Annotated in this window: 55 protein-coding genes and 1 pseudogene (2 of these 56 cut by a window edge); 25 read left to right on the top strand and 31 right to left on the bottom strand. The window is 68.5% G+C overall.

Annotation, left to right across the window (positions count from 1 at the left end):
- Positions 1–252, top strand: partial view of a F0F1 ATP synthase subunit epsilon gene (locus tag MKK67_RS27725; RefSeq protein WP_243971566.1) — the 3' portion only. The gene continues 150 nt to the left of window position 1, outside the view; 252 of the gene's 402 nt are visible here — the last part of the coding sequence; its start codon lies beyond the left edge, outside the window; the stop codon is at positions 250–252.
- On the opposite strand, the gene MKK67_RS27730 is transcribed toward MKK67_RS27725, so the two are convergent.
- The 8 genes from MKK67_RS27730 to hrpB form a co-directional block, all read right to left on the bottom strand.
- Positions 249–1,499: a CCA tRNA nucleotidyltransferase gene (locus MKK67_RS27730; protein ID WP_243971568.1), complete on the bottom strand. Its 1,251-nt coding sequence runs from the start codon at positions 1,497–1,499 to the stop codon at positions 249–251. The two genes, MKK67_RS27725 and MKK67_RS27730, sit on opposite strands and share 4 nt — an antisense overlap.
- Positions 1,496–1,753 (bottom strand): DUF6111 family protein, encoded by a 258-nt coding sequence (locus MKK67_RS27735; RefSeq protein WP_243971570.1) that lies wholly within the window; start codon positions 1,751–1,753, stop codon positions 1,496–1,498. The genes MKK67_RS27730 and MKK67_RS27735 overlap by 4 nt, the downstream gene beginning before the upstream one ends.
- Before the next feature lie 127 nt (positions 1,754–1,880).
- Complete coding sequence (locus MKK67_RS27740; RefSeq protein ID WP_243971572.1) at positions 1,881–2,528, bottom strand: CoA pyrophosphatase; 648 nt, start codon at positions 2,526–2,528, stop codon at positions 1,881–1,883.
- Positions 2,525–3,109: a DUF1285 domain-containing protein gene (locus tag MKK67_RS27745; protein ID WP_243971574.1), complete on the bottom strand. Its 585-nt coding sequence runs from the start codon at positions 3,107–3,109 to the stop codon at positions 2,525–2,527. The genes MKK67_RS27740 and MKK67_RS27745 overlap by 4 nt, the downstream gene beginning before the upstream one ends.
- Before the next feature lie 380 nt (positions 3,110–3,489).
- The gene (locus MKK67_RS27750) at positions 3,490–3,774 is read right to left on the bottom strand and encodes a hypothetical protein (RefSeq protein ID WP_243971576.1); all 285 of its coding nucleotides are present in this window, start codon (positions 3,772–3,774) and stop codon (positions 3,490–3,492) included.
- A 223-nt stretch (positions 3,775–3,997) separates the two neighbouring features.
- Complete coding sequence (locus tag MKK67_RS27755; RefSeq protein ID WP_243971578.1) at positions 3,998–5,209, bottom strand: SMP-30/gluconolactonase/LRE family protein; 1,212 nt, start codon at positions 5,207–5,209, stop codon at positions 3,998–4,000.
- Positions 5,210–5,288: 79 nt separating this feature from the next.
- On the bottom strand, positions 5,289–5,714 hold the full coding sequence (locus MKK67_RS27760; protein WP_243971580.1) for a PaaI family thioesterase: 426 nt from the start codon (positions 5,712–5,714) through the stop codon (positions 5,289–5,291).
- Positions 5,715–5,759: 45 nt separating this feature from the next.
- A complete protein-coding gene (hrpB, locus tag MKK67_RS27765) occupies positions 5,760–8,213 on the bottom strand; it encodes an ATP-dependent helicase HrpB (protein ID WP_243971582.1) in 2,454 nt (817 codons plus the stop codon).
- A 175-nt stretch (positions 8,214–8,388) separates the two neighbouring features.
- Between hrpB and MKK67_RS27770 the strand changes: the two genes are divergently transcribed.
- The 4 genes from MKK67_RS27770 (at position 8,389) to MKK67_RS27785 (ending at position 10,843) form a co-directional block, all read left to right on the top strand.
- Positions 8,389–9,021, top strand: a complete 633-nt coding sequence (locus tag MKK67_RS27770) for a carboxymuconolactone decarboxylase family protein (protein ID WP_243971584.1) — start codon at positions 8,389–8,391, stop codon at positions 9,019–9,021.
- 149 nt (positions 9,022–9,170) lie between these two features.
- Positions 9,171–9,404: a hypothetical protein gene (locus tag MKK67_RS27775; RefSeq protein WP_243971586.1), complete on the top strand. Its 234-nt coding sequence runs from the start codon at positions 9,171–9,173 to the stop codon at positions 9,402–9,404.
- Between the two features lie 107 nt (positions 9,405–9,511).
- Positions 9,512–9,898: a hypothetical protein gene (locus MKK67_RS27780; protein ID WP_243971587.1), complete on the top strand. Its 387-nt coding sequence runs from the start codon at positions 9,512–9,514 to the stop codon at positions 9,896–9,898.
- A 228-nt stretch (positions 9,899–10,126) separates the two neighbouring features.
- On the top strand, positions 10,127–10,843 hold the full coding sequence (locus MKK67_RS27785) for a YoaK family protein (RefSeq protein WP_243971589.1): 717 nt from the start codon (positions 10,127–10,129) through the stop codon (positions 10,841–10,843).
- An 11-nt stretch (positions 10,844–10,854) separates the two neighbouring features.
- On the opposite strand, the gene MKK67_RS27790 is transcribed toward MKK67_RS27785, so the two are convergent.
- The 5 genes from MKK67_RS27790 to fabA all read right to left on the bottom strand — a co-directional run bounded on the left by MKK67_RS27790 (position 10,855) and on the right by fabA (position 14,374).
- Positions 10,855–11,103: a flagellar protein gene (locus MKK67_RS27790; RefSeq protein WP_243971591.1), complete on the bottom strand. Its 249-nt coding sequence runs from the start codon at positions 11,101–11,103 to the stop codon at positions 10,855–10,857.
- A 162-nt stretch (positions 11,104–11,265) separates the two neighbouring features.
- A complete protein-coding gene (gene fabI / locus MKK67_RS27795) occupies positions 11,266–12,096 on the bottom strand; it encodes an enoyl-ACP reductase FabI (protein WP_243971593.1) in 831 nt (276 codons plus the stop codon).
- A gap of 189 nt (positions 12,097–12,285) precedes the next feature.
- Positions 12,286–12,408, bottom strand: a complete 123-nt coding sequence (locus MKK67_RS32720) for a hypothetical protein (protein WP_279601862.1) — start codon at positions 12,406–12,408, stop codon at positions 12,286–12,288.
- 59 nt (positions 12,409–12,467) lie between these two features.
- Positions 12,468–13,694, bottom strand: coding sequence for a beta-ketoacyl-ACP synthase I (gene fabB, locus MKK67_RS27800; RefSeq protein ID WP_243971595.1), 1,227 nt, complete (start codon positions 13,692–13,694; stop codon positions 12,468–12,470).
- Positions 13,695–13,837: 143 nt separating this feature from the next.
- Positions 13,838–14,374, bottom strand: coding sequence for a 3-hydroxyacyl-[acyl-carrier-protein] dehydratase FabA (gene fabA, locus MKK67_RS27805; RefSeq protein ID WP_243971597.1), 537 nt, complete (start codon positions 14,372–14,374; stop codon positions 13,838–13,840).
- 229 nt (positions 14,375–14,603) lie between these two features.
- Here fabA and irr point away from each other — a divergent pair, with 229 nt between their 5' ends.
- Positions 14,604–15,119, top strand: coding sequence for a Fur family transcriptional regulator Irr (irr, locus tag MKK67_RS27810; RefSeq protein ID WP_279594574.1), 516 nt, complete (start codon positions 14,604–14,606; stop codon positions 15,117–15,119).
- Positions 15,120–15,618: 499 nt separating this feature from the next.
- Here the strand turns inward: irr and MKK67_RS27815 are convergent, their stop codons facing one another.
- A complete protein-coding gene (locus MKK67_RS27815; protein WP_243971599.1) occupies positions 15,619–16,182 on the bottom strand; it encodes an SH3 domain-containing protein in 564 nt (187 codons plus the stop codon).
- Positions 16,183–16,540: 358 nt separating this feature from the next.
- Between MKK67_RS27815 and MKK67_RS27820 the strand changes: the two genes are divergently transcribed.
- The gene (locus tag MKK67_RS27820) at positions 16,541–17,539 is read left to right on the top strand and encodes a 2-hydroxyacid dehydrogenase (protein ID WP_243971603.1); all 999 of its coding nucleotides are present in this window, start codon (positions 16,541–16,543) and stop codon (positions 17,537–17,539) included.
- 94 nt (positions 17,540–17,633) lie between these two features.
- Here the strand turns inward: MKK67_RS27820 and MKK67_RS27825 are convergent, their stop codons facing one another.
- The 3 genes from MKK67_RS27825 to MKK67_RS27835 all read right to left on the bottom strand — a co-directional run bounded on the left by MKK67_RS27825 (position 17,634) and on the right by MKK67_RS27835 (position 20,135).
- Positions 17,634–17,915 (bottom strand): GIY-YIG nuclease family protein, encoded by a 282-nt coding sequence (locus MKK67_RS27825; RefSeq protein WP_243971733.1) that lies wholly within the window; start codon positions 17,913–17,915, stop codon positions 17,634–17,636.
- A 171-nt stretch (positions 17,916–18,086) separates the two neighbouring features.
- Entirely contained in the window at positions 18,087–18,719 is a 633-nt protein-coding gene (locus MKK67_RS27830; RefSeq protein ID WP_243971605.1) for a cyclic nucleotide-binding domain-containing protein, read from the bottom strand.
- 90 nt (positions 18,720–18,809) lie between these two features.
- Positions 18,810–20,135 (bottom strand): flavin monoamine oxidase family protein, encoded by a 1,326-nt coding sequence (locus tag MKK67_RS27835; RefSeq protein ID WP_243971607.1) that lies wholly within the window; start codon positions 20,133–20,135, stop codon positions 18,810–18,812.
- Positions 20,136–20,262: 127 nt separating this feature from the next.
- Between MKK67_RS27835 and MKK67_RS27840 the strand changes: the two genes are divergently transcribed.
- Positions 20,263–20,967: a sulfate transporter family protein gene (locus tag MKK67_RS27840; RefSeq protein WP_243971609.1), complete on the top strand. Its 705-nt coding sequence runs from the start codon at positions 20,263–20,265 to the stop codon at positions 20,965–20,967.
- Between the two features lie 91 nt (positions 20,968–21,058).
- Positions 21,059–22,345, top strand: coding sequence for an efflux RND transporter periplasmic adaptor subunit (locus MKK67_RS27845; RefSeq protein ID WP_243971611.1), 1,287 nt, complete (start codon positions 21,059–21,061; stop codon positions 22,343–22,345).
- A 366-nt stretch (positions 22,346–22,711) separates the two neighbouring features.
- Here the strand turns inward: MKK67_RS27845 and MKK67_RS27850 are convergent, their stop codons facing one another.
- Positions 22,712–23,089 (bottom strand): plastocyanin/azurin family copper-binding protein, encoded by a 378-nt coding sequence (locus MKK67_RS27850; RefSeq protein WP_243971613.1) that lies wholly within the window; start codon positions 23,087–23,089, stop codon positions 22,712–22,714.
- 255 nt (positions 23,090–23,344) lie between these two features.
- Between MKK67_RS27850 and MKK67_RS27855 the strand changes: the two genes are divergently transcribed.
- Positions 23,345–26,224, top strand: a complete 2,880-nt coding sequence (locus MKK67_RS27855; RefSeq protein ID WP_279601863.1) for an EAL domain-containing protein — start codon at positions 23,345–23,347, stop codon at positions 26,222–26,224.
- Positions 26,225–26,412: 188 nt separating this feature from the next.
- Here MKK67_RS27855 and MKK67_RS27860 read toward each other — a convergent pair whose 3' ends face one another.
- The 7 genes from MKK67_RS27860 to MKK67_RS27890 all read right to left on the bottom strand — a co-directional run bounded on the left by MKK67_RS27860 (position 26,413) and on the right by MKK67_RS27890 (position 33,218).
- Positions 26,413–27,795: a class II 3-deoxy-7-phosphoheptulonate synthase gene (locus tag MKK67_RS27860; protein WP_243971617.1), complete on the bottom strand. Its 1,383-nt coding sequence runs from the start codon at positions 27,793–27,795 to the stop codon at positions 26,413–26,415.
- Between the two features lie 209 nt (positions 27,796–28,004).
- Entirely contained in the window at positions 28,005–28,325 is a 321-nt protein-coding gene (locus MKK67_RS27865; RefSeq protein ID WP_243971619.1) for an RNA polymerase sigma factor region1.1 domain-containing protein, read from the bottom strand.
- Between the two features lie 54 nt (positions 28,326–28,379).
- The gene (gene gor / locus MKK67_RS27870) at positions 28,380–29,762 is read right to left on the bottom strand and encodes a glutathione-disulfide reductase (protein WP_243971621.1); all 1,383 of its coding nucleotides are present in this window, start codon (positions 29,760–29,762) and stop codon (positions 28,380–28,382) included.
- Complete coding sequence (locus tag MKK67_RS27875) at positions 29,759–31,012, bottom strand: O-antigen ligase family protein (RefSeq protein WP_243971623.1); 1,254 nt, start codon at positions 31,010–31,012, stop codon at positions 29,759–29,761. The genes gor and MKK67_RS27875 overlap by 4 nt, the downstream gene beginning before the upstream one ends.
- Positions 31,013–31,216: 204 nt before the next feature.
- Complete coding sequence (locus MKK67_RS27880; RefSeq protein ID WP_243971625.1) at positions 31,217–31,780, bottom strand: DUF2059 domain-containing protein; 564 nt, start codon at positions 31,778–31,780, stop codon at positions 31,217–31,219.
- 132 nt (positions 31,781–31,912) lie between these two features.
- Positions 31,913–32,623 (bottom strand): ribose-5-phosphate isomerase RpiA, encoded by a 711-nt coding sequence (gene rpiA / locus MKK67_RS27885; RefSeq protein WP_243971627.1) that lies wholly within the window; start codon positions 32,621–32,623, stop codon positions 31,913–31,915.
- 130 nt (positions 32,624–32,753) lie between these two features.
- Positions 32,754–33,218 carry a hypothetical protein gene (locus MKK67_RS27890; protein ID WP_243971629.1) on the bottom strand — a complete coding sequence of 155 codons (465 nt, stop codon included), beginning with the start codon at positions 33,216–33,218 and terminating at the stop codon, positions 32,754–32,756.
- Positions 33,219–33,346: 128 nt separating this feature from the next.
- Between MKK67_RS27890 and MKK67_RS27895 the strand changes: the two genes are divergently transcribed.
- Complete coding sequence (locus MKK67_RS27895; protein ID WP_243971632.1) at positions 33,347–34,045, top strand: phosphoglycolate phosphatase; 699 nt, start codon at positions 33,347–33,349, stop codon at positions 34,043–34,045.
- A gap of 4 nt (positions 34,046–34,049) precedes the next feature.
- Here the strand turns inward: MKK67_RS27895 and MKK67_RS27900 are convergent, their stop codons facing one another.
- Positions 34,050–35,204: a pyridoxal phosphate-dependent aminotransferase gene (locus MKK67_RS27900; protein WP_243971634.1), complete on the bottom strand. Its 1,155-nt coding sequence runs from the start codon at positions 35,202–35,204 to the stop codon at positions 34,050–34,052.
- A 77-nt stretch (positions 35,205–35,281) separates the two neighbouring features.
- Positions 35,282–35,941, bottom strand: coding sequence for a DUF1345 domain-containing protein (locus tag MKK67_RS27905; RefSeq protein WP_243971637.1), 660 nt, complete (start codon positions 35,939–35,941; stop codon positions 35,282–35,284).
- Between the two features lie 135 nt (positions 35,942–36,076).
- Here MKK67_RS27905 and MKK67_RS27910 point away from each other — a divergent pair, with 135 nt between their 5' ends.
- The 4 genes from MKK67_RS27910 to aat all read left to right on the top strand — a co-directional run bounded on the left by MKK67_RS27910 (position 36,077) and on the right by aat (position 40,042).
- On the top strand, positions 36,077–36,871 hold the full coding sequence (locus tag MKK67_RS27910; RefSeq protein ID WP_243971638.1) for a DsbA family protein: 795 nt from the start codon (positions 36,077–36,079) through the stop codon (positions 36,869–36,871).
- A gap of 159 nt (positions 36,872–37,030) precedes the next feature.
- Entirely contained in the window at positions 37,031–37,501 is a 471-nt protein-coding gene (gene accB / locus MKK67_RS27915; protein WP_243971640.1) for an acetyl-CoA carboxylase biotin carboxyl carrier protein, read from the top strand.
- 196 nt (positions 37,502–37,697) lie between these two features.
- A complete protein-coding gene (accC, locus tag MKK67_RS27920) occupies positions 37,698–39,050 on the top strand; it encodes an acetyl-CoA carboxylase biotin carboxylase subunit (protein ID WP_243971642.1) in 1,353 nt (450 codons plus the stop codon).
- Between the two features lie 311 nt (positions 39,051–39,361).
- Complete coding sequence (gene aat, locus MKK67_RS27925) at positions 39,362–40,042, top strand: leucyl/phenylalanyl-tRNA--protein transferase (RefSeq protein ID WP_243971644.1); 681 nt, start codon at positions 39,362–39,364, stop codon at positions 40,040–40,042.
- Here aat and MKK67_RS27930 read toward each other — a convergent pair.
- The gene (locus tag MKK67_RS27930; protein WP_243971646.1) at positions 40,039–40,698 is read right to left on the bottom strand and encodes a DUF2155 domain-containing protein; all 660 of its coding nucleotides are present in this window, start codon (positions 40,696–40,698) and stop codon (positions 40,039–40,041) included. The two genes, aat and MKK67_RS27930, sit on opposite strands and share 4 nt — an antisense overlap.
- Before the next feature lie 210 nt (positions 40,699–40,908).
- Positions 40,909–41,325, bottom strand: a complete 417-nt coding sequence (locus tag MKK67_RS27935) for an NADH:ubiquinone oxidoreductase subunit NDUFA12 (protein ID WP_243971735.1) — start codon at positions 41,323–41,325, stop codon at positions 40,909–40,911.
- Between the two features lie 513 nt (positions 41,326–41,838).
- On the opposite strand from MKK67_RS27935, the gene MKK67_RS27940 reads away from it, so the two are divergent.
- The 8 genes from MKK67_RS27940 to MKK67_RS27975 all read left to right on the top strand — a co-directional run bounded on the left by MKK67_RS27940 (position 41,839) and on the right by MKK67_RS27975 (position 52,589).
- Positions 41,839–45,570: a vitamin B12-dependent ribonucleotide reductase gene (locus tag MKK67_RS27940; RefSeq protein ID WP_243971648.1), complete on the top strand. Its 3,732-nt coding sequence runs from the start codon at positions 41,839–41,841 to the stop codon at positions 45,568–45,570.
- A gap of 525 nt (positions 45,571–46,095) precedes the next feature.
- On the top strand, positions 46,096–46,467 hold the full coding sequence (locus MKK67_RS27945) for a TIR domain-containing protein (RefSeq protein WP_243971650.1): 372 nt from the start codon (positions 46,096–46,098) through the stop codon (positions 46,465–46,467).
- Positions 46,468–46,474: 7 nt separating this feature from the next.
- Positions 46,475–47,458: a caspase domain-containing protein gene (locus MKK67_RS27950; RefSeq protein ID WP_243971652.1), complete on the top strand. Its 984-nt coding sequence runs from the start codon at positions 46,475–46,477 to the stop codon at positions 47,456–47,458.
- Between the two features lie 14 nt (positions 47,459–47,472).
- Entirely contained in the window at positions 47,473–47,727 is a 255-nt protein-coding gene (locus MKK67_RS27955) for a hypothetical protein (protein ID WP_243971654.1), read from the top strand.
- 35 nt (positions 47,728–47,762) lie between these two features.
- Positions 47,763–49,139, top strand: coding sequence for a metallophosphoesterase family protein (locus MKK67_RS27960; RefSeq protein ID WP_243971737.1), 1,377 nt, complete (start codon positions 47,763–47,765; stop codon positions 49,137–49,139).
- A gap of 137 nt (positions 49,140–49,276) precedes the next feature.
- Positions 49,277–50,830: an adenylate/guanylate cyclase domain-containing protein gene (locus MKK67_RS27965; RefSeq protein WP_243971656.1), complete on the top strand. Its 1,554-nt coding sequence runs from the start codon at positions 49,277–49,279 to the stop codon at positions 50,828–50,830.
- Positions 50,827–51,618 carry an E2 domain-containing protein gene (locus MKK67_RS27970; RefSeq protein ID WP_243971658.1) on the top strand — a complete coding sequence of 264 codons (792 nt, stop codon included), beginning with the start codon at positions 50,827–50,829 and terminating at the stop codon, positions 51,616–51,618. The genes MKK67_RS27965 and MKK67_RS27970 overlap by 4 nt, the downstream gene beginning before the upstream one ends.
- Before the next feature lie 59 nt (positions 51,619–51,677).
- Positions 51,678–52,589 (top strand): TIR domain-containing protein, encoded by a 912-nt coding sequence (locus tag MKK67_RS27975; protein ID WP_243971659.1) that lies wholly within the window; start codon positions 51,678–51,680, stop codon positions 52,587–52,589.
- Between the two features lie 72 nt (positions 52,590–52,661).
- On the opposite strand, the gene MKK67_RS27980 is transcribed toward MKK67_RS27975, so the two are convergent.
- Positions 52,662–53,321 (bottom strand): recombinase family protein, encoded by a 660-nt coding sequence (locus MKK67_RS27980; RefSeq protein ID WP_409568450.1) that lies wholly within the window; start codon positions 53,319–53,321, stop codon positions 52,662–52,664.
- 323 nt (positions 53,322–53,644) lie between these two features.
- Here MKK67_RS27980 and MKK67_RS27985 point away from each other — a divergent pair.
- Positions 53,645–54,020: pseudogene (locus MKK67_RS27985) on the top strand (transposase); the annotation flags it as partial.
- A 160-nt stretch (positions 54,021–54,180) separates the two neighbouring features.
- Positions 54,181–54,594 (top strand): ester cyclase, encoded by a 414-nt coding sequence (locus MKK67_RS27990; RefSeq protein ID WP_243971663.1) that lies wholly within the window; start codon positions 54,181–54,183, stop codon positions 54,592–54,594.
- Between the two features lie 111 nt (positions 54,595–54,705).
- Here the strand turns inward: MKK67_RS27990 and MKK67_RS27995 are convergent, their stop codons facing one another.
- Positions 54,706–55,151 carry the 3' portion of a type 1 glutamine amidotransferase domain-containing protein gene (locus tag MKK67_RS27995; RefSeq protein ID WP_243971666.1) on the bottom strand. 124 nt of this gene lie beyond the right edge of the window, so the window shows 446 of its 570 coding nt (coding positions 125–570); its start codon lies off the right edge, out of view — the gene reads right to left on this strand; its stop codon occupies positions 54,706–54,708.

Consider the following 55,151-nt stretch of genomic DNA (forward strand, 5'->3'; position numbering starts at 1 on the left):
GTGATCACCGAGAGCCAGGGCAGCGGAAAGCGGATCTATGTCCGCGGCGGCTTCGCCGATATCGGCCCGACCGCCGTGACTGTCCTCGCCGAGCGCGCCGCGCCGATCGAGGAACTGACCCACGACTCCCTCGACAAGGATATCGAGGCGGCCGAGCTGCAGCGCGACGCCACCGAGGATCTGCAGAAGCGCGAAGAGCTGAACGGCCAGATCGTCCAGCTCCAGGAGACCAAGGCCCTCCTCAAGCTTTAATCTTGCGATTGGCGCGCGCCTTCGAGCGCGCGCTTGAGCAACACAGCCCGCGAATCGGCTCCGGTCGGGCATCCGCGTTCCAGCCAGAGCGCCCGAGCCGCAGCCAGTCCCCGGCTGATGGCCGGCCCGGCCGGCAGTCCCACCGCCACCAGATCCGCCCCCGTGAGCGGAAAGCGCGGCGCCCCCCCCTCCCCGCCCAGAACCTGAAGCGCCCGCCGGGCCTCGTCTTCCAGGATGGGCCGCGGCTCGCCGGCCAGGATCGCCAGCGTCTCGTTCAGCATTGGAAGCCCGTGCTCGGCCGCGAGCGCCCGGGCCGCTTGCCGATCAATGACCGCTCGGCCGTGGAGATCCGCCAGCGCGTCCGCGTAGCCGGTGAGATGTCCATGCTCCTGATTCGACAGGCGCAGCCGATCCCGCAGCCGATCCGCGTCGTGCCGGCCGCCGACCGAGAGCGCTGCGAGCCGCATCACCGGTGCGAGCGTGGCGGCCATCGCCCGCTCCAGCCGTCCGAGTTCGCCGACGCCGCCGGTGATCCGCTGGAGCAGACCCGTCGCGCTCAGGGTGCCGATCATCGGCAGGCCGCCTTGCGCGGCTAGGAGCTTCAAAAACTCCGATCGGACCCGTTCGCGGGATAGCCGGTCCACGGCATCCCGGGCGGCCACGCAGGCGGAGAGCGCCGCGGCATCCGGCTGACCGGCGCCGAAGCGCGCATGGAAGCGGAAGAACCGCAGGATCCGTAGGGAATCCTCGCGGATGCGGGTGGCCGGATCGCCGATGAACCGGACCCGTCCCGCTTCGAGATCGGCCAAGCCCCCGACCGTATCATGCAGGCGCCCGTCTGCCCCGAGGGAAAGGGCGTTGACGGTGAAGTCGCGCCGCTCGGCATCCCGGGCGAAGTCGCTGCCGAAGCGCACCACCGCGTGGCGGCCATCGGTCTCGACATCCTCGCGCAGGGTCGTGACTTCGATCGGCCCGTCCTCGGTGACCAGGGTGATGGTGCCGTGCTCGATCCCGGTAGGCACCGCCTTGAGACCCGGTGCGGTGCGGGCGGCCGCGATCACCGCGTCGGGCAGCAGCGTGGTCGCGAAGTCGATATCGGCGGACTGATTCCCGAGCAGCGCATCGCGCACGCAGCCGCCGACGAGGCGCGTCTCGGCGCCTGGCCGATCCAGGGCCGCGAGTGCCCGGCGCACGCTCGGCTGGGCAAGGAGGGCCGCCAGCGCGCCGTGATCGAGCGTCTGCGTCACTTGAATCCGCCCGGTACCAGGCGGCCGTTCTCCATGTGGGTCGGCACGTAGCCGCCGGCCCGGCGCTCCGAGAACAGGCCCTCGTAGACCAGCGTGCCGATCACCACGGCGAGGCCGGCCAGCACCAAGCGGACGATGTGCGGATCCCAATGCACCCGGCGCAGCGGGTTGCGGCCGACCAGCACGAGGTAGACCATGAACAGCGCGAAGGGGATGAGGAAGAGGCCGAACTCTTCGATGAGGCGGCGCAGCATGACGGTGTGTAGCCTTATCCCGCAGGGTCAGCGCTGGAGCGAGCGGCTGTTTTTCGTGACCGACAGCCCGTTCCAACACCGTGTCATCGCATGAGGCGTCCGAAAGACCGGATTCCTCTTTGCCGCATCACGCGCTCGTCTCCGGGTAGAGGCGCTCCCGGAGGTTGTTCAGGATCCCGGCGGTGACGCCCCAGATCAGCCGGTCCTCGAAGGTCACCGCATAATACCGGCGCGGCCGTCCCTGCCAGACCCGGGCATGCAAAACGTAGCGGTCCCGATCCATCAGCACCGCCAGCGGCACCTCGAACACGTCCGCCACCTCGGTGGGGTTGGGCGTGAACGTGGCCTCCGGTCCGACGACGCCGATCACCGGCGTCACTAGGAACCCGGTGCCGGACAGGTAGGGATCGAGATAGCCGAGCAACCGCACCGAATCGGGCGGCAGGCCGATTTCCTCGTGGGCCTCGCGCAGGGCCGCGTCGGCCGGTCCCGGATCAGCCGGGTCGATCTTCCCGCCGGGCAGCGCGACCTGCCCGGAATGGTCACGCAGGTTGGCCGCGCGCTGGGTCAGCACCAGGCGCGGTCCGGCCGGACGGAACACCACCGGCACCAGCACCGCGGCCCGTCGGTGCGGCGGCGGCGGGATCACGGCGCTGCCGTCCGGGTCGAGGCTGTGGTCGCCGCGGGGATTCGAGGTCGGATCGTCCGGGCCCGGCGGGTCCGGGGACAGGTGGCACGCGGCACGGGCGAGGAAATCGGCGCGCGTGTCGCTCACGCGGCCTCGGCCGGGGCGATTGGGTGGAAGGTTCCCCCGGCCCAGAGGCCGAGCCACGGCCGCCCGTCGACCGCGCGTTCCTCGGCGAGATCCACCAGATCGTAGGTGAGCGCCCGGGTCACCAGCGCCCAGAGCCCGCGCCGGACATGGAGATAGGGCTTCAGTGCTCCGTCCGGGCCCTGCTCGAAGCGCAGGGCATGCTCGGGATCGACGCTGACGAGGTCGTCGACATTGGTCCGGAACGAGATCCGCCGGCCCTCCCCCGTTCCGTCGACCGCCATCTCCACGGCCACGAAGGCGGCATCTTCCACGGTGATGCCGACGCTCTCCACCGGGGTGACCAGCACGATCCGCCCGTCCGGCTCGCGCCGCAGGATCGTGGCGAACAGCTTGACCAGCTTCTCCCGGCGGATTGGGGAGCCGTTGTGGTGCCAAGTCCCGTCCGCGGCGATGCGGATATCGATCATCCCGCAATAGGGTGGATCCCATTTGTCCACGGGCGGCAGGCCGCGCTTGGGCAGGTCACCCAGGGCCGCGCTTAGGCGGCTCAGGGTCGGGTCGGGGGCGGGATCGTCGCTCATACCTGTTACAGATAGCGCCCCGGAGGTCCGGCAACCACGGTTGGTCGTCTCGGATTTGCCCAACAGCGCATGCGCCGAGCGGTGCCTCATCCGTGGCCTGTTCAGCATCGACCGCGCGGGAATGGATTGGCCGGATGGAACAGAAGAATTCTGGCTGCTGAGAAACCCGCCAACCTTAAGCCAACGCGATCACTACGAGGGACAACACGCCGCAAGCCACTAGGCCTGCGATGAGCATCACAGTCTGCTTTCGGATGGCCCGCTCCAGGCCGCGCATCGATAGGACGGTGGAAGACATCAGATCCTACCTCCCGAATAACCGCATCGTATCATAGCCGTTCAAGAAAAACATGCAGGCGCTTCGATCCTGAACCCCAAGATCAGTGCAGTAAGAATTTCGCCATCGCGGTCATCAAAGCCGTCGCGCCGACCAGGGCGCTGAGGAGCCATTTTGTTTGGGCGTGAACGATCTTCTCGAGAGCGAGATGACCCGTTGCGATCTCCGCCCGGATAGCCGCTTCGAGCGCTTTCAGGTCGCCCTTGGTCGCGATGTCGCCCGAGTATTCCTTGAGCGAATCGAACACTCCGCTGGCGATCAGATCGGCCTGATCGCGGCTGAGGCCACCGGCCTCAAGGGTCTTGGCGAGCTTGACGGTATTGAACATCGTCGGGGCTCCTCGTCTCTCGCCCTCATTGAGCCGAATGGCGCGGCCGGTTTGGACGACCAACAGCGCGATACCGGTTTCGAAATGGGGCCGCGCCTGTCTTTGCGCTTGGACAGGTCGGCGCGCGATGCAGGAGCAAGCGCGCCGATTGCCGTTTCCTCTCCAATCCTGGATCGATTGGAGATTTGACGAGCGAAGCGCTGCCTCGCTCGCCCCTCCTCGCTCAGGCCGGTCCCGCCCCCTGCGTGTTCACGTACACCGCGTAGAGCGACTGGCTCGCGGTCATGAACAGGCGGTTCCGTTTCGGGCCGCCGAAGGTGAGGTTGCTGCAGACCTCCGGCAGGCGGATCCGGCCGAGCAGCTTGCCCTGCGAATTCCAGACCGTGACGCCGTTATAGCCGACAGCGCGGCCCGCATTGCTCGCCACCCAGAGGTTGCCGTCGACATCGGTCCGCATCCCGTCAGGGCCGCATTTCACGCCGTCGACGACGCATTCCGAGAACAGCCGCTTGTTCGATACGGCGGCACCGATCCCGACATCGAAGGCGTAGATCTCGCCCTTGCCGCCGGGGCCGGTATCGCCCGGGCCCTTGCCGGTGGAGGACAGGTAGAGCGTCTTGTGGTCGGGCGAGAAGCACAGGCCGTTCGGGTTCGGCACCTGCGCGTCGGTCAGCACCTGATCGATCCGGCCGGCCGGGTCGATCCGGTATAGGGAATTGGGGAGCGCGCGCTTATTCGTCCGGAGACCGGCCGGCTGGCCGAGCCGCGGGTTGAGGTGGCCCTGCGGGTTCGACGGGCCGCCGGCCTCGTCGGGCGTTCCCTCGTACAGCTGGCCACCATAGGGCGGATCGGTGAACCAGTACGACCCGTCGGCGTGCTGCTCGATGTCGTTGGGCGAGTTGAACGGCTTGCCGTCGAAGCTGTCGGCCAGGATCGTGGCGGAGCCGTCGAGCTCGTAGCGCACCACTCGCCGGGTGATGTGCTCGCAGGAGACCTGCCGCCCCTGACGGTCGAAGCTGTTGCCGTTGGAGTTGTTGCTGTGGCTGCGGAAGATGCCGACATGGCCGTCCTCCTCCAGCCACCGCATCTGCCGGTCGTTCGGGATGTCGCTCCAGATCAGGAAGCGGCCGAGGCTATTCCAGGCCGGCCCTTCGGCCCAGAGCGCGCCGGTCCAGAGGCGGCGGATGGCGCTGTTGGGGACGATGTAGCGCTCGAAGGACGGATCGACCGTGATGACGTCGGGATCGGTGAAATAGGTGGTCGGCGACGCGCCGGGGCGGAAGTCGCGCGGCGGGTTGGTCACGGTGCTCGGCGGCTCGGGCTGGCCGAACGCGCTCGTGGCGGACACCAGGGCCGCGCCCGCCCCCGCAAGCATCGCCCGCCGGGACGGCAACGTGCGCCCGGTCTTCGCCGCATCATCCCGCGGTTGTCGCATGATTTTCCTCCCCCTGTGTCGACCGATCGTCGATCTAACTCTTGGCGGTCGCCGCATTATGACGGGGACGATCTTGGGATCAACCGGGCTTGCGTCGCAAAATCTTCCAGACGCCGTCGGCCGAGGCCACGAGGCGCTTGCCCTCCCGGACATCGCCGCGCATGAACACCAGGGAGCCGGTGCGCTTGACCACTCGGGGATGCACTTCGATCCAGTCGCCGAGGCGGCCGACATCGATGAACTTCATCTCAAGCTGGATCGTGACGCAGTTGGCGCCGTCGGCCGCCCGCATCGCGGTCTCGCCAAGCGCCCGGTCGGCGAAGCTCATCAGCATGCCGCCATGGACCACGCCGATCAGGTTGGCATGCTTCTGCTCGGCCCGGAACGCGTAGGCGCCGTCGGAATCGCGAAAGTGAAGCGGGCCTACGTGGGCGATGAAGCCCTGGTCTTCGACTGCCGTCCAGCCCTCGGATGCGGGATCGAAGTTTTTCGGATCGGTCGTCATGGGGGTCGCATCCGTCCTGTCGTTGGGGTGGGCCGGTACCGGATCTTACGTCCCGCGCGGCTTCGCCCGGCGGGTCGGCGCCTCGGCGAGCGGGTCTTCCGGCCAGGGGTGGCGAAGGTAGCGCCCGCGCATTTCCGCCCGCACCGCCGCCCAGGAACCGCGCCAGAAGCCCGGCAGGTCACGGGTGATCTGGATCGGACGGTGGGCCGGCGACAACAGGTGCAAGACGAGGGGCCGGCCGCCCGCGGTCGGGTGCCGGTCGAGGCCGAACAATTCCTGTACCCGGACAGCCAGGACCGGTTCCGCCTCGGTGTAGTCGACCGGGATGCGCGAGCCGGTCGGCACTTCGACATGGGTCGGTGCCTCCGCATCAAGTCGGCCGCGAAGCTGCCAGGGCAACAGGCTCTGCAAGGCCCCAGCGAGGTCGTCCGGGGTGATGGCGGCCACCGAGTTGCGGCCGATGAGTGCCGGCGCTAGCCAGGTCTCGGCGCTCTCGGCCAGCGCGGCGTCGGACAGGTCCGGCCAATCCCCGCCCTCGGCGGCGCGCAGGAACTGCACCCGGGCGCGCCATTGCGACAGGCCGGGGGGCCAGGGCAGGCGATCAAGGCCGAGCCCGACGAGGCCGCGGGCCAGGATCGCGGCGGAATCCGGCTCGGCCGGGACCGGCAGCGGCCGTTCCCCGAGATTGACCGCACCCAGGCGCCGGGCCGCCCGGGCGCGCAGGGCGGCGGCCTGCGGATCGAAGGTCACCTCGGTGCAGGCCTCGATCCGGTCGGCGAAGAGCCGCTCGATCGCCTCGGCCCCGATGGCGGCGGCGGCCAGGATGCGGGCATTGCCGGCGGCGCCCGCGAGGTCGGCGATCACCAGGTAGGTCTCCCGGGCGAGCGGGCTCGCCGGGTCGAGGCGACCGGCCCGGCCGCTGGCCATCACGAACTCGCCTTCCCGGCCCCGGGCGCGGGCGACCCGGTCCGGATAGGCCTGCGCCAGCAGCGAGCCGGCCGCCTCCCGGTCGTCCTGTTGGGCGCCCCCGGCGATGCGCGCCCAATTCTCGGCGAGGCGACGCATGTCCGCGGCCCGGCCGCCCCGGTCCCGGCGGAAGCGCTCGACCCGCTCGTCGAGGTCGATGCCGTCGCCGCCGAGCCCGCGCTCTACCAGCACCGCTGCGAGGTCGGCGGCGGCCCGCGCTTGGCCGATCCCGGCCGCCACCGTTACCATCCGGGCGAGCCGCGGCGGCAGCGGCAGGGCACGCAGCCTTGTGCCGATCTCGGTGAGCCGTCCGTCGGAATTGAGCGCCCCGAGGGCGCCGAGCATGGCGCGGGCTTCCGTGAGCGCGGCCGCGGGCGGCGGGTCCAGGAAGGCGAGCGTGCGCGGGTCGGTGACGCCCCAGGCGGCACAGTCGAGCAGCAGGCCCGCGAGATCGGCCGACAGGATCTCGGGTCGGGTGAACGGTTCGAGCGCGCTGGTGCCGGCCTCCGACCAGAGCCGCCAGCACAGGCCCGGCTCCATCCGGCCGGCGCGGCCCCGGCGCTGGTCGACAGAGGCGCGCGACGCCCGGGCGGTGACCAGTCGGGTCAGACCGAGGCCTGGCTCGTAGACCGGCACCCGGGCCAGGCCGGAATCGACCACGATCCGCACGCCCTCGATGGTCAGCGAGGTCTCGGCGATGCTTGTGGCCAGCACGACCTTGCGGGTGCCAGGCGGCGCCGGCGCGACGGCGCGATCCTGCTCGGCCGGGGTGAGCGCACCGTAGAGCGGTGCGAGCTGAACCTCCGGCCCGACTTTTTCGGCGAGAAGATCGTGAGTCCGGCGGATCTCCGCCTGCCCCGGCAGGAACACCAGCACCGAGCCCGGATCCGCCCGGAGCGCGCGCAACGTCACCTCGACGACCGAGTCTTCGATCCGCCGGTTCGGGTCGCGCTCGGCGTAGCGGGTCTCCACCGGGAAGGCCCGGCCCTCGGAGGTGACCACCGGAGCGTCGCCGAGCAACCGCGCGACCCGGGCGCCATCCAGGGTCGCCGACATGACCAGGATCCGCAGATCCTCCCGCAACCCGCTCTGGGCATCGCACGCCAGGGCCAGGCCGAGATCGGCGTCGAGGGAGCGTTCGTGGAATTCGTCGAATAGGACCGCGCCGACATTCGCCAGCTCCGGGTCTTCGAGGATCATGCGCGTGAACACGCCCTCGGTCACCACCTCGATCCGGGTCTTCGCCGAAATCTTCGAGCCGAGCCGCACCCGCAGACCGACCGTACCGCCGACCGGTTCACCCAGGGTCTGCGCCATCCGGGCGGCGGCGGCCCGGGCCGCGAGACGGCGCGGCTCCAACAAAACGATCTTGCGCCCGGCGAGCCAGGCCGCGTCGAGCAGGTCCAAGGGGACGCGCGTGGTCTTGCCGGCGCCGGGAGGCGCCACCAGCACGGCGGCGTTCCGGGCGGCGAGCGCGCTGCGCAGTTCGGGAAGCGCCGCCTCGATCGGCAGCGCGGTAACGGGACCGGCCATCGCGTCGCTGATGGCCCGGCGGGGCGCGCGGTGCAACCACTTGCCCGATCGCTCGGCCGACCACTTGGCCGATGCGCATGACGCCGCCGCGCGATCGATACCGATCGGGGCGTTGCGCTCTGGCAGGCACCGCAAGTCGGCGCGAACGTGCTCCCAACAATCTGGGAGTGAAACGATGCGTCTCCGTCCGGCCGTCCTCGCTGTGGCGCTCGCCGTCCTGGCCCCTGCCCTGTCGGCGGCGGCCGGTGCGCAGGACCGCCTGCCGACCATCCCGCCGCAGGATTACACGCCGGAGCAGAAGCAGGCGGCGGACGCGTTCACGCAGGCCCGCGGCAAGCCCCCGTTCGGCCCGTTCGAGCCGCTGATGCACTCGCCCGAGGTCATGACCCTGGCCCGGTCGATGGGCGATTACCTCCGGTTCAAGCCGAAGATCGGCACCACCCTGTCGGAACTGGTGATCCTGCTCACCGCACGGCGCTGGACGCAGGATTATGAGTGGTACGTCCACGCGCCGATCGCCGAGAAGGCCGGGATCGCCCCCGAGATCGTCGCGGCGATCCGCGACGGGCGCCGGCCCACGAACATGAGCGAGGACGAGACCGTCGTGTACGACTTTACAGCCGAGTTGCAGGACACCAGACGTGTCTCGGACACGACCTACGCCAAGGCCGAGGCCCGTTTCGGCAAGGCCGGAATCGTCGATCTTGCGGCGATCTCGGGCTACTATACGCTGCTCGCCATGGAGCTGAACGCGGCGCGTTATCCGATTCCCGAGGACGGCCAGCGCCTGCCCCGCTTTCCGGAGTGAGCAGCGCTATCCACAGCCTGCAGGCAGCCGGATCCCCTTTATCCACAGGGTTAACGACCCCTTGAGGCCGGTCTCATTGGGCCGTTGACGAAACGTTAACCCTTCTGGCTTGTTCTCTCTTCGTTCCGGGCGCAACGAAGGAGAATCCGATGCTGACCCAGGCGCTAGCCGTACAGAAGGACCATGGCTGCCCCGTCGACGCGATCAGCCGCGCCTATCTCGGTTTTGCCGGCGGCGATGCCAGCATTGCGCTCCGCTGCGCCATCGCCGACGCCCTGTCCGACCTGATGGATGCCGAGCGGCGCACCCGCGAGCGCAGCCGCCTGATCTCGCGCGGCTACATCCGGGAAGCACCGGTCACCGCGGCCAACGCCGAAAGCTGAACGAAAGCTGCAAATCCACTTCAGCCTCGATGCAGGCAATCCTAGGCATTCTGTCTCTCGTGATCGGGATCGCCCCGGTGATCCCGCGCTTCATTCGGAGTCAGGACATGAGACGGATCGCTGTGCTTTCGGCCGCCGCGCTGATCGGCGCGGGGACCCTCGCTTCCACCGCCGCCGAGGCCCGCGGCGGTGGCGCCATCGCGGCAGGCATCATCGGCGGCCTGGCGGCCGGCGCCCTGATCGGCGCCGCAGCCCAGGCCGCCCCCGCCTACGGCTATTCCTACGGCTCGCCCTATGACGGCTACGGGCCGACCCCCGTGGTGGTCCGGCCGCGCCCGGTCTATCGCGCCTACGAGGACGTGGAGCCGGTCTACGCCACGCGGCGGGTGGTCACCTATGAGCGGGTGCCGGTCGGCTACGGCCACCGGCGCTGGCGCGACGACCCGGATTGCGACGACGCTTACGGCTACGGCCGCCGCTACCGCGGCTGGTGAACACGGTCCCGCGTCGGGACCGGGCAATCCTGAGGATCCCGGCCGACGAGCGGGCCGCCCGGGTCGCTCTGCCGGTGCCGTCTCGTCCTGGGTGACGGAATCGTCGGTGTGGGGCTCGCCGAAACAATGCAGGTCACGCCTGCGCCCTGTCCGCGTACTCCACCCCAGCTTCGTCGGTTACGTTTGCTGGCTCTGAGTCGGCACTGATCCAACGGCATCGGCGAATCTATGCTTGTCCATGAAGGCGAGACGCGCAGCTTCGCGGCGGACCTCAACCTGTCCTGGTCCCTGGCGGCGGTGGCCGGTGCACTGAACACGGCGGGCTTCTACGCCGTCGGGTTCTACGCCTCGAACATGACCGGCAACGTCTCGGCGATCTCCGACCGGGCCGGGACCGGCGACCTGATCCTGGCCGTGAAGGCGCTGCTCCTCGTCGTCCTGTTCATGCTGGGCGCCGCGACCTCGACGCTGCTGATCCGTCGTCGGCGGCGCCACGCGCGCCACGATGCCTATGCCTACAGCATCTGCGCGGAAGCCTGTTTGCTCGCCGCGATCGGCCTCGTCGCCCTGCCGCTGGCCGAGCCCGCCCGCGGCGAGGCCCTGGTGTTCGGCCTCAGCTTCGTCCTGGGCCTGCAGAACGCCGTGGTGACGAAGATCACCGATGCCCGGGTTCGGACCACCCATGTCACCGGCATGGTCACCGATATCGGCATCGAGCTGGCGCGCTGGCTGGACCGCAAGGCCGGCGATCCCCTAGCGAAGCGCCACGACCCCGACAAGCTGCGGCTTCACCTGATGACGGTGGGTGCGTTCCTCGGCGGCGGCCTCGTGGGCGTGCTGGCCTATCGCACGGTCGGCGTGGGGCTGCTGTTCGCCGCCGCCGCGATCCTGGCGCTGCTGGCGGCCCCGGTGCTCGGCGCCCGCCGCTCGGCCCCTGCGGAGTGACGGGGCCGCGCTCAGGCCTTGATGTCGAGGAGCTGGCCGCTCATGCGGTCGGCGGTGCGCGCCACGGCGGCATTCAGCGCGAAGGATGTCCGCGACTCGATCAGGTCGGCGACGGTGCTGGACAGATCGACCTGCGCGGCGGGCGGCAGGGCCGCATCCCCGGCCGGGGTGCCGATAGACGCAACTTTCTGCGCTGCCGTCCCGAGCCGGTCGGTCGCCCGGGTCATACCGGCGGTGGCCGTCTGAAGCGCGTCGATCATTACAGGGTCTCCCGGCGGGGATTGTGACAGGGAGAGCCGAGGCAACGGTTTCGCGGTTCCGTAAAATGCGAGGCAACGCGTGGATTCTGCGGGCAAGCGACGAGACAGGCCCGCAAGTTGATGGCCTAGTCGCTCTCCGTGTCAGGCGTCAGGCTCGGAGCATCAGGCATCGCCAACAACGCCCGCCGCGTCCTGGGCCTGGAGCACGTCGGGGCGCGGCATCGAGATGATGTTGTAGCCGGCATCCACGAAATGGACTTCGCCGGTCACGCCGCCGGAGAGGGGCGACAGCAGGTAGAGGGCGGAACCGCCGACATCGTCGAGGCTGACGGTGCGGCGCAGCGGCGCGTGGGCCGCCTGGTGGTTGAACATCAGCCTTGCGTCGGCGATGCCGGCGCCGGCCAGGGTCCGCATCGGACCGGCCGAGAGGGCGTTGACCCGGATCCCGTCCGGACCGAGATCGCTCGCCAGGTAACGCACCGAGGCTTCCAGCGCCGCCTTGGCCACACCCATCACGTTGTAGTTCGGCATGACCCGGGTGGAACCACCGTAGGTGAGCGTCAGCAGGGAGCCACCGTTCTTCATGCGCTTGGCCGCGCGCTGGGCGATCTCGGTGAACGAGAAGCACGAGATCGTCAGGGTCCGCGCGAAATTCTCGCGGGTGGTGACATCGACGTAGCGGCCCTTAAGCTGCGCCTTGTCGGAGAAACCGATGGCGTGGACGACGAAGTCGAGTTCGCCGTCGAAGCGCGCGTCGAGGGCCGCGAAGGTGGCGTCCACCGAGGCGACGTCCTCGACATCGCAGGGCAGCACGATGTCGGACTCGAGCCGCGCTGCCAGGGGGGCGACCCGCTTTCCGAGTGCCTCGCCCTGATAGGTGAAGGCCAGGCGGGCGCCATGGGCGTGGAGGGTCCGGGCGATGCCCCAGGCGATCGAGTGATCGTTGGCAACGCCCATGATCAGGCCGCGCTTGCCCGCCATCAAACCTGTCATGCCGACTCACATTCCGTACGAGCACGCCGCCCAGGGGAAACCGGGACGGGCCGCGATGCGATCGTGCAGATCGCGACGCGGGTGCCTTAACGCGGCTTGCCGCGCGATCCAAACCGGACAGGCATCGGCACGGGCCAAAAAAAAGCCCCGCCGGCGGGCGGGGCGTTCATCGCAGGGTGGAGGCGCGGCCTAGAAATACCCGTCCGTGTGCGAGCGCGCTTCCTCGATCAACGCCTGCTTGGCGTAGATCGCGGCGCAGCCCGCGATCATCAGGCCGCCCAGTGCTCCGATCAGGAACGTACCCATCGTCACCACCTTGTCCAACGACCGGTAAACGCCGCCCCGTTCGCGGTGGTTCCGGATTGGGACGGTCAGGCGTCCACGTGCTTCAGCACCAGCGTGGCGTTGGTGCCGCCGAAGCCGAAGGAGTTGGTCAGGACGTGGCCCAGCTTGGCGCCGTCCCGGCGTTCCCGCAGGATCGGCATGTCGGCGAAGGCCGGATCGATCGTGTCGATATGGGCGCTCTCGCAGATGAAGCCGTTCTGCATCATCAGCAGGCTGTAGATCGCCTCCTGCACGCCAGTGGCGCCGAGCGAGTGGCCGGTCAGCGACTTGGTGGCCGAGATGGGCGGGCAATCCTCGCCCCGACCGAACACCTCCCGGATCGCCTCGATCTCCTTGTCGTCGCCGACAGGGGTCGAGGTGGCGTGCGGGTTGATGTAGTCGATCCGCGCGCCCTTCAGGTTCTCCATGGCCTGGCGCATGCAGCGCACCGCACCCTCCCCCGACGGGGCGACCATGTCGTGACCGTCCGAGGTGGCGCCGTAGCCGGCGACCTCGCCGTAGATCCGCGCGCCGCGCGCCTTGGCGTGCTCCAGCTCCTCAAGGACCAGCACGCCCGCGCCGCCCGCGATGACGAAGCCGTCCCGGTTGGCGTCGTAGGCGCGCGACGCCCGGGACGGCGTGTCGTTGTACTTCGATGACATGGCGCCCATGGCGTCGAACAGGTTCGAAAGCGTCCAGTCGAGATCCTCGCAGCCGCCGGCGAAGATGATGTCCTGGCGGCCGCCCTGGATGATCTCCGCAGCGTTGCCGATGCAGTGGTTGGAGGTCGCGCAGGCCGACGAGATCGAGTAGTTTACGCCGCGGATCTTGAACCAGGTCGCCAGCGTCGCCGAGGCGGTCGAGGACATCGCCTTCGGCACCGCGAACGGACCGATCCGCTTCGGGCCCTTGTCGGCGGTGATCGCCGCGGCATCCACGATCACCCGGGTCGAGGGACCGCCCGAGCCCATGATGATGCCGGTGCGCTCATGCGAGATCTCGGCCTGCTCAAGGCCCGAATCGCGGATCGCCTGATCCATGGCGACGTGGTTCCAGGCGGAGCCGCCGCCGTGGAAGCGCATGGCGCGCCGGTCGACCACGCCCTCGGGATCGAGGCTGGGCCGACCCGAGACCTGGCTGCGGAAGTTGTGCTCGGCATAGCTCGCGTCGCGCGCGATGCCTGAGCGCGCCTCGCGGAGGGAGGCCAGGACCTCCTGCGTGGTGTTGCCGATGGACGAGACGATGCCCATCCCGGTGATGACGACGCGGCGCATGGTCGTGACGATTCCTCCGTCGCGGCGTCGGTCGCCCGTGCCGCGTCCCGGTCAGCTAAGGTGACGCGGGTACAATCTCAACTGCCGAGGGCGTCCGGCGTTGCCGACCAGGTGCGAAACATGCCCTCGAAGACGCGGCCCGGTCAGCTCTGGAACAGGCCGACCCGCATATCCTGGACCTGGTAGACGCGCTCACCATCCGCCTCAAGCCAGCCGTCGCCGATGCCCAGCACGAGCTTGCCCTGGCGGACGCGCTTCACGTCCACGTTGTAGACGACCCGCTTCATGGTCGGCAGGACCTGGCCGGCGAGCTTCACCTCGCCAACGCCCAGCGCCCGGCCGCGGCCCGGCGCGCCGAGCCAGCCGAGATGGAAGCCGAGCATCTGCCACAGGGCGTCGAGGCCCAGGCAGCCCGGCATCACCGGGTCGCCCTGGAAGTGGCAGGGGAAGAACCACAGGTCGGGGCGGATATCGAGCTCGGCGGTCACATGGCCCTTGCCGTGGGCACCGCCCTCCTGGCCGATGCTGGTGATCCGGTCGAACATCAGCATCGGCGGCAGCGGAAGCTGCGCATTCCCGGCGCCGAAAAGCTCGCCGCGCCCGCAGGCCAGTAGATCCTGGTAGGAATAGTGCGACTTGCGGCTCGCGGCCTGTGCTGGCGTCTCGGCGTCTTGCGACATGAAGGAGGCTGTTTCCTCTGGATTCTAAAATCTTCGGCGGGCGGGCACGCGATACGCGAGAGGCGCCCCGTCGTTCGGCGCGCGGGTTAGCACGGGGCGCCGAACCGTCAAAGCCATCCCCGCCTTCGCACCGGCCCCGATGCGGCTCGGGTTGCGACCGCATGTCCACTTCCGTATAGTATGACGAATCCCATTCCTACAGGGTCCTCGTCGAGCGTTCAGTCCCGAAATGTCCGAACTGCTGCCCCTTCAGGCGATCCTCAACGGCCGGGTGCCCGCCCCCCAGCTGGAAGCCAACGGCATGCCGCGTCGCGGCTGTCCGCTGTCCGATCTGCGCGACCGTTTGCGCCGGGCCGGTCTGCGGCCGACCCGTCAGCGCCTGTCCCTGGGCTGGCTCCTGTTCGGCCGCGGCGACCGCCACCTGACCGCCGAGATGCTCTACGACGAGGCGATGCGCGCCAAGGTGCCGGTCTCGCTGGCCACCGTCTACAACACCCTCCACCAGTTCACCGAGGCCGGGCTCCTGCGCCAACTCGCGCTGGATGGGTCGAAGGCCTATTTCGACACGAACCCGAGCGAGCACCACCACTTCTACCTCGAGGACGAGAACCAGGTGATCGACATGCCGGATTGCGGCATCACGGTCGACTCCCTGCCGGAGGCCCCCGAGGGCATGGAGATCGCCGGCGTTGAGGTGATCGTCCGCCTCCGCCGCGCCCGTCCGGCGACGCGCCGCCAGAGCTGAGTGCTTCGGGCGGTTTCGGCTGCTTGCGCTGACGTTGAGCCGCCCGGTTTCGGGCGGCTTTTTTGTTGCGCGTCGGTCGTTTCTGGATAAATCGCCGGTCCCCTCTCCCGAGCGGGAGAGGGACAGGGTGAGGGATGGGACCTTTCCGGAGAGACCTGTCCCCTCACGCCAACCCTCTCCCGCACGGGAGAGGGGGCACGTCACGAGCTGCATGTGCGGGGTGTGGGCATCGCGGCGCGTGCGCGGGACGAGGCCTGCGCCCCGCTTCGCGAAGGCGAGCGCTTGCCGGTCCTCAACCGAACCGCAGCGAGCCCTTCCAATTACCGACACGCCACCCCTCCCCCTCATCCTGAGGCGACGGAGCGCAGCGGAGGCCCCGAAGGAGGGTTCCAGGGATCGAGCGGGTTCTGGAGAGCTCCTTCCTGGGTGACGCGACGCGCCGCCACTTCAGGATGAGGGAGGGGGTTGGAGACGCTGGGTCTTCTCAACCCCAAAAAAGCTATTCCACCACCTCGTTCGGATACACGCCCCAGAGGCGGTTCTGGCGGATGTAGCCGTCCACGTCCCGCCGGTTCGGCAGAGTCACGATCAGCCGGCACCAGCCTGAGCTGCAAGTCTTTACGCTGCCGATCACGCCGGTCTGGAGCCGCGCTTCGTCCGCGGCGCCCTCGTCGGCCTTGGCGCGCAGTGGGATCGCGGCCTTCTCGGCGCCCTTGTCCGGGCCTGCATTGACGATCGCGGTGCGGCGGCCCGACAGGAGCGAGTGCAATACCCAACCCTCGGTGCCCTCCGAATCGCGGATCCGCCGCCAGGTCTCGAACTCGCCGACGATCTCCACCGGCAGGCCGGCCCGCTGGAACACCCAGAGAGTGCGGTGATCCTTGGAGGGCCCCTCCCGCAGGTTGACGCGGTCGGTCTTCAGGCTGGCGTAGCGGGGCAACGGCAGCTTGGTGACGGGGCCGATGCCGGTCTCGGGTATCGTGGGCGGCGGGGCCGCAGCCGCGGGGGCGAGGCCGGCCAGCACCAGCGCCGCGACGGCGAAGCTCAGGCGTGACGCGCGCATGGTCTTCTCCATTTCCCGACGTCGCGGTGCCGCGCGGAACCGCCTGGGGCCGATCCGCTCGGGCGATTGATCCTGTTTCCCCCGTCCCGGGAACCGGAAAGCCCCGAACGGGGCCAGCCCGAAGGGCCTGGGAGGTGATAGCGCGGTCCTTCGATGCGCGGATCCCGCCGGCATCCGATTGTGTTCCGGCCCACCTCTGGTAGAGAGGCCGATGGGTCGGAACAGGCTCCGGGACAGGTGCCTCGCACCCGACCTGTCTGGCCGAGTTCGGTTAACGGACGCTTGCTGACGGTGGTCCGGATCCGGTCCACCGGGCAGGGATCGCCAACACGGCCGCGAGGCTGACGGGGAGAGAGACGTGTCGAAGCGCAAGCCGCTGGTGGTCGTGACGCGGCGCCTGCCGGATGCCGTCGAGACGCGGATGCGCGAGCTGTTCGACGTGCGCCTCAGTTCCGACGATGCCGCGATGCCGGCGGACGCCCTGGCGGCGGCCCTGCGCGAGGCCGACGTGCTGGTCCCCACCGTCACCGACGAGATCGATGCCGGGCTGCTCGCCCAGGCCGGCCCGAACCTGCGGCTGATCGCCAATTTCGGCAACGGCGTCGATCACATCGACGTGGCCGCCGCCCTGGAGCGCGGCATCACGGTCACCAACACCCCCGGCGTCCTGACCGAGGACACCGCCGACATGACCATGGCGCTGATCCTCGCCGTGGCCCGCCGGGTCACCGAGGGCGCGCGGATCATCCCGGACGACGACTGGACCACGGGCTGGTCGCCGACCTGGATGCTCGGCCGGCGCATCACCGGCAAGCGCCTCGGCATCGTCGGCATGGGCCGGATCGGCCAGGCGCTCGCCAAGCGCGCCCGAGCCTTCGGCCTGCAGGTCCATTACCACAACCGCCGCCGGGTGCCGGCCGCGATCGAAGGCGCGCTCGACGCGACCTACTGGGAATCCCTCGACCAGATGCTGGCCCGGGTCGACATCGTGTCGGTGAACTGCCCGCATACGCCGGCGACCTACCATCTGCTCTCGGCCCGGCGGCTCAAGCTGCTGAAGCCCGAGGCGATCGTGGTCAACACCGCCCGCGGCGAGGTGATCGACGAGAACGCGCTCGCCCGGCTGATCGAGGCCGGCGACGTCTCGGCGGCCGGCCTCGACGTGTTCGAGCAGGAGCCGGCGGTGAGCCCGCGCTTGGTGAAGCTCGCCCGCCAGGGCAAGGTCGTGCTGCTGCCCCATATGGGCTCGGCGACCTACGAGAGCCGCACCGACATGGGCGAGAAGGTCATCATCAACATCAAGACCTTCATGGACGGCCACCGCCCGCCGGACCGGATCCTGCCGAGCATGCTCTGAGAACGGTCTCGGAAACACCACCCTTGTCTTTCCGGGGCCGCGCAGCGGAACCCGGAACCCATAAACGCCGATGCTGCCGGATGAGCGCAACGCTCTACGATCCGGTCCAGCCGCTCAAGGTCGGGTAGAGGTCCGTCCAGTCCGGGTTGAAATCCTCGATCAATCGGATCTTCCAGTCGCGGCGCCATTTCTTGAGCGCCTTCTCCCGGTCGATCGCCTCCGCGATGTCATCGTAGGATTCATACCAGACCAGCCGCGTCACACCGTAGGTCGCCGTGAAGCCCGGGCTTGCTGCGATCCGATGCTCGTGGACGCGGCGGGCGAGATTGTTGGTGACGCCGACGTAGAGGGTGCCGTGCTTTCGGCTGGCGAGCAGGTAGACCCAGTAAGCCGCAGTGGATTTGCCCGACCGGCTTCATTTCCAAACCGAAGCCGACAGCGCCTATTTTCGGCATCCTCGGCGGTTATGGGTTCCGGGTTCTCGCCTTCGGCGAGCCCCGGAAAGACAAGGTGCGGTGTTCGCGGTTGAAGCGATTCGAGCGGTGAATCATAGCAAGTCGCCTTCCGCCGCCAAGGTGGCTGGGGGCGTCTCGCGGCTCACGCTCTGGAACAGCCGCTCGCTGGTCAGCTTGAGGAAATAGAACCCGAATTCCGGGTTTTGGTAATAGAGCTGCTTCACGTCGGAATACGAGATGCAGAGCGCGTTGCCGGCCTCGATGCAGATCAGCGAGGCGGTCCGGGTGTTGCCCGGCGCGAGCAGGCCGAGCTCGCCGACGATGCCGCCCTTGCGCACCTCGATCCCGACCTCCGGGATCCGGAAGGCGCCGCTCTCGACGTAGTACATCTCGCCGGCCGGCTCGCCCTTGCGGAACACCACCTCGCCGATCCCGAACGGGCGCTGTGACCCGAACGGCCGCAGCCATTCCAGGGACAGGGTGCCGTCGGCCGCGGTCTCGACATCGCGCACGAGGCGCATCATCTGCCAGAGCCGGTAGGCGTTGAACGGGATCTGGATCGCCTCGGTGAGCACCACCGGCATGCTGCCGATGAGCACCCCGTAGGTGATCACGGCGCAGCTGGCGCAGAGCGAGATGATCCGCAGCGGGATCATGGTGCTCATGGCCGAGGCCGAGATGGTCAGCGCGGTGCCGAGATAGCCGATCGCCTCGATCCAATCCACGCGCGCCTCCACCATCCCGCCAGCCCCAGCGGGATGCCTGTCCCGCTTCGCTCCGGCAAGACGCGCGGGCCCGAGCCGGGCGTCTGCGCCTCAGGCTGTGCCCGCGCGGATACGCTCGGCGGCCGCCGCGGCGGCGCGGGTGCCTTCCTCGTAGGCGCCCCCGACCGTGCCCCATTGCAGCCGCGACAGCGCCTCCCCGGCGAACCAGACCGTGTCGGCGAGCGGCGCGTGCAGGAACTCCCGGGCCGGCGCGTGGCCGGGGGGCACCACCGCCCAGGAGCCGCGGGACCACGGATCATGCCGCCACGTGCTCACCGCCGGGATGGTCAGGTCGCGCAGCCGCGCCCGGCCGAACTGCTCGGCCAGGACCGCCCGGACATGACGGCGCACCCCATCGGCCCCGGATCCGGCGGCGTCGAGCGCTCGGGCCTCGTGCACGTCGAGCTCGTAATAATGGAACGGTGTGCCGTCGATCCGGGTGAGCAGGCCCGCCGGCGAGGGCCGGGTGCCGTGGATCGCCGCCAGCCTGTCGCGGCCCCGGAACGGGCTCGACGGCCAGTGCAGCACCGCGTGCTCGTAGAGGCCGGTGGAAAAGCCGTCGATCGCGGCGCGGACCGCGTTCGGCAGCGGCGGCGAGAAGGCGGGCCCGTCGCGCAGCACCATGACCGGCACGGTCACGATCACCGCCCGGGCGCGATACTCCGTGCCATCGGCCGTCTCCAGGCGCACGCGCTTGTCCGACCAGTCGATGCGCGTCACCGGGCTCGCGAGCGCGATCGGCAGGTCGTTGGCCAGCCGAGCGAGGTAGCTGCCGTAGCCGCCGGCCAGAAAAAAGTTCTCGCTGTATTCGAGGCTCGGGAAGTCGTGCAGCGACACCTCGCCGAGCGGCCGGCCCGAGACCAGGCCGTGGACCTGCGCCACCCGAGAGCCCCAGGGTCCGAGGCCCGGCGGCAGGGCGGTCCCGGCCGGCCGGTCGGGCCCCGGCTGCGCGGCGCCGCGGGTCATGGCCTGGTCGGCCCGGTCGAAGGCCCGGGCATTGGCCCGGATCTCGTCTGGCCGGCCCCGGCGTCGGTCGACCCAGACATGGCTCTCCTGGGGGGCCAGCTTCAGGCGCTCCCCCCGCGACCGGCCCAAGGCCACCAGCGGGTTGATCGGCCCGGCATGGAGCCAGTGCGCCCCGAGGTCGAGGGCGTGGCCGCGGATCGAGACCGTGAAGGCCCGGCCGCCGATCCGGTCGCGGGCCTCCAGCACGGCCACACGGACGCCCCGCTCCACCAGGGTCCGGGCCGCCCCGATCCCGGCGGCGCCGGCGCCGATCACCAGCACCTCCGGATCCGCGGGCAGCGGTGCCAGGCGCGGCCGGTAGTCGGGCGCGCGCGCCGGCTCCGCGGATGTCCCAGAGGTCGAGGCCGTCATCCTGGCGTCCTGCACGCGCGCTCCTGTCCGCTCGCTCCGATGCGGCGGCGCCCGGCCTTGCGCCGGTGGCCGCACCCCTTCACAACGCTGCCGCGCCGCCTCCAGCGCTAGCCGGAAACCCCGCCCGATGATCGTCGAGTCCGCCGCGGCGGCTTTGCGCCAGACCTTCTCCCCGCCCCTGCGGGCGATCCTGTGGAAGTCCCTCGGCCTGACGCTCGGGCTGCTGGTCCTGCTGTGGCTCGGCCTGACCCGCCTGGTCCAGGCGTTTCAGGCGAGCCACCACATCTCAGCCCAATACCCGATCCTCGACAGCCTCGCCTACTACCTTGCCGGGTTCGGCCTGTTCGTGGTTCTGGCCTATCTCATGCCGGCGATCTCGATCCTGGTGGCGGGCTTTTTCCTCGACGATGCCGCCGCGATCGTGGAGCGCACGGACTTTCCCGACGATCCCCCCGGCCGGCCGATGCCGCTCGGCACCGCGATGTTCTACGCCGTGCGCTTCGCGGGTGTGACGCTGCTGGTCAACCTGGCGGCGCTGGTGATCTTCTTCGTGCCGGTGATCGGGATCGCGGCGTTCTTCGGCGCCAACGCCTACCTGCTGGCGCGGGAATATTTTGAGATGGCGGCGGCCCGGTTCCGGCCGCTTCCCGAGGCCGCCGAGATGCGAAAGACCTTCGCGGTGCGCACGCTCAGCGCCGGCTGCCTGATGTCGGCCATGATGGTCATACCGATCCTCAACCTGCTGACGCCGCTGTTCGGGATCGCCCTGATGGTCCACCTGCACAAGCGCCTAAGCGGGCGCCGGCAACTGGCGGCGCCGGTCCCGCGATAGGGGATGCGTCGAAGCCTCGCTCTGGTCGGCGGGGGCTTCGGCCGCTACCGTGGCGAGAACCCGGCGGCGCTCCGGGGCGGAGAGCCGAACGATGAAGGCGCACGACGCGGCGCAGGGTGGCCCCAAGGACATCCCCCCGCCCCCGGGCAAGGGCCCGTTTCTCCTGGTGGGGCTGATCGCGCTCGGCTTGCTCGGCTACGGCGCCTACAACCACTGGCAGCGGGACGTCGAGGCGACCGCGACGCTGGAGCGGATCAAGACCCTGGTGCCCCAGGTGCGCACCGTGGTTGCGGAGCGGGCGGACGGCCCCCTCGATCTGACGCTTCCGGGCGAGACGCAGCCCTTCACCACCGCGTCCATCGCGGCCCGCGCCACCGGTTACATCGCCGAGCGGCGGGTCGATATCGGATCCCGGGTCAAGGCCGGCGACCTGCTCCTGCGCATCGCGGCCCCGGATCTCGACCAGCAGCTCGCGCAGGCTCAAGCGCAGGTCGGCCAGCTGAAGGCGCAGCTGCTGCAGGCTCAGGCGCAGGTCGAGCAGGCCCGCGCCAACGTCAACCTCGCCAACCTGACCAACAACCGCACCGCGACCCTGGCCGTCCAGGGCTGGGCCTCGCGCCAGAACGCCGACACCTCGCAGGCGAGCGTGCTCTCGCAGGCCGCGGCCCTCGCGGCCGCCGAGGCGGGGGTGAAGGTGGCTACCGCCAACATCACGTCGCAGGAGGCGGCGGTCGAGCGCCTGAAGGCGCTGACCGCGTTCGAGCGGGTGGTCGCGCCCTTCGATGGCGTGGTGACGACCCGCAACGTCGATGTCGGTGATCTGGTCAAAGCCGACAACGGCGGCACGCCGCTGCTCAGCATGGACCAGGACAGCCTTCTGCGCATCGCCGTGAACGTGCCCCAGAACGATGCCATCGGGGTCAAGCCGGGCGTCCAGGCCGAGATCAGCGTGCCGCAGATCCCGGGACGCCGCTTCGGCGGCTTCGTCGAGCGCAGTTCGGTGGCGCTGAACGCCGCCTCGCGCACCTTGACGACCCAGGTCGACGTGCCGAACCCTGACCGGGTCCTGCGGGCGGGCCTCTACGCAACCGTCACGCTGAAGATTCCGCGCACCGAGGAAAGCGTCTCGGTCCCCGCGGAGGCGACGGTGTTCAACCGCAACGGCCTTCAGGTCGCCGAAGTCGGCGACGACGACAAGGTCACGTGGCGGACGATCCGGGTGCGGCGCGATCTCGGGCGGGTGCTCGAACTCGAATCGGGTCTGGCCGCCGACAGCCACATCGTCTTCAGCCCTCCGCCCGAGCTGCGCGACGGTCAGACGATCGAGCGCGTGACGCCGCCGCAGCCGGCCAAGCCGATCCGGGCTGCGGAGCGGTGATGGCTGACGATGGGTTTAGTTGCGATGTCCCCGGCGCCGCTACCTGTTCGGCACCTCTCCCATACAAATCCCTCATCCTGAGGTGCCCGGCGATCGAAGATCGCTGGGCCTCGAAGGAGCCCTCCAGAAGCCTTTGCGATCCCTGGAGGCCTCCTTCGAGGGCTCCGCTCCGCTGCGCCACCTCAGGATGAGGGCGAGTGTGGGATCGTTCTTGAGCTTGCAGCACCGCGCACCGTCATTGCGAGCGCAGCGAAGCAACCCAGGGAAACGCTACATTCGGATAGCGCGCGCTGCCCTGGGTTGCTTCGCTGCGCTCGCAATGACGGTGGAGGCTCAATTGCGGACCGCGTCCCCAACAAACGCGTCTCAATTCACCCGCACCACCAGCTTCATCTTCGGATGAATACCGCAGAGGACCTGAAACGTCCCGCGCTCGGTGAAGGTGACCGGCGTGCGGCTGCCTGGCTCCTGGTCGCCGGAATCAAAGCTGAACGTGTCGGATTCGACGAACACGTGATGCAGCAGGTCGCTGTCGTCGTTGACGAACATCACCGTCTCGCCCCGGCTCAAGGCGATGTTGCCCGGCTGGAACGCCCGGCCCTTCTGCGACACCAGCAGCCCGGAGGCCTCGAGATTGCCGACCAGGACCAATCCGCAGATCATCCCGAGGGCCAATGCGAGCGCTGCCGGGAGAACCGGCTTCCAGCGAAGTGATGCGGGTAAACTCGGCGCTGCGGGGGCCATGCTGTTCCTCGAATTCGCCAGCGCCGAACCGGTATCCGCAGCAGCGGCAAGCGTTCGAGCCCAGGTAGTCTAGAGGAACGTTTATTGAGAAATCATTTTCGCGATGCCCCGCGTTCCAGCTCATCCGGCTGTTTCCGAGGTGATTGAGCCGCGAAAACGCTTATCGAAGAGTCGAGCGCAGGATCGGCCGGCTAATCGAGCCTTAACATGTAGCAATTACGGTTCACTGGACCTGTCACACGGCGGCCCGGTGCGATGCGAGACCCCGAGAGAGCGACGGACGAGCAGGCGCCTTCGGGTCTGGCGCGTCTTGCGCGCGGCGTGACGGGTCTGTCGACGACGATCCGCGGCCGGATCTTCGTCGCCTTCCTCGGGATGAGCCTGCTCTCCGGCGCGCTCGGTCTCTACGCCGTCGTGGCGATCTCGCATGTCGGGGTGCTGGTCAACCGCACCTATGACGAATCGCTGATGTCGATCAATTACGCCCGGGCGACCGCGGCGGATTTCGCCAAGATGCGCAGCGCCTTCGCCCGCCGGACCTATGTCCGCGACGCCGCCGAGGCGGCCAAGCTCGATGCGGAGATCGCCGAACTCTCGACCACGCTGGCCGAAGACCTGACCATTGCGGTCGAGCGCTCGCAGTCGGACCGGTCGGTGCGCACCGCCGGCGCCGTGCAGGCGGCCGTGGCCGCCTGGGAGGAGATGCGCCGCGGCCTCGATCCGGCCACGGCTCGCCCCGAGCGCTGGGACGCGCTCGACCAGCGCGCCAACGCGGTCGACAGCCAGATCGACCTCCTGGTCAACTACACCGCGGGCGACGGCTTCACCTTCCGCCAGGCTGCCCGGATGCTCGTCGCCCGGGAGATGCACGTCAACGCCGTCGTGGCCGGCCTGGCGGTGTTCGCCTGCGCGCTGATCGCGTGGCTGCTCAACCGCCGCATCACCGGCCCGCTAGCGGACGCCTCGGTGGCGGCGGAACGGATCGCCAGCGGGCGCCTCGACGACCGGATCCCGGCCGGCGGCCGGGACGAGCTCGGCAGCCTGCTCCGCTCGATGGCGGTGATGCGCGACAACATCCACGCGATGATGCAGCGCGAGGTCAGCCAGCGCCGCGTCGCCGAGGCCCTGGTGACCGACGCGCTCCAGACCTCCCGCGAGGGCGTGGTCGTGGTCGATGCCGAAGGCGGCATCGCCCTCGCCAACGCCCAGGCTCTGCATTTCTTCGATGGGTTGGAGGCTGCGATCGCGGCCGGCATGTCCCTGGCGGTCCCTGCCGATGAAGCCGGCTCCGGCTCGAAGACCCTCGACGAGTGCTTCCGGGCGCTTGCCCGCGACGGCGAGATCCGGCTGGCGGACGGGCGCTGGCTGCGGGTGAGCCGCAGCGCCACCCAGTCGGGCGGCTTCGTGGCCGTGTGCAGCGACATCAGCCTGCTCAAGGAGCAGGAAGACCGGCTGACCGAGACCAACCTCCGGCTCGACGCGGCTCTGGACAACATGTCCCAGGGCCTTTGCCTCTACGACGCGCAGCATCGCCTGATGGTGGTGAACCGGCGCTACAGCGAGATTTACGGCCTGCCCGCCGATGCCATCGTTCCCGGGATGTCGGCGCAGGACGTGCTGAGCGTCAGCCTCGCGGCCGGCAACCATCCGGGCAGCGACCTCGCCACCCTCCTCCGCCAGGAGCACGAGGCCCATCGCGGCGGCATCTGGCATACGCAGTTCCAGGAGCTGGGCAACGGCCGCACGGTCTCGATCGACCGGCGCGCGACCGCCGATGGCGGCTTTGTGGCGACCTACGAGGACGTCACCGAGCGCCGCCGCGCCGAGGCCCGCATCGCCTTCCTGGCGCACCACGACACCGTGACGGGCCTGCCGAACCGGGAGGCGCTCGGCCAGCAGATCGAGATGGCGGTGGCGCAGGCCGGGCGCGATTCGGGCTTCGCGGTCTTCGCCATCGATCTCGACGATTTCCGGCCGGTGAACGAGACCCTGGGCCACGGGGTCGGGGACGAACTGCTGGCGGCCGTGGGCGAGCGGCTCACCGCCTGCGTGCGCGAGATCGACTGCGTCGCCCGGCTCGGCGCGGACGAGTTCATCGTCGTCCAGCGGGGCGTCGACCGGGCCGAGGAGGCCGCCGTTCTGGCCCGCCGGATCATCGAGGTGCTGAGCGCGCCCTACAGCCTGAGCAGCCACGAGATCAGCGTCGGGCTGACCATCGGCATCACCCTGGCGCCGGGCGACGGCGCGAGCTGCGAGAAGCTCCTGAAGAACGCCGAGGTCGCCCTCGACCGCGGCAAGACCGAGGCAAGGGGCTCGTTCCGGTTCTTCGAGCCCGAGATGGATGCCCGCCTCCAGGCCCGTCGGATCCTGGAGCGCGACCTGCGCGACGCCCTCGCCCGCGAGGCCTTCGAGGTCTACTACCAGCCGATCTACAGCCTCGCCGCGGACCGGATCTGCGGCTTCGAGGCCCTGCTGCGCTGGGACCACCCGAGCCGCGGCTTCGTCTCGCCGGCCGAGTTCATCCCGATCGCCGAAGAGCTCGGCCTGATCGTCCCGCTTGGGGAGTGGGTGCTGCGCCGGGCCTGCGAGGAAGCCGCCCGCTGGCCGGATGGGCTCAAGGTCGCGGTCAACGTCTCGGCGGTGCAGTTCACCTCGGCGAGCCTCGTCACCGCGGTGCGCGAGGCCCTGCGCCGGACCGGCCTGCCTGGGCGCCGCCTGGAGCTGGAGATCACCGAATCGGTGCTGGTGGCCAATCCCGGCGCGACCACGGCGATCCTGCACAGCCTGAAGGCCTTGGGTGTGCGGGTCTCGATGGACGATTTCGGCACCGGCTACTCGTCGCTGAGCTACCTGCGCAGCTTCCCGTTCGACAAGATCAAGATCGACCAGTCCTTCGTGCGCGATCTGTGCATCAAGGACGGGACCGACTTCATCGTCCGGGCGGTGATCGGGCTGGGCTCCAGCCTCGGCATGACCACCACCGCCGAGGGCGTGGAGACCGAGGCCCAGCTCGCGCATCTGCGGGCCGAGGGCTGCGACGAGGTCCAGGGCTACCTGATCAGCCGCGCGGTCCCGGTCTCCCAGGTGGGCGAGGTGATCAACCGCTGGAACGGCGCCGCCCGGGCCATTGCCTGAGGGGGCCCTCCCCCGTGCAGAGCTACGACGTTCAGCCATCGCTGCCGAATGAGGGCCAAGGCTACCCTTAAGCGCGTCTCCCTCCCCCCGCAGAGGGGGGGGGAGAGCCGCGGTGTCTCCAGTGTATTCCGCCGACCCGATGTGGGCATCAGCACGCCCGCACAGGACGAGCGATTTGGCGGAGCGCCCTACTCCGCCGCGTCGAGGCGCGGGCGCTCGACGTGGCTGCGCTCGGCCTTGACCAGCTCGGCGGTGCGGAACGCCACTTCCAGCGCCTGCTCCGCGTTGAGGCGCGGGTCGCAGTAGGTGTGGTACCGGTCTTGTAGGTCGTCGGCGGTGAGCGCCCGGGCGCCGCCGGTGCACTCGGTCACGTCCTTGCCGGTCATCTCGAGATGGATGCCGCCTGCGAACGTGCCCTCGGCCCGGTGGACGCCGAAGAAGCCCTCGATCTCCTGCATCACCCGGTCGAACGGCCGGGTTTTGTAGCGGCCCGCTGCCACGGTGTTGCCGTGCATCGGGTCGCAGATCCAGACCACGGACCGCCCTTCCCGCTCCACCGCCCGGATCAGGCCCGGCAGGTGGTCGCCGACCTTGTCGGCGCCGAACCGGCAGATCAGGCTAAGCCGGCCGGGCTCGTTCTCCGGGTTCAGCAGGTCGATCAGCCGGATCAGGCCGTCCGCCTGCATGGACGGGCCGCATTTCAGGCCGATCGGGTTCTTGATCCCGCGGGCATACTCGACATGCGCGTGGTCCGGCTGCCGGGTGCGGTCGCCGATCCACAGCATGTGCCCGGAGGTCGCGTACCAATCGCCCGTGGTCGAGTCGACGCGGGTCAGCGCCTCCTCGTAGCCGAGCAGCAGGGCCTCGTGGCTCGTGTAGAAATCGGTGGTCCGCACCTCCGGATGCGTCTCCGGATTGATGCCGATCGCCCGCATGAAATCGAGCGCGTCGGTCATGCGGCCGGCGACATCCTGGTAGCGCGAGGATTGCGGCGAATCCTTCACGAAGCCCAGCATCCAGCGATGCGCGTTCTCTAGGTTGGCGTAGCCGCCGGTGGCGAAGGCGCGCAGCAGGTTCAGGGTCGCGGCCGATTGCCGGTAGGCCTCGAGCTGCCGGCGCGGGTCCGGAATGCGGGCCTCCTGTGTGAAGCCGATGCCGTTGACGATGTCGCCGCGGTAGCTCGGCAGGCTCAAGCCGTCGAGGGTCTCGGTGGGCGAGGAGCGCGGCTTGGCGAACTGCCCGGCGATGCGGCCGACCTTCACCACGGGCGAACCGCCCGCGAAGGTGAGCACCATCGCCATCTGCAGGAACACCCGGAAGAAGTCGCGAATGTTGTCGGCCGAATGCTCGTCGAAGCTCTCGGCGCAGTCGCCGCCCTGGAGCAGGAAGGCTTCGCCCGCGGCGACGCGCGCGAGCGCCGCCTTCAGCTTGCGGGCCTCACCTGCAAAAACCAGCGGCGGAAAGCGCGCGATCTGGGTCTCGACCGCCTGCAGCGCTGCCGAATCCGGATAGGCGGGGACCTGCTGGATCGGCAGATTCCGCCAGTTCTTCGGTGTCCAACGCTCGGCCATGACCTCTCTCCGCGCACGTTCGTCGTGCGATCGCGCATGACGCGCGAAGCGCGGCTTATAGAGAGGTTCCCGGGTGCTTGCGAGTGGCGGATTCCTGAGGGCAGGCAAGAGCCTGAAGCAGAGTTGCGTGAGCAGCACCGCAGCGCTTTGCGCACGGCCACTGGGTCATCGCCGATTCCAGACGACGCGTTCTCGAAACCCTGTCGGCCTCAAGCCTCGCCGTCCTCGACCTCGATCCCGTGCTCGGCCAAAATCCAAAAAATGGCCTCCAGATCCTCCGCGGAGACGTCGCGGGGCGGCAGGGCTTCTTCGAGATCGTCGTAGGTCAGGCAGCGGCTGCGCTGGGTTTCGGCCTTCGCCAGCAGCCGGTCGATCGCACGGCGGATGTCGGCAGGCAGCGCGTCGTGGCTCGGGGCCCGATAGGTGAAGGCCGGCCGCAAGGCGTCGGCCAGCAGGCCGTCGATGATTGCTTGGCGACGCGCGTGCGCGTCGTCCTCGCGATCGTTCTTCCCTGCGCCCTGCTTGCCCATGACCCTGATATGGCTCGGCCGCGCACCGCGTCGAGACCCCGCGACCTGCTGAACTTAACCGACCCCTACGGGATGCTTGGTCACCTCCGGCACCCGCATGGTCACGAGCTCCTCGGCGGCCGTCGGATGGACCGCGATGGTCCGGTCGAAATCCGCCTTGGTGGCGCCCATGGTGACGGCGATGCCGACCGCCTGGATCACCTCCCCGGCATCGTGGCCGAAGATGTGGACGCCGACCACCCGGTCGCTGGCGCAATCGACCAGCACCTTCATGAGGATCCGCTCCTCCCGCCCCGAGAGCGTCGCCTTCATCGGCCGGAACCGCGACTTGTAGACGTCGATCTTGCCGTAGATCTCCCGGGCGGCGGCCTCGGTGTGGCCGACGATCCCGATCTCGGGGGTCGAGAACACCGCGGTCGGGATCAGCCGGTGATCGACGCAGGTTGGCTTGCCGCCGTAGACCGTGTCGGCGAAGGCGTGGCCCTCGCGGATCGCCACCGGGGTCAGGTTGGCGCGGTTGGTGACGTCGCCCACCGCGTAGATCGACGGGACCGGGCTCTGGGAATAGGCATCCACCGGGATCGCCCCGACGGCGTCGGTCTCGATCCCGACCTTGTCGAGGCCGAGCCCGGTAACGTTCGGGCGCCGGCCCGTCGCCACCAGAATCTGATCACAAACAATCTCCGTGCCGTCGTCGAGGCGCGCGCACAGGCCGTCGGCACGCCGGTCGATCTGCTTGAGCGTGCGGCCGAGCCGCAGGTCCATGCGCCGGCCATAGGCCTCGGCCAGGGCATCGCGGACCTCGTCGTCGAAGCCCCGCAGCAGCCTGTCGCCCCGGTGGAGCAGGGTCGTGCGGCTGCCGAGCGCCGCGAAGACGCCCGCGAACTCCACTGCGATATAGCCGCCGCCGATCACCAGGATGCGCCCGGGCAGGCTCTCCAGCTCGAACACCTCGTTGGAGGTGATCGCCAGTTCGATTCCCGGCACCGCCGGCTCCTTCACCGGGTGCGCGCCCACTGCGATCAGGATCCGCTCGGCCCGCACCGTCCGGTTCGACGCGAGCAGGCGGATCGTGTGCGGATCCTCGATCACGGCGCGCTCGGGCACGATCTCGACGCCGGCCCGCATGAGGTTGGTGTCGTAGATCCCCTCGAGGCGGGTCACCTCGGCGTCGCGGCGCTGCTTGAGCACGCTCCAGTCGAAGCGCGGGCGCTCGATCGTCCAGCCGAAACCGGCGGCGTCCTCGAACTCGTCGGCGAAGCGGCCGGCATAGACCATCAGCTTCTTCGGCACGCAGCCGCGGATCACGCAGGTGCCGCCGACCCGGTACTCTTCGGCCAGCATGACCTTGGCCCCGTAGCCGGCCGCGATCCGGGCGGCGCGGACGCCCCCCGAACCGCCGCCGATGACGAAGAGGTCGACGTCGTAGGCGCTCATGCGGGGCCGTCCATCTCGGGTCTCGTCTCGGTGTGGGGCGTCGCCGCCTCACGCATCCAGGTGATGGCAGCGCCGAGCCCGGCCGTCCACCACGCCGCCCAGCCGTTGTGCTCGACGAACGCGATGGACGCCGCGCAGGCGACGAGGCCGAGGGCCGCGGCGCGGTCCGGCTGCGGTAGGGCCGCGATGCGGCCGAGCATCAGCATCAGGACCAGCGCGGCGAGGCAGGCGCCGGGCAATCCCAGCTCGGCCCAGACCTGCAGGAAGCTGTTATGCGGGTGGCCGACGCCGAGCAGGATTCGCATCTCGGGCTCGACCGTCCCGGCCACCGGGGTCTCGGCGAAGCGTGCGCTGGTGCCGAATCCGGCCCCGCGCCAAGGATCGGCCGCCACCACGGCACCGAAGCTGCGGGCGATGGCGACCCGTGCCCGGGAGGAGGATTGCACCAGGCGCTCATGCGCCGCCTCCGGCATCACCTTCGCGAGCAGGTCCCCCTCCACAGGGGCGAGGGCCACGGCAATGCCGAGGCCGATTCCCGCGAGCCCGATCCCGACGCGTCTCGGCAGCAGCCGCGCCAAACCGAACAGCCCGGCCCCGGCCAGGAGACCGAGCTGGGCGGCGCCGCTGATCGAGCGCAGGACGCCCAGGGCGCCGAACACGAGGGTGGCGATCGCGAGGCCCCGGGCGCGGGTCCGCCAGAGCACGAGGGCCACGGGACCGGCCACGAGATCGAGGGTGAGGGCTGGCCGGTTATGGACGAAGGCGGCGACCCGGCGTCCGAGCGCTCGCTCCAGGGCGAGATCGGAGGCGAGGTCGAGTGCGATGATCAGGCCCGCCAGCACGATCGCCCCCGCGGCGAGGCGGGGCGCGAAGGCCGAGATCCGGCCGGGGGCGAGGCAGGTCAACAGGTAGGCGGCCATGAGCGTGGGCAAGAACTCGCCGAGCACCCGCAGCGACGCGCTGGGGAATGGGCTCCAGGCGAAGGAGACGAGGCACCAGGCGAGGAAAGCCAGGGCCGCGATGCCGAGTGGCGTGCCGAGGGGGGTGAGGAGGCGTGGCGCGAGGGTACGGCGATCCTCGAAGAAGCATCCAACCAGGAAGGCGAGCGCGGCGAGGGCGATAATGGCCGGGCTCGACCGGTTGGCGAGCACCATCGCCAACGGCAGGACGGCGAGCAGGGCCGCACCCGCCGCGTAGAGGCGGTTGGCGAGCTTTTCAGAGGCCACATGGCCGTTTGATCGCGCTCGCATGAGGTTCAGGGACAACGGATATCCAAACCATTCCCCTCATCCTCAGGTGCGAGCGCCGCGAGCCTCGAAGGAGCCCTCCAACTGGCCGCGTGATCCCTGGAGGGCTCCTTCGAGGCCTCCGCTTCGCTCCGTCGCCTCAGGATGAGGGCGTGGGTGGGACAGTCTGAGCTGAAGCCGATCTTACGACGACGGCCCAGCCCCCCCTCACTGCAACTGATGACCCCGCTTGCCCATCTCGGCGCGCACCCGGACCATGACGTATTCGGACACTTCCTGCGTCCAGTCCTGCATCTCCTGCACCATCTCGTCGAGGAGCTGCGGCTGCGCCTCGACGTAGTGCTTGCCGGCCGGCGAGCGGAAGAAGGTCGCGATCTCCTTCAGCTCGGGCTCCGGGAACTTCGCCGCGTAGGTGCGGGCGGCGATGTCGATCATGCGCTGCTTCTGCAGCTCCATCTCGGGCTGCAGAGACGTCAGGACCTCGTCGAGATCCTTGGCGAGTTCGGGCCGCGTCACCGACTGCTTGCGGATCTGGTCGGCGAAGGCCGGCAGCACCGAATCGAACGAGCGGGCGATGCCGGAGCTGAGCATCACCTCGCGGGCCAAGGCGAGGTGGCTTGCCGTGAAGGTCGGCGTCGCGGCGGCCGGGGTGTTCGGCTGCGCGGCCGGCTTCGCGGGTGCGGGCTTGTTCGCCTGGGCCGAGGCCGTGTGCGGAAGGATCGTGACCGCGGCGAGGGCGAGGCCGAGCGCGGCGGTGAGGCGTCGGGACATGCTGAACGTTCCTACGGAAATTGCTGCGCCTTGGCCCATCGTTCCGGATGCAGGACCCGGAACGATGGGCCAAGGCTTTAAGTGTGCATCATCTTCTGCCGAAAGCCGGGCGCCACCTTTCGGGATGATGCCTCAGACGCGGCCGAGAATGGTGACGTCGGCCTGCCCGCCCCGGTCCGCGGCCAGGATCGCGGCGTCGGCGATGCCGAGGAACAGGCCGTGCTCGACCACACCCGGCACGGCCCAAAGGACGGCTCCGAGCGCATCGGGATCGGGAATGGCGCCGAGATGGGCGTCGAGGATGTGGTGGCCGCCATCAGTGAGGATCGGCTTGCCCGCCGGATCGCGCCGCAGCCGGACCGGGCCGGTGCAGCCCGCCCGGGCGATGGCCGCCTCGACCGCGCGGTGCGTGGCGGTGAGGCCGAACAGGTTCACCTCGATCGGCAGCGGGAAGGCGCCGAGCCGGGCGACGTGCTTGGCCACGTCGGCGATCACCACCATGCGGCGGCTGGCGCAGGCGACGATTTTTTCGCGCAGGAGCGCAGCGCCGCCGCCCTTGATCAGGCGCAATTGGTCGTCGACCTCGTCGGCGCCGTCGATGGTCAGGTCGAGTTCGGGCAGATCGTCGAGGGTCGCGAGGCGGATGCCGAGGCCCTCGGCCTGCAGCCGCGTCGCCTCCGAGGTCGGCACGCCGACGATGTCGAGCCCGTCGCGGACCCGTTCGCCGAGCAGGGCTACGAAGGCCGCCGCGGTCGAGCCGGTGCCGAGGCCGAGCCGCATGCCGGGCTCGATCAGGTCGAGGGCGCGGGCGGCCGCGGCCCGGCGCAGGTCCGGCCCGCTCAAGGCCGGGCCGTCCGGTCGGCGAGGTGAATCGAGAGGGCGCGCATGCGGGGCTGCCGGGCTTGCTGAGAGAGTCGCGCGGCCCGTAGCACGCCGCAGGGCGGACCGGAACGCCTCCGCGGGGCGGGTGGCTTCAAAAGCGCCCGCCCTGCGCCGGTGTCGCGCTGGCCCCGGCCCGGCCGGGGGCCGGCCCAGTCAGCGGCGCGTCGGAGGCGCCCTCGGCGCCGGGCTTGGCTTGCTGGGTGCAGACCACCTGCTCCTTCTTCACCAGCACGAAACAGATGCTCATCTCGCCGGTGCGGTAATTGACTCGGAACACGCCGGCCTCGCGGGTGTGGCGGCTCGCCACCAGGCCGTATTCCGACGGCGCTTGCGCCCCGGCGCCCTCGCCGGGGCCGAAGCAGACGGTCTGGCCGATGCCGCCGCCCGATTCTTGGAGCCCGTACTGGCACGAGGTCACCTCGCCGGTGACCTTGTCGACCCGGTACATCCGGTTCAGGTCGGCCTGCGGCGCGGGCACGAACTCGAACGAGGCCGCCGCGACCGGCGCGCTGGCCAGCGCGATACAGGTGGCGAGAAGGGGCAGAAACGGTTTCATCGCGGGATCCGGGAGCTGACGCGCTTCGCCTTTCGCTGGGCTTTCAGGCGAGTGTGGGGCGCCGCGCCGCCTTGCCCGCCGCGCTGGGCGCCTTTAGCGAAGCCTCACCCCAACAGGAGCCCGACCGGATGCCCGCCGAACCGACGACCCGCCCGCCGATCGCCGTGTTCGACCTGGACGGGACGCTGGCCGAAACCGCGGGCGACCTGATCGGCACGCTCAACGTGCTGATGAAGCGGGAGGGGCTGGCCGAGTTGCCGCTGTCCCAGGCCCGCGGGTTGATCGGGGCCGGCGCCAAGGCGCTGATCCGGCGCGGCTTCGAGGCGGAGGGCCGTGCGCTCTCCCCGGAGGATCACGAGCGGCTGTTCGACGCCTTCATCGCCCATTACGGGGAGCACCTCGCCGACACGTCGCATCTCTATTCCGGGGTGGTCGAGGCGCTGGACGCGCTGGAGGCTGCGGGCTTCCGGCTGGCGGTCTGCACTAACAAGTTCGAGGGCCAGTCGGTGGAGCTGCTGCGCCTGCTCGGGATCGGCCACCGCTTCGCGGCGATCTGCGGGCGCGACACCTTCCCAGCCTACAAGCCCGATCCGAGCCATCTCACCGGCACGATCGAACGCGCCGGGGGCGATCCGGACCGGGCCGTGATGATCGGTGATTCCCGCACCGACATCGACACCGCCAAGGCCGCCGGCATCCCGGTGGTGGCAGTGACCTTCGGCTACACCGACGTGCCGGTCAACGAACTCGGGCCCGACCGGGTGATCGAGCATTTTTCGGGACTACCTGAGGCGGTCCGCGCCCTGGTGCCGGTTCAGGTGGCGTAAGGGGTTAGCGCAGCCACGTCCGCAGCCGCGCCACCGCCTCGTGGCACTCGGCCTCGGAGCCGGCGAACGAGAACCGGACATGGTGGTGGCCGAGATCCGGGTCGAAATCGAGCCCCGGGGTCGCGGCGACGTTGGCCTCGTCGAGCATGCGCCGGCAGAAACCGGTGGCGTCGTTGGTGAGGTTCGCCACGTCCGCGTACAGGTAGAACGCGCCGTCGGCCGGGTGCACGCGCCCGAGGCCGAGGCCGGGCAGCGCATCGAGCAGGATCGCCCGGTTGCGGGCGTAGCCGTCGCGCACCGCGTCGAGCTCGTCCGTGGCGTCGAGCGCCGCCAGCGCGCCGACCTGCGACAGGTAGGGCGCCGAGATGTAGAGATTCTGCGCCAGCCGCTCGATCGGGCGGACCAGGGCCTCGGGCACGACCATCCAGCCGACGCGCCAGCCGGTCATGCAGTGGTATTTCGAGAACGAGTTGATCACCACCGCGTCGGGATCGAAGCGCAGGGCGGTCACGGTCGGCACGCCATAGCTGAGGCCGTGATAGATCTCGTCCGAGATCAGCGGCAGGCCCAGCTCGCGGCTGGCCGCGCAGAGATCGCACAAAGCCGCTTCCGTGATCACCGTGCCGGAGGGGTTGGCCGGGCTCATCACCAGGGCGCCGGCCACCGAGGCGCGGGCCTGGGTCTCGCGCAGCAGGGCGGCGGTCGGGGCGAAGCGGTCCTCTTCGCGCAGCACCATCGGGGCCGGCACGAGGTCGAGGGAGGCCAGGATGCTGCGATAGGCCGGGTAGCCGGGCTGCGGCACCGCCACGCGGGCGCCGGCATCGAACAGGCTCATGAAGGCCAGCACGAAGCCGGCGGAGGAGCCGGTGGTGATCACCACCCGCTCCGGGCTCACCGCGACGCCGTGGCGCTCGGCATAGTCCCGGGCGATGCGCTCGCGCAGGGCCGGCAGACCCAGCGCCTCGGTATAGGGGACGCGCCCGGTGGCGAGCGCCGCCTGCGTCGCGGCGATCACCGCCCGCGGGGCCGGCGCCGAGGGCTGCCCGACCTCCATGCGCACCACGTCGTCGCCGCGCCGGGCCTTGGCGGCGGCGGCAGCCATGACGTCCATGGCGAGGAACGGCTGGACGGCGGCGGCCCGCCGGGAGATCGGAATCATGCTGTCCTGACGGGTGCGCGAGGGCGGGTCAGCGGAGCACCGGGGTTAGACCCTGGCGGCCCCAGCCTCAACCGGCGTCAGTGCGGCGCGAGGCCCGCGGCCATGTTGACCACCAGCGCCAGGATGCCTGTGTTGAACAGGTAGGCGCCCACCGTCTGCGCGGTCGCGATCCGCCGCATGCGCTTGCTGGTGAGGTTGGTGTCGGAGGTGGCCGCCGCCGCCCCGATGGTCACGGTAAAATACAAAAAATCCCAGAAATCCGGCTCAGGATCGCCGTGGAAATCCAGGCCGCCGCGCTCGCCGCCGGCCTCGTCCGCGGTGCCATAATAGACGTGGGCGTAGTGCACGGTGAAGATCATCTGCACGAACACCCAGGTGCAGAGCAGGCTTATGCCGGCGAGCGCCAGGGCGTAACGCTCGCCGGTGCCGGCGATGCGACCGCCGACCACCAGCACCGCCACCGAGCCGAGGCTCGCCGCCGCGGCCAGCAGGGCGAAGACCGTGATCACCCCGGCGCTGTCGTCGAGCCGGGCGGCCTCGCGGCGCATGGCGTCCCGGGTCTGCCCCGTGGCCCGGCGCACGACCAGGATCGCATGGACGATCACGCCGGCGCACCAGCCGGTGAGCAGCCGCATGCCGGGATCGAGGCCGGGCACCAGCAGGGCGGCGATGATCGCCACCGCGATCGCGCAGAGCAGATGCGGACGCAGCCAGAAGGCTCGGAACAGCTTGGGCATGGAGGGACCGGTTCCGCTTGGCGGCTGGAATTTGCTTGCCGGGTACGTGATTTGACCCGCCGCCGCGAAAACGCCTAACCCAGCCCCTACCGCTCGCGCCACGCGCGGGCCGGCCTGCCGCGCAAGCGAGGATCCATGCTCTTCAACCGCTCCCTGCCCGCGCTGGCCCTGGCGCTCGGTCTCGCCGCCGTCCCGGCGTCGGCGCAGGACGCCACGCAATCCGCCGCGCCCGCTGCCGCTCCGTTCACGGATGCGCAGCGCGCCGGCATCGAGGCGATCGTCAAGGACTACCTGATCAAGCACCCGGAGGTGCTGCAGGAGGCACTGGCCGAGGCCGAGAAGCAGCAGGCGGAGACGCAGCGCCTCGCCCAGAGTGCGGCCCTCAAGGAGGCGCGCGAGGCCCTGGTCAACGGCCCGCACGACGTGGTCGCCGGCAACCCCACGGGCGACGTCACGCTGGTCGAGTTCTTCGACTACAATTGCGGCTATTGCCGCAAGGCGCTGGTCGACGTGCAGACCCTGATCAAGACCGATCCGAAGCTGCGCGTGGTGATCAAGGATTTCCCGGTGCTCGGCCCGGAATCGCTGGAGGCGAGCCAGGTCGCGGTCGCCGTGCGCCAGCAGCTTAAGGGCGACAAGCTGTTCGAATTCCACCAGAAGCTGCTTGAGACCAAGGGCCGGGTGAACGGTGCCCGGGCGATCCAGGTCGCCAAGGATCTCGGCGCCGACACGACCAAGCTGCAGAAGGACATGGCCTCCCCCGAGGTGAAAGCCGCGCTCAGCGAGAATCGCGGCCTGGGCGACCGGCTCGGCTTGTCCGGTACGCCGGCCTTCATCATCGGCGACGAGGTGATTCCGGGCGCCGTCGGCGTCGATCCGATCCGCAAGACCATCGCAGATGTGCGCCAATGCGGCCACGCCTCCTGCTGAGGCGCCAGGCCGGAGCCTCCCACCGGCGGATGGCGGACTGCGCGGCCTTGTCGCGCCGGGCCGCCTTCGTCTAAGAGCCGCCAGCCGCAAGGCTGTGATCGAGTGCCAGCGCGCATGCCGGATGAACCGACCGCCGCGGCGCGATACGAAGAAGGCCGGATGCCCAAGAACGATCCCATCGACTCCGAGCTCGTCCGCGAACTCGCCAACCTCGTCACCGAGACCGGCTTGTCCGAGATCGAGGTCGAGAAGGGCGACCTGCGCATCCGCGTCGTCCGGCGGCTCGAGCCCGTGAACGTCCAGGTCGCGGCGCCGGCACCGCTTGCCGCCGTGGCGGCGTCCCCTGTGGCTCCGCCCACGGGTGCCCTCGCGCCGGCCGAGCCGGCCCGCGCGCATCCCGGCTCGGTGCCGTCCCCGATGGTCGGGACCGCCTATCTGCGCCCCTCCCCGGAGGCGAAGGCGTTCATCGATATCGGCTCGAAGGTCGAGGTCGGCGACAAGCTGCTTCTCATCGAGGCGATGAAGACCTTCAACGAGATCGTGGCGCCCCGCGCCGGCACGGTCACGGCGATCTTCGTCGAGGACGGCCAGCCGGTCGAGTTCGGCGAGGCTCTGCTGGTCATCGCGTGAGCGGCGTCCGAGGCTGCACGTCCGCTCCGCTCTCTGCTCCGAATCCCGCCCCGAGGCGGTGATCGCCTCGGCGCAGGAAGTTTTGGTCGTCTTCCGCCGGACCGGCTGCCGCTTCGGGCCTGGAAAACGCCGCGCAACAAGAGGATAGATCATCCTGCGCGGTCCCGTCGGATCGCCTGGACGCTCTAAGGGTTCGATGTTCGACAAGATCCTGATCGCGAACCGCGGCGAGATCGCCCTACGCATCCTGCGGGCGGCGAAGGAACTCGGGATCGCCACCGTGGCGGTCCACTCCACCGCCGACGCGGATGCCATGCATGTCCGGCTGGCCGACGAGAGCGTCTGCATCGGGCCCCCCGCCGCCCGGGACAGCTACCTGAACATCCCGTCGATCATCGCGGCCTGCGAGATCACCGGCGCGGATGCGGTGCATCCGGGCTACGGCTTCCTGTCCGAGAACGCGCGCTTCGCCGAGGTGCTGGCCCATCACCAGATCGGCTTCATCGGCCCCAAGGCGCAGCATATCCGCACCATGGGCGACAAGATCGAGGCCAAGCGCACGGCGGTGAAACTCGGCATCCCGTGCGTGCCGGGCTCCGAGGGTGGCGTCGAGGATGCCGACGAGGCCAAGCGGGTCGCGGCCGGGATCGGCTACCCGGTCCTCGTGAAGGCGGCGGCCGGCGGCGGCGGGCGCGGCATGAAGGTCGCCCGCACCGAGGCCGAGCTGGAGCAGGCGATCGGCATGGCCCGCTCCGAGGCCAAGGCCGCGTTCGGCGACGATGCGGTCTATCTGGAGAAGTACCTGGAGAAGCCGCGGCATATCGAGGTGCAGGTGCTCGGCGACGGCCGCGGTGGCGCGGTCCATCTCGCCGAGCGCGACTGCTCGCTGCAGCGCCGCCACCAGAAGGTCTGGGAGGAAGGCGGCTCGCCCGCGCTCAACGAATCGATGCGCGCCGAGATCGGCGGCATCTGTGCCAACGCCATGAAGGAGCTGGGCTATCTCGGCGCCGGCACCGTCGAGTTCCTGTACGAGGACGGGAAGTTCTACTTCATCGAGATGAACACCCGCATCCAGGTTGAGCATCCGGTCACCGAGATGATCACCGGCATCGATCTGGTGATCGAGCAGATTCAGGTCGCCTCGGGCGGCCCGCTCTCGGTCTCGCAATCCGACATCAAGGTCGAGGGCCACGCCATCGAGTGCCGGATCAACGCCGAGCACCCGGAGACCTTCCGGCCCTCCCCGGGCCAGATCACCCATTATCACACCCCCGGCGGCCTCGGCGTCCGGGTCGATTCGGCGGCGTTCCAGGGCTACCGCATCCCGCCGCATTACGACTCGCTGATCGGCAAGCTGATCGTCCACGGGCGCACCCGCAATGAGTGCTTGATGCGCCTGCGCCGGGCGCTCGACGAGTTCGTGATCGACGGCATCGACACCACCCTGCCGCTGTTCCGCACCCTGGTCCGCAACCCGGACGTCCAGAACGGCCTCTACGACATCCACTGGCTCGAGCACTTTTTGGACGATGGCGGCATGAAGGTCTGAGGCCCGCGAGAGACCGCGAGCCAGTTTGACCGGTCCTCCCCACCCTCGCCCTCATCCTGAGGCGACGGAGCGAAGCGGAGGCCTCGAAGGAGGGCTCCAGCCAGCCGCGTGATCCCTGGAGGGCTCCTTCGAGGCCAAGCGATCTTCGATCGCCCGGCACCTCAGGATGAGGGGGAGACCAGGATATCCGTCGGTTGGAACTCCCGTCCGACCGAGATCGTGTCTCCGATAAAGTTTTGAAACTGGGCTTGCGGCGATCGCGGCCGGTTCCGGCTCTGGCATTTGGACCGGCCCCGCGCGACACTCGCCCCATGCACGATCCGACCCGCGTGGACATCACCCCCGAGATCCTGCTGAAGGCCTACGCGGCGGGCATCTTCCCGATGGCCGAGGATGCGACCGACCCGACCCTGTACTGGGTCGAGCCCCGGGCGCGCGGCGTCCTGCCGCTGGACGGGTTCCGGGTGTCCCGGCGCCTGGCCCGGACGGTGCGGTCCGATCAGTTCGAGGTCCGGTGCGACACCGATTTCGACGGGGTGATCACCGGCTGCGCCGCCCCGCGCCGGGACAGCGAGAAGACCTGGATCAACGGGCGCATCCGCGAACTCTACGGCGCCCTGTTCGACATCGGCCACGTCCACACGGTCGAGGTCTATGCAGGGGAGGAGCGGCGCCTCGTCGGCGGCCTCTACGGCGTCTCGCTGGGGGCGGCGTTCTTCGGCGAGAGCATGTTCCACGAGGTGCGCGACGCCTCGAAGGTCGCCCTCGTCCACCTGATGGCCCGCCTGCGCGCCGGCGGCTACCGGCTCGCCGACACGCAGTTCGTCACCGACCACCTCACGCAGTTCGGCGCCGAGGAACTGCCCCGGCACGTCTACAAGCGGCGGCTGGCGGCAGCCCTCGATCAGGTCGCGGACTGGAACGTCTGGCCCTGTGACGGCTCGGTGCCGGGCGCGCAGGCACTGGACGCGCTGGGCGGCGTCGAGACCTAGCGGAAGATCGCGTCGAACAGGTTCTGGGGCTGCGGCGGAGGCGGCGGGGCGGGCGCCGGGCCTTCGTTCGACGGGAAGAATTTGCGCGAGGGCTTCTGGCGGGGCTGCACCGGCACGCCGCGCGGCGCCTCGACATCGACCTGGCCGGCGGCGTTGAGCTGCTGCGCGGTCTTGGTCGAATCCCGGCCGGCGCGCTTCGTCCGCTCCGGCTTGGCGGCCACCGCCGGCACGTCCTCCTGCTCCTTCGCCTCGGCGATCACGTCGCTGCCGCCTTTGCAGTCGACCAGCCAGACGTCGTAGATCGGGTGCTCGATCGCGTGCAGGCCCGGGCTCGACGCGAACATCCACCCGGTGAAGATGCGGCGATACTTGTTATCGAGCGTGACCTCGTCGACTTCGAGGAACGCCGTTGTCTTGGCGCTCTCGGTCGGCGGCCGCGTGTAGCAGACCCGGGAGGTCAGTTGCAGCGAGCCGAACTGCACGGTCTCGTCCACCGCGACCTCGAAGGACACGATGCGCCCGGTGATCTTGTCGAGGCCGGAGAACACCGCGGTCGGGTTCTTGATCTTGTCGGCCGCGGCCGGGCCGGCGCAGAGGGCAAGTGCCAGGGCGGCGACAGTCAGGATGGGGCGTGCGAGGGCTTTGCTGCGGCTCAAGGCTCGGACCCCTAAAGCATCGTCCCGAACCGTGGCGGCCGGCCTTCGGACGACGACGATGCGAAACAAGGACCCCAGAGCCGCGTCCCGGATCCGGGGCGGAGCTCTAGAGGGAGGCCGGTCGCGCCGTCACGGGTGCGGCGGTCGGATCGGATGGCACCGAGGTGAACACCGGAACGGTGGCGGCAAAAGGGCGCCGGAGCCGCAAGCCTACTCGCCGGGCGTCCAAGAGACGTAATCGCCGGTCGCCGCCGGGCGGGAACCCCAGGAGAGCTGCGAGCCCTGCGGCCGGTATGCGTTCGGCGTGCCGGTCTGGTTCTCGACATGCGGCTGCTGCCAGGCGTGGGGCTTATACGCTTCCTCGCTCGGGGCGAGGTCGACGTTGTGGCAGAGCCAGCCGCGCCAGCCCGGGGGTACTTTCGAGGCGTCGGCGTAGCCATTGTAGACCACCCAGCGCCGCTCCGAGCCGACCGAACGGTCGATCAGGGCGCCTTCCGCCTTGTAATACTTGTTTCCGAAATCGTCCTCTCCGACGAAGATGCCGGAGCGCGCGGTCTGGAGCGCCAGCGAGACGGTCTGGCCGTTCCACCACGTGAAGACGCGCAGCAAAGTGTCCTTCAGCGCCATCGCCGGTCCCGGATTCAAGCCGCGCCGCATGGGCGCTTCGTGGCGTCGTTATGGTGAGCGCGCGCGGCTGAGTCCAGCGGTTCGGCCCAACTGTCGCTGCGCGGCAACGCCGGTTTCCGCCAGCTGCGGCGTATTCGCGGGCTCCGAGGACACGTCTCTACTTAGGGATGTGGATCGAAAATTTTTCCGATCCGAATCCCGAATGCCGGAAGGGCACTTACCGGAGTCGTTCCAGATATCCACAGGCTTTTGGTTGCCAGCACAACATCTAGCGGGGAACCGGGTGGCCGCACACCACTTGTTGACGTGAGAGCGGTGGCGGCGGTAATGTCCCTGCATCGGTTGCGCCGCCCCTGTGGTGCGTTCGGCAGGTTCAATCGGTCCTAATTCATGTTCGCAGAATCGCCGCGTGCCCGGTTTCCGGGCGCGGGCGAACGCGACCCCATCATCGGGCATAGACTCCGCGTCCAGCGGGGCCGGGACATGCGTGTCCCGACGGGAGAGGTGTGTTTCATGCGGTTCGAGCGTCGCTACACCACGGCCGGACAGTCGCCCTATACCGGTATTCCGTTCCGGAAGGCCCTGAGCGAGATCCGTAATCCCGACGGGTCCGTGGTGTTTCGCCTGGACGGCATCGACGTGCCGGAGAGCTGGAGCCAGGTCGCCAGCGACGTGCTGGCCCAGAAGTATTTCCGCAAGGCCGGCGTGCCGGCTCGCCTCAAGAAGGTCGAGGAGAACGACGTCCCCTCCTTCCTCTGGCGCTCGGTGGCCGACGAGGCCGCCCTCGCCGAACTCCCCGAGGAGGAGCGCATCGGCTCCGAATCCTCCGCCACGCAGGTGTTCGATCGCCTCGCCGGCTGCTGGACCTACTGGGGCTGGAAGGGCCGCTACTTCTCCTCCGAGGAGGACGCCTCGGCGTTCTTCGACGAGCTGCGCTACATGCTCGCCAAGCAGATGGTGGCGCCGAACTCGCCGCAATGGTTCAACACCGGCCTGCACTGGGCCTACGGGATCGACGGCCCGAGCCAGGGCCATTTCTACTGCGATTACCGCACCGGTGAGCTGACCCGCTCGGCGTCGAGCTACGAGCACCCGCAGCCGCATGCCTGCTTCATCCAGGGCGTGCAGGACGACCTCGTCAACGACGGCGGCATCATGGACCTGTGGGTCCGCGAGGCGCGCCTGTTCAAGTACGGCTCGGGCACCGGGTCGAACTTCTCGGCCCTGCGCGGCGAGAACGAGAAGCTGGGCGGCGGCGGCAAGTCGTCGGGCCTGATGAGCTTCCTCAAGATCGGCGACCGGGCGGCCGGCGCGATCAAGTCGGGCGGCACGACGCGTCGCGCGGCCAAGATGGTGATCGTCGACATCGACCACCCGGATATCGAGGCGTTCATCGACTGGAAGGTGAAGGAGGAGCAGAAGGTCGCCGCCCTGGTGACCGGCTCCAAGGTCGTCTCCAAGCATCTCGGCCTGGTCATGAAGGCCTGCACCCAGTGCGAAGCCGAGGGCGATGCCTGCTTCGATCCCGAGCGCAACCCGGCCCTGAAGCGCGAGATCAAGGCCGCCCGCAAGGCCTCGGTGCCGGATTCCTACATCAAGCGCGTTGTCCAGTTCGCCCGCCAGGGCTTCACCAAGATCGACTTCCCCGTCTACGACACCGACTGGGATTCCGAGGCCTACCTTACCGTCGCCGGCCAGAACTCCAACAACTCGGTCTCGCTGACCGACGACTTCCTGCGGGCGGTCGATGCCGGTGCCGACTGGCACCTCACCCAGCGCACCACCGGCAAGGTCGCCAAGACCATCCCGGCGCGCGAGCTGTGGGAGAAGATCGGCGAGGCGGCCTGGGCTTCGGCCGATCCGGGCCTGCACTTCAACACCACGATGAACGACTGGCACACCTGCCCGTCGGGCGGCCGGATCCGGGCCTCGAACCCGTGCTCCGAATACATGTTCCTGGACGACACCGCCTGCAACCTGGCCTCGGCCAACCTGCTGACGATGTACGACCGGCAGACCAAGCGCTTCGACGTCGAGGCGTTCGAGCATCTGAACCGCCTCTGGACGGTGGTGCTCGAGATCTCCGTGATGATGGCGCAGTTCCCGTCGAAGGAGATCGCGGAGCTGTCCTACCGCTACCGGACGCTGGGCCTCGGCTACGCCAATATCGGCGGCCTGCTCATGACCATGGGCCTGCCCTACGACTCGCATGAGGGCCGCGCGCTGGCCGGCGCGCTCACCGCGATCATGACCGGTGTGGCTTACGCCACGTCGGCCGAGATGGCGGCCGAGCTCGGCCCCTTCGCAGCCTATGACGACAACGCCGACGCGATGCTGAAGGTGATCCGCAATCACCGCCGCGCCGCCCACGGCGAGGCGGAGGGCTACGAGTTCCTCAGCATCGCCCCGGTGCCGCTCGACCACGCCAACATCCCGCAGGCGGATCTCGGCGCCCATGCCCGCGCGGCCTGGGACCGGGCCCTCGAACTCGGCGAGGCCCACGGCTACCGCAACGCCCAAGCGACCGTGATCGCGCCCACCGGCACGATCGGCCTGGTGATGGATTGCGACACCACCGGCATCGAGCCCGATTTTGCCCTCGTGAAGTTCAAGAAGCTCGCCGGCGGCGGCTACTTCAAGATCATCAACCAGGCGGCGCCGGACGCGCTGCGGGCGCTGGGCTACCGCGAATCCGAGATCGCCGAGATCGAGGCCTACGCGGTCGGCCACGGCTCCATGGGCCAGGCCCCGGCAATCAACCCGACGACCCTGCGCGGCAAGGGCTTCACCGACGACAAGATCGCCGCGGTGGAGAAGGGGCTGAAGTCGGCCTTCGACATCAAGTTCGTGTTCAACCGCTGGACGCTCGGCGACGATTTTCTGACCCAGACCCTGAAGGTCCCGGTCGAGAAACTGTCTGATCCGACCTTCGAGCTGCTGCCGTTCCTCGGCTTCTCCAAGAAGGACATCGAGGTTGCCAACACCCATATCTGCGGGGCGATGACGCTGGAGGGCGCGCCGGGCCTCAAGCCCGAGCATTATCCCGTATTCGATTGTGCCAACCCGTGCGGCCGCATCGGCAAGCGCTACCTCTCGGTGGAGAGCCACATCCGCATGATGGCGGCGGCCCAGCCGTTCATCTCGGGGGCGATCTCCAAGACGATCAATATGCCCAACGACGCCACCGTCGAGGATTGCAAGGCGGCCTACCGCCTGTCGTGGACCCTGGCGCTGAAGGCGAACGCCCTCTACCGCGACGGCTCGAAGCTGTCGCAGCCGCTCAACGCCGCCCTGATCGCCGATGAGGACGACGAGGCCGACGACGCCCTGGAGACCCTGATCCAGGCGCCCGCGGCGGCCAAGGCCGCACAGATCGCGGAGAAGATCGTCGAGCGGGTGATCGAGCGGGTCGAGCACATCCGCTCTCGCGAGAAGCTGCCGGCCCGGCGCAAGGGCTACACCCAGAAGGCGGTGGTGGGCGGCCACAAGGTCTACCTGCGCACCGGCGAGTACGACGACGGCCGCCTGGGCGAGATCTTCATCGACATGCACAAGGAGGGCGCGACCTTCCGGAGCCTGATGAACAACTTCGCCATCGCGATCTCGCTCGGCCTCCAGTACGGCGTGCCGCTGGAGGAGTATGTCGAGGCCTTCACCTTCACCCGGTTCGAGCCGGCCGGCTTCGTGCAGGGCAACGACGCGATCAAGAACGCGACCTCGCTCCTCGACTACGTGTTCCGTGAGCTGGCCGTGTCGTATCTCGGCCGCGCCGACCTGGCCCATGTCAGTCCCGCCGAGATCGGCGGCACGGTCCTCGGCGGCGGCGAGGCGGGCGACACCACCCGCGAGGGGTCCAAGCCGGCACCGGCCTCCTCGGTGGTCTCGCGCGGCCTGCTGCGCGGCTCGGCCGACCGCCTCACCCTGATCCAGGGCGGCCCGGCGGGCGGCACGGTCGGTGTCGGCGCCCCGAGCACCGGCCAATCGGCCCCGGCCGGCGGCACGGTGCACGCGATCCACGGTACCTCGGCACTGAAGGCCGAGCCAGCCATCGCCGCCCAGGCGGAGACGATCGCCGACACCCTCCCCTTCGCCAGGGCGGAGCGCACCGTCGCCGACCGTCGCGCGGAGGCGAAGATGAAGGGCTATGTCGGCGAGGCCTGCCCGGAATGCGCGAACTTCACGCTGGTCCGCAACGGCACCTGCCTGAAGTGCGACACCTGCGGAAGCACTACCGGGTGCTCATAGTTATGCCGTGTTATGCTGCGACTGAGCACGAGGTGCGCATCCTCCGAGATAAGTACCTCCCACTGAGATTATTCCGCTGATTTTGACGGAGTAGCAGGGGGCGGGGAGGAAACTCCGCCGCCTCGGATCGGAAGATTGGCAGTCCAGTTCCGGTAGATAAGTTGGGAACCGAAAACGGAATATGACTACATAAAACTCGCTCACTTGGCGGACTTCGAGCTATTCGGTGACGGACCATTGGCTCGTCACCGAATACAATTCAGCAAATAACTTGGGCCAGACGGATATGTATTGACGGTGGCCATATGACACTGGGCACCAAAAGCATCCGAGATTTAGCGACGGCATCACCTCAAGTCTAAGTCCTGCGATGTTGCTGTTACGTTCCTACAGAACCGGTGTGACGCCATGGGTTTTCGTCTTTCACAAGCAATAAGATGCGGAACGAGCCGGACTGGCATCTGATAGATCTGTAGAATGATTGCAGGGAAAGCGGTAGAAATTCGGAATGGCGGAGGCTGTACTATGACTTCAAAGAAAATCGTCTTCGTTGCTTTCGCCATGGAGGACGAAAGGCAGCGGGATTTTCTGAAGGGTCAGTCGCTGCATCCTCGCGCGCCTTATGAGTTCATCGACCTGTCCGTCAAAGAGGCCTACGAGACGGAATGGAAGGATAAAGTGCGCACGCGTATCCGGCGTTGCCACGGGGTGATCGCGCTGGTGAGCAAAAACTCTCCGCAGTCGACGGGCCAAAAGTGGGAGATCGCCTGCGCCAAAGAGGAGGGTAAAAAGGTCATCGGGGTCTGGGCCTACGCCAGCGACCGGACCGAAATCGCCGGCGTTAGGACCGTGATCTGGAGCGATGCGAACATCGCCGCCTTCATCGACTCCCTGTGAGGTTGTGATGCGGAAGGCCTTAGTCATCGGTATCGATCACTACGACCGCCTCAAGCCGCTAAAGGGCTGCGTTGCTGATGCTACGGCCGTCGCCACCGTCCTCGAAACCAACTTCGACGAGTCGGTGAATTTCACCACGCCGAGGCTCCTGACCGCGACGGATAAGGGTAACCCGCTCGACCGTCGGCAACTCCGTACGGAAATCGAAGCCCTTTTCGCGGGCGATCCAGATGTGGCCCTGCTCTATTTCGCGGGCCACGGTTTCGTCGACGAGACGGGCGGTTTCCTATGCGCCAGCGACAGCCAGGACGGCAATGACGGGCTTCCGCTGAGTGAGATCATGACGTTTGCCAGGCAGTCGAAGGCGAAGAACAGGATCATCATCCTCGATAGCTGCTACGGCGGCATAGCCGGGAACCGGGCGGGCGGCGGCGGTGTCGCCGAGATCCCCGAAGGAATGACCCTCCTGACCGCATCGACCGAGAAAGAGTACGCGTACGAGGGCGGGAACGGTGCCCCAGGTGTGTTTACCAACTTGCTGGTCGACGCACTCAACGGAGCGGCCGCGAACCTCGTCGGGGATGTTACGCCGGGCAGCGTTTATGCGCACATCGACCAGTCGCTCGGACCATGGGGCGGGCAGCGACCGGTGTTCAAGACCAACGTGAAGTCGTTCGTTTCGCTTCGGAAGGCGAAGCCTCCCATATCCCTCGCCGACCTGCAAAAGCTCGCTACGTTCTTCCCGATCCCGGGCCACAAGATCAAGCTCGATCCATCGTTTGAGCCGGAGAGGGAACGACCGGATACGGGGGTGGCGCCCGATCCTGCGAACACGGAGATCTTCGCCGTGCTCCAGAGCTATGTGAAGGTGAACTTGGTCCGGGCGGTCGGGGCACCCCACATGTGGCATGCCGCGATGGACAGTCAGAGTTGCGAACTCACCGTACTCGGCGAGCACTACAGGCGACTGGTGGCTGAAAAGCTGATCTGACCAAGGGGCAGACGATGGCTCGTGACCGTGGGGATGACGAGGCGCTCATCGAGGAACTGGCGGCCATCGAGCACGAGCGGTGGTCACATTGGCAGCGTTACGTCCACGGCAAGGCGGCCCGCCAGCCGGACGGCTCGCTGGTCCTTCCAGCCGACCTGGTCCAGCGATGGGAGCGCCAATTTGGCATGCGGTACGAGGACCTGCCCGAGGTCGAGAAGGAGAGCGACCGGGAGCAGGTCCGGCGATATCTCCCGGTGCTGAAGCGCTAGTCCCAGGATGACGGATAGAGGAGCGGGTGAAATCGATGCCGGAGTCTTTCGAGAGCGTGCGCGACCCGGTGCTGTCTCTTTTCCAGTCGGCGGTCGCGGAGATCGCCGAACGCATCGACTCCAAGCCCTCCGGACCGGGTGCACGGCGGCTGGAACGGTCGGCTTCGGCGACGTTCAACGATGAGGCGACCGCAATCGCGCGACGGGAGTGCGAGCGCGACGCGGGCATCGGGTCCGGGGCGCGACCGTCCTCGCCGGTGGCGCGGGATCTGTCCCCAGTCGATATGGGCAAGGTGTGCGTCGAGTTGGCCTTGCGCTACGTGAAGGCCCTCGCCAGTGGGAATCAGGCTGCGCTCGCCAAGGTCGAGGATGAATACAGGACCGGGACCTGCGACGTGGAATGGGTGACGACCCTGCGCGCTTACGCGGGGTATTTCGGTCCGGACGGGAAGCGGATGCCCATCCCGTACGTCAGGCCGGCATCAGCTGGTCCGGGGACGCACGAGATCAAGGCCGGTTCGCGCCTCGCGCTCGTTAGCGATTGGGGCACCGGCGCACGGCCGGCCATAGAAGTCATGAGGTCCATCGCCGGGGAGCAACCGGACGTGCTGGTCCACCTCGGGGACATCTATTACTCGGGGACCGGGAAGGAGTGCGGGGACAACTTCTTACATCCGGTGACTCGAGAGTTGCGGGCCAAGCGACCGACCCTGGTGTACACCTTGTCCGGAAACCACGACATGTACTGCGGAGGGGTCGGATATTACGACTTGCTGTCGAAGCTGAACGGGGACACCCACCGGCAGCGCGCGAGTTTCTTCTGCCTTCGCTCGATGGACGAGAGGTGGCAGTTCCTGGCCATGGATACCGGCCTGCACGACGACAATCCCCGCTCGATTGCTGATGCCTTAACTTACCTCGAAGACGACGAGTTGGAGTGGCATTGCCAGCGGATCGATGAGTTCGGAGGCCGGACCATACTTCTGTCGCATCACCAGCCGTTCTCCGCGTTCTCGGCCATCGGCACCAAGCCTGCGCAAGGCAAGCGGAAGGCGGTCAACCCCAACCTGATGCGTGCCTTCGAGCGAATGAACCGAGGCGGCCGCGTGGCAGCCTGGTTCTGGGGCCATGAGCACTCGTTGGCGATCTACGAGCCGTTCTCGGGGATAAAGGTCGGTCGGTGTATCGGCCACGGTGCCGTGCCGATGTCCGTCCTCGACGACATCTACAAACCTCTCGACGACCTGGAACAGACTCCTACCATCGTCGAAGGCACGAAGCTCAAGACGCGAGGCCGGGTCTTCGCCCATGGCTACGCCGTCATCGACGTTGGGGTCGACTCATGTCGAGCTCGGTACCTGCAGGTTACCGATACCGGCACGGAGGAAATGTTCTCGGAAGAGATCTCGTGACGTTCAGCCGAGGAACCATCGAAGGTCGGCGCCGTGGCTTCGGCCCGGTGCGGCGCTGACGTCCGCGTCCCTCGATCCACCGCGAAAAACAAGATCGGGCTGGACCTTGCCCGTTCCGGCGAGAGGCGGAGGTTGACATGGCACATAGCTGGAAGCGTGACCGGGCGGCCGAACACATCGCCGCCAAGATCAAGGACGTGAAGAAGGTCGAGATCGTCGACTTCACACGCGAGATGTCGCTCGGCAACATCCCCGCGGCGAAGGCCTATCGGATGGAGGCCGTGCATCTCTACGCGGACATCCTGAACCTCGACGACATGCTGAACTGCACGTCGAGCGAGGGGGAGACATGCCACAAGCGAACGCTCCGGTTCCTCGACCTGCACGGTCGAAGCGTGCGGCGCATCCTCAACAGGGCGGATGCGCTGCGCGTTGATTTCCATAACCAGCGGCTGCACGCCGTCGTCCACAAGCCCTACGACAGCGACGACGACGAGGACGGCAGCGCCGAGGCCCGAAGGCTGCATCGCGCGGTGGCCATCGCCCAGCTCATCATCGACGTCTGCGCAGCCACAGGCGACGATGACGCCTATGTTCCCGCGGCCAGGGTCAGGGTCGGGATAGACAGCGGTCTCGCCCTCGTCGTGAACAACGGCCGCAACGGCGGTCGCGAGCCCTTGTTCCTGGGGGATCCGGCGAACCATGCCGCGAAGTTCTCGGCGGCGGGGTCCACGGTCGGCATATTCCTGACGAACAACGCCCGGCGCGCGATAGGCCTGCCCGAGGTCAAGGAGCCGTCCAAGACCAAGTTGACCACCAGCGAGGTCGCCCTGTCGCAGGCCGATGCCGAGCTCGGCCTCGACGTCGAGGACCTCGCGAAGGAATGGCGCACCGATCTCGCCAAAAACCCGCTCTCCAACTACGGTTTCTCGCGCCACACGCCGCCGTTGCGCACCATCGACATCGTCGCGCTGACGCCGTCCAACTCCCGGCGCCAGGAGGCCGTCTCCGTCTATGCCGACATCGATGGCTTCACGGCCTACGTGGCCCGCCACCTGGAAGCGGGAACGTCGGAGGATGTCGTGCGCGCCCTGCACGTCATCCGCGCCGAACTCGACCGGGTGCTGGGCGTCGACTTCGAGGGCCGGCGGGTCCGTTTCATCGGCGACTGCGTCCACGGTCTGCTGTGCGAGGGAACGGCGCGGACGACCGACGACGAGGAGACCGTGAGCACGGCCGTGCTGTGCGCCGGGGCCCTTCGAAGCAGCTTCGAGCTCGCCCTGGAGAAGCTCGACGAGGAGGGGGTCGACGTGAAAAAGCTCGGGCTTGCGATAGGCATCGAGTTCGGCCCGATGACCCTGACGCGGCTCGGGGCCCACGGGGACCGCTTGCGATGCTCGGTGAGCCGCGGCGTACTGGTGTCGGAGTCCGAACAGAAGCGTTGCACGGGCAAGCAGACGGCAATCGGGCAGGTCGCATACGACTCCGGGACGCAAGCCGTCAGGGACCTCTTCGGGCTGTCCCGGCGCTTCGACGGCCTCGATTACAACGAGGCGGTAGAGGGACTTGCGGCCGACGGAGACCGGACCGCCAAAGCCATCAAGGCCGAGGCGTTCGCCGCCGCCGCGCCGGCTGTCAAAAGGGCTTCCGACCAAGTGGTCACACCCTACGTCGAGCTCGGCGGGGAATGACGCAGCCGGCGGCGGTCGAGATCCTGGCGTCGGCAGCCCCGGCATATGCGATCACGCCGCTTCTCTCGACCAATGGTCACCTACGCGCGGCCGTGCCCGTCTTGATGACGGACGGGAGCCTCCACGGCTACGAACTTGAGGTCCAGGCGAGCGGCGGGCGGCCTTATGTTCGGGAGACTACCCGAGGAGCTCGTCTCCCGGCGTTCTGCCCGATGCGGCATATTAATGCCGATGGGTCATTCTGCCTGAACTGGGAGCCCTACGAGAGCCTGGCGCTCGAAGCCACCGCGGACGGCGCGACATGGTGGGGTGCCGTGTTGCAGTTCCTGCGCCTGCAAGAGCGGGCGCGGCGCTTGCGCCGATGGCCGGACCGTCGCGAATGGGCTCATGGCGACGCTGCCGTGCATCAGCGCAAGGCGCTCGAAGCGACCGCGGCGATCTCGCCACGGTTGCGCGACCGGCTGTTCCAGGGCCGCGTTGCCGTGGTGCGATCAAAGGGGTGCTCGTCGCGGGGGAACTCGGTTCGCTTGATGGTCGACGGCCGTGCGATGGCGCGCGTCTTCGTTAAGCAACGTCGCCCGGCGACGCTTCGACAAGCTTGCCCGTGCGGGCAGGACGAACGGCCCCTAACGCTCCGGCGATGCCGCGATCATGCCGACCGTCTCGTCGAGATCGTCGGCGCGATGCAGGATATGGCGACTGCGGAGCGGGCGTTCTGGAAGTCGTTCGAAGGCAAGCCCTGTTGCGGGACCATGGACGGTTGCCCGCTTGGCGTCGCAGGGCCGTGAGGCCCTGATGTGGCGAAGGCGCATCGGATCGGTGCGCGTGACTGGCGAGAGGATGTGCCATGCTCGAACGGTTTCAGGGGGAACGGGGCCGCAAGCATCTCATCGGGGAGATGGAGCGACAAAGGCTTATCACCGGAACGCCCGGCCTCGCTGAGGCCCTGGTAGACGTTGGGGAGCTTACACGCGTCGCGCCCGGGACCTCGATCATCGAGCAGGGAGGTACCGACAACGACCTTTTCTTCATCGTGGTCGGGGACTTCGAAGTCGTTGCGAACGACCACCGCGTCAACGTGCGCAGCCGGGGTGACCAAGTCGGCGAGATGGCTGCCGTGGCACCGGCTCAGGCACGTGCGGCGACCGTGACAGCAATGACTGAGGCCGTCGTCCTGAAGGTCAGTGAGGTCGAATTCTCCGCCGTCGCCGACCGGTATCCCGAGGTCTGGCGCCGCATGGCGCAGGAGTTAGCGCGACGCCTGGAGCAACGGAACGCGCTGATCCGGCCCGCCAACGAGAAGCCGCGCGTCTTCCTGTTCTCGTCCTCCGAGGCCTTGCCGGTGGCGCGGGCCATCGAGAATGCGCTTGCGAACGACCCGTTCCTGACTGTCGTGTGGGCGAACGGCGTCTTCAAGGTAACGAACTACACGCTTGAGACGCTCGAAGAAGAGTTGATGCAATCTGACTTCGCGGTGGCAGTCGCCCATCCAGACGACAAGACCGAGGTCCGAGACGAGGAATGGCCCACGCCGAGGGACAACGTCGTTTTCGAGCTCGGTTTTTTCATGGGCAGCTTGGGGAGGCAGCGTGCCATCCTGATGGAGCCGAAGGGGACAAAGCTTAAGCTCCCCAGCGACTTGGCGGGCATCACGACGATCAAGTACAACTTCAAGTTAGGCGCCGATGTTGGAGCCATGATGGGACCTGCCTGCAACACACTGCGCGAACACATCATGCGCCTCGGTCGAAATATCTAACCGACCGGGAGTGGCCGATCCTAATTGATAAGTTGCTCTGGTGCCATAAGCGAGGATATCCGCGATCGCCCGCTAGTCGGCCGGGTCGGACAGCCGCGCATTCGTCGTTGGTCGCGGCCTCGCCATGGAAGGATCAGTCTCACCAGGAAGTGGCGACGAGCCCACCGACCTAGACAGCGTTCGGTATATCGTCGGACGAGACACAGTGAACAGTTCGGCCAAGTCGCCTATCGAATGCTCGCCGGCATCGTGCATGCGCCGGACCTCGCGCTGCTGCTTGGCGGACAGCTTCGGCTGCTTGCCCCGTAGCTTGCCCCGGGACCTAGCAATCGCCATCCCCTCGCGGGTGCGTAGACGAATCAGGTCGCTCTCGAACTCGGCGAAGGTAGCGAGGATGTTGAAGAACATCTTCCCCATCGGGTCCGCCGGATCGTAGACGCTCGTTCCAAGGGCTAACTTGATCCCACGCTCGATCAGCGCGTCGGCGATGCCGCGGGCGTCCGGGACAGAGCGTGCCAGGCGGTCGAGCTTCGGGACCACAAGCGTGTCGCCTCTCCGGACAGCGGCCAGCGCCTGATCCAAGCCGGGTCGGGCCCGGTTCGTGCCGGTCAGCCCGTGATCGGTGTAGATCCTGTCGGGCGCGACCCCAAGCCCTTCCAGCGCGGCTCGTTGTGCCGTCAGGTCCTGCCGGTCGGTCGAGCAGCGGGCGTAGCCGATCAAGATCGTCGTCATGGTGGGAAGTGTACGTTTGACCCCCCGCCATTGAAAGGATCAGCGTACGGGTCCTGTGAGACGGTGGCCTACCTCGCGCAGAACGGCTCCCGAGGGACGGGTCCCAGGTGTCCGTTGGACGACCGTCTACCGGACACGCGGGAATGGCCGGGTTGGGTGGATTTCCGCCAGTCCGCTTTCGGGTGGCGGATAGATCGAAGCGGATATAACCGCGGGGACCGATTCCGACCCTGGCTGTGTCAAAACGCCGATGATGGAAGTTTTCTCCGGGATGATCGGAGGCTGGCATGGGACGGTTTGTGGTCGGTGCCGAGCGCCATTAGATGACGCTGTTTCCCGCCTTGTCTTGAAGATTGGATCGCCGAGGACAACCCGGTCCGCGTACTCGATGCCTTCGTTGAGGCGCTGGATCTTGGCACTCTCGGCTTTGCGGGCGTCGATGCGGCGGCGACGGGACGACCGGGCTACCATCCGGCCGCACTTCTGAAGCTCTACGTCTACGGATACCTCAACCGAGTCCCGTCGAGCCGACGTTTGGAGCGTGAAGCGGATCGCAACGTCGAGGTCATGTGGCTGACGGGCCAGCTGTCGCCCGATCACAAGACCATGGCCGAGTTCCGCCGGCAGAACGGATCGGCCATCGGGCGCGTCTGTGCCCGCTTCGTCGCGTTGTGCTGCGAGATAGGCCTGCTGTCCCAGCCAGCGGCCGACTAGTTACCGCGCCACGATCCGGCGTCATGCCTAGCGGTCATCCCGACCCGGTCGTGCGCGGCATCGGCAACGTTCGACCGTGGCGGGAGTTTCCCGTGCATCGAGATACCAAGCGCCGTGTCGCTGCCCCCAAACCCCAAGGAACACCATGTCCCGCGAGACCAGCATCCAAGCGACCGAAAAGTTCGGCGAACTCGTCAACGGCGGTCGGTTCGATGCCTTCCCCGAGGTCGTCGCCCCGGATTGCCACGATCACGACCCGGCGCCGGGCCAGCACATGGGTCCCGAGGGATACCAGGCTTTCTTCACGCAGCTCCGTTCCGCCTTCCCCGACATGCAGGTCGAGGTGAAGAAGCTCGTTGCCGACGGGGACAGCGTCGCCTTCGCCTACACGCTCACCGGCACGCACCAGGGCGACTTCAACGGCCACAATCCGACCGGGAAGGCCATCAAGGTCCGCGGCATTCAGATCGGCCGCTTCGTCGACGGCAAGATGGTCGAGCGGTGGGGCTCATCCGACGAGCTCGGCATCCTCAAGCAGATCGGCGCCATCGAGGGCTGATGGAGGCTTCCGCGAGGGCGTCCCGGCCACGGGACGTCGTCAAGGCTTGGCCCGGGGCGGCCCATGGACCGCCCCGGGCGCTCAAGAACCGATCACTGGCTACCCGACCCCTCAGGCGCTCCGGGCCTGGTCGGGATTACGGCCCTCAGCGAACTCCTCGATGATCTTGGCGCAGAAGGCCGGCAGGTCCTTGGGCGTGCGGCTGGTGACGAGCCCCTTGTCGCAAACGACCTCCTCATCGACCCATGTGCCACCGGCGTTCTCGATGTCGCGCCGGACCGTTGGATAGGAGGTCAGCGTCCGCCCTTTCACGACGTCTGCCTCAATCAGCGTCCATGGCCCGTGGCAGATGACCCCGACCGGCTTGCCCGCGGCGAAGAAGTCCCGGATGAACGACACGACGTCCTTGTTCGCCCTTAGCTTGTCCGCTCCGACGCAGCCGCCGGGGATGACGAGCGCGTCGAAATCCGTGGCCGATGCCCCATCGATGGTCCTGTCCACCTTGTAGCGGCCGGCCGGATCGAGGTCGTTGTTCACGGTCTCGGCCTCGCCGGCAT

Source organism: Methylobacterium sp. J-072, assembly GCF_022829425.1.
Classification (GTDB): Bacteria; Pseudomonadota; Alphaproteobacteria; order Rhizobiales; family Beijerinckiaceae; genus Methylobacterium.

Coding starts and splice junctions, on each gene's coding strand:
- MKK67_RS27880 (WP_243971625.1), bottom strand. CDS start 31,780: ATGTCCCGACGCCTCACCGCCGCGCTCGGCCTCGCCCTCGCCGCGGTC.
- MKK67_RS27855 (WP_279601863.1), top strand. CDS start 23,345: ATGCGAGACCCCGAGAGAGCGACGGACGAGCAGGCGCCTTCGGGTCTG.
- MKK67_RS27950 (WP_243971652.1), top strand. CDS start 46,475: ATGCGGAAGGCCTTAGTCATCGGTATCGATCACTACGACCGCCTCAAG.
- MKK67_RS27845 (WP_243971611.1), top strand. CDS start 21,059: ATGAAGGCGCACGACGCGGCGCAGGGTGGCCCCAAGGACATCCCCCCG.
- MKK67_RS27990 (WP_243971663.1), top strand. CDS start 54,181: ATGTCCCGCGAGACCAGCATCCAAGCGACCGAAAAGTTCGGCGAACTC.
- MKK67_RS27780 (WP_243971587.1), top strand. CDS start 9,512: ATGAGACGGATCGCTGTGCTTTCGGCCGCCGCGCTGATCGGCGCGGGG.
- MKK67_RS27890 (WP_243971629.1), bottom strand. CDS start 33,218: ATGAAACCGTTTCTGCCCCTTCTCGCCACCTGTATCGCGCTGGCCAGC.
- MKK67_RS27900 (WP_243971634.1), bottom strand. CDS start 35,204: ATGATTCCGATCTCCCGGCGGGCCGCCGCCGTCCAGCCGTTCCTCGCC.
- aat (WP_243971644.1), top strand. CDS start 39,362: ATGCACGATCCGACCCGCGTGGACATCACCCCCGAGATCCTGCTGAAG.
- MKK67_RS27955 (WP_243971654.1), top strand. CDS start 47,473: ATGGCTCGTGACCGTGGGGATGACGAGGCGCTCATCGAGGAACTGGCG.
- fabB (WP_243971595.1), bottom strand. CDS start 13,694: ATGCGCCGCGTCGTCATCACCGGGATGGGCATCGTCTCGTCCATCGGC.
- MKK67_RS27980 (WP_409568450.1), bottom strand. CDS start 53,321: ATGACGACGATCTTGATCGGCTACGCCCGCTGCTCGACCGACCGGCAG.
- accB (WP_243971640.1), top strand. CDS start 37,031: ATGCCCAAGAACGATCCCATCGACTCCGAGCTCGTCCGCGAACTCGCC.
- MKK67_RS27970 (WP_243971658.1), top strand. CDS start 50,827: ATGACGCAGCCGGCGGCGGTCGAGATCCTGGCGTCGGCAGCCCCGGCA.
- MKK67_RS27895 (WP_243971632.1), top strand. CDS start 33,347: ATGCCCGCCGAACCGACGACCCGCCCGCCGATCGCCGTGTTCGACCTG.
- MKK67_RS27905 (WP_243971637.1), bottom strand. CDS start 35,941: ATGCCCAAGCTGTTCCGAGCCTTCTGGCTGCGTCCGCATCTGCTCTGC.
- MKK67_RS27840 (WP_243971609.1), top strand. CDS start 20,263: ATGATCGTCGAGTCCGCCGCGGCGGCTTTGCGCCAGACCTTCTCCCCG.
- accC (WP_243971642.1), top strand. CDS start 37,698: ATGTTCGACAAGATCCTGATCGCGAACCGCGGCGAGATCGCCCTACGC.
- MKK67_RS27750 (WP_243971576.1), bottom strand. CDS start 3,774: ATGTTCAATACCGTCAAGCTCGCCAAGACCCTTGAGGCCGGTGGCCTC.
- MKK67_RS27935 (WP_243971735.1), bottom strand. CDS start 41,325: ATGGCGCTGAAGGACACTTTGCTGCGCGTCTTCACGTGGTGGAACGGC.
- MKK67_RS27960 (WP_243971737.1), top strand. CDS start 47,763: ATGCCGGAGTCTTTCGAGAGCGTGCGCGACCCGGTGCTGTCTCTTTTC.
- MKK67_RS27790 (WP_243971591.1), bottom strand. CDS start 11,103: ATGATCGACGCGCTTCAGACGGCCACCGCCGGTATGACCCGGGCGACC.
- MKK67_RS27850 (WP_243971613.1), bottom strand. CDS start 23,089: ATGGCCCCCGCAGCGCCGAGTTTACCCGCATCACTTCGCTGGAAGCCG.
- MKK67_RS27755 (WP_243971578.1), bottom strand. CDS start 5,209: ATGCGACAACCGCGGGATGATGCGGCGAAGACCGGGCGCACGTTGCCG.
- MKK67_RS27965 (WP_243971656.1), top strand. CDS start 49,277: ATGGCACATAGCTGGAAGCGTGACCGGGCGGCCGAACACATCGCCGCC.
- MKK67_RS27945 (WP_243971650.1), top strand. CDS start 46,096: ATGACTTCAAAGAAAATCGTCTTCGTTGCTTTCGCCATGGAGGACGAA.
- fabI (WP_243971593.1), bottom strand. CDS start 12,096: ATGACAGGTTTGATGGCGGGCAAGCGCGGCCTGATCATGGGCGTTGCC.
- MKK67_RS27940 (WP_243971648.1), top strand. CDS start 41,839: ATGCGGTTCGAGCGTCGCTACACCACGGCCGGACAGTCGCCCTATACC.
- gor (WP_243971621.1), bottom strand. CDS start 29,762: ATGAGCGCCTACGACGTCGACCTCTTCGTCATCGGCGGCGGTTCGGGG.
- MKK67_RS27775 (WP_243971586.1), top strand. CDS start 9,171: ATGCTGACCCAGGCGCTAGCCGTACAGAAGGACCATGGCTGCCCCGTC.
- MKK67_RS27835 (WP_243971607.1), bottom strand. CDS start 20,135: ATGACGGCCTCGACCTCTGGGACATCCGCGGAGCCGGCGCGCGCGCCC.
- MKK67_RS27735 (WP_243971570.1), bottom strand. CDS start 1,753: ATGCTGCGCCGCCTCATCGAAGAGTTCGGCCTCTTCCTCATCCCCTTC.
- fabA (WP_243971597.1), bottom strand. CDS start 14,374: ATGTCGCAAGACGCCGAGACGCCAGCACAGGCCGCGAGCCGCAAGTCG.
- MKK67_RS27770 (WP_243971584.1), top strand. CDS start 8,389: ATGCGTCTCCGTCCGGCCGTCCTCGCTGTGGCGCTCGCCGTCCTGGCC.
- irr (WP_279594574.1), top strand. CDS start 14,604: ATGTCCGAACTGCTGCCCCTTCAGGCGATCCTCAACGGCCGGGTGCCC.
- MKK67_RS27875 (WP_243971623.1), bottom strand. CDS start 31,012: ATGCGAGCGCGATCAAACGGCCATGTGGCCTCTGAAAAGCTCGCCAAC.
- MKK67_RS27975 (WP_243971659.1), top strand. CDS start 51,678: ATGCTCGAACGGTTTCAGGGGGAACGGGGCCGCAAGCATCTCATCGGG.
- MKK67_RS27745 (WP_243971574.1), bottom strand. CDS start 3,109: ATGAGCGACGATCCCGCCCCCGACCCGACCCTGAGCCGCCTAAGCGCG.
- MKK67_RS27860 (WP_243971617.1), bottom strand. CDS start 27,795: ATGGCCGAGCGTTGGACACCGAAGAACTGGCGGAATCTGCCGATCCAG.
- MKK67_RS27760 (WP_243971580.1), bottom strand. CDS start 5,714: ATGACGACCGATCCGAAAAACTTCGATCCCGCATCCGAGGGCTGGACG.
- MKK67_RS27815 (WP_243971599.1), bottom strand. CDS start 16,182: ATGCGCGCGTCACGCCTGAGCTTCGCCGTCGCGGCGCTGGTGCTGGCC.
- MKK67_RS27785 (WP_243971589.1), top strand. CDS start 10,127: ATGCTTGTCCATGAAGGCGAGACGCGCAGCTTCGCGGCGGACCTCAAC.
- MKK67_RS27910 (WP_243971638.1), top strand. CDS start 36,077: ATGCTCTTCAACCGCTCCCTGCCCGCGCTGGCCCTGGCGCTCGGTCTC.
- hrpB (WP_243971582.1), bottom strand. CDS start 8,213: ATGGCCGGTCCCGTTACCGCGCTGCCGATCGAGGCGGCGCTTCCCGAA.
- MKK67_RS27865 (WP_243971619.1), bottom strand. CDS start 28,325: ATGGGCAAGCAGGGCGCAGGGAAGAACGATCGCGAGGACGACGCGCAC.